The 57,671-nt window shown below is 38.8% G+C and carries 52 protein-coding genes (2 of these 52 cut by a window edge); 39 read left to right on the forward strand and 13 right to left on the reverse strand.

The features are described 5' to 3' along the window. On the reverse strand, window positions 1-59 hold the 5' portion of the coding sequence (locus tag ACE1TG_RS07015) for a CvfB family protein (RefSeq protein WP_375051655.1). Its footprint begins 778 nt before the window's first position; 59 of the gene's 837 nt are visible here — the first part of the coding sequence; it begins with the start codon at window positions 57-59; the stop codon falls past the left edge of the window. Window positions 60-532: 473 nt separating this feature from the next. On the opposite strand from ACE1TG_RS07015, the gene ACE1TG_RS07020 reads away from it, so the two are divergent. Both ACE1TG_RS07020 and ACE1TG_RS07025 read left to right on the forward strand, forming a co-directional pair. Beyond that, window positions 533-1,429 carry an AEC family transporter gene (locus tag ACE1TG_RS07020; RefSeq protein ID WP_375051656.1) on the forward strand — a complete coding sequence of 299 codons (897 nt, stop codon included), beginning with the start codon at window positions 533-535 and terminating at the stop codon, window positions 1,427-1,429. Window positions 1,430-1,649: 220 nt separating this feature from the next. Beyond that, window positions 1,650-2,441: an SDR family oxidoreductase gene (locus ACE1TG_RS07025; RefSeq protein ID WP_375051657.1), complete on the forward strand. Its 792-nt coding sequence runs from the start codon at window positions 1,650-1,652 to the stop codon at window positions 2,439-2,441. Between the two features lies 1 nt (window position 2,442). Here ACE1TG_RS07025 and ytaF read toward each other — a convergent pair whose 3' ends face one another. Next, complete coding sequence (ytaF, locus tag ACE1TG_RS07030) at window positions 2,443-3,063, reverse strand: sporulation membrane protein YtaF (RefSeq protein ID WP_375051658.1); 621 nt, start codon at window positions 3,061-3,063, stop codon at window positions 2,443-2,445. A gap of 134 nt (window positions 3,064-3,197) precedes the next feature. Here ytaF and ACE1TG_RS07035 point away from each other — a divergent pair, with 134 nt between their 5' ends. The 3 genes from ACE1TG_RS07035 to ACE1TG_RS07045 all read left to right on the forward strand — a co-directional run bounded on the left by ACE1TG_RS07035 (window position 3,198) and on the right by ACE1TG_RS07045 (window position 7,967). Beyond that, a complete protein-coding gene (locus ACE1TG_RS07035) occupies window positions 3,198-5,357 on the forward strand; it encodes a DNA topoisomerase III (RefSeq protein ID WP_375051659.1) in 2,160 nt (719 codons plus the stop codon). Window positions 5,358-5,652: 295 nt separating this feature from the next. After that, window positions 5,653-7,125, forward strand: coding sequence for a Na+/H+ antiporter NhaC family protein (locus tag ACE1TG_RS07040; RefSeq protein ID WP_375051660.1), 1,473 nt, complete (start codon window positions 5,653-5,655; stop codon window positions 7,123-7,125). A gap of 497 nt (window positions 7,126-7,622) precedes the next feature. Continuing rightward, the gene (locus tag ACE1TG_RS07045) at window positions 7,623-7,967 is read left to right on the forward strand and encodes an SCP2 sterol-binding domain-containing protein (protein ID WP_375051661.1); all 345 of its coding nucleotides are present in this window, start codon (window positions 7,623-7,625) and stop codon (window positions 7,965-7,967) included. A 74-nt stretch (window positions 7,968-8,041) separates the two neighbouring features. Here the strand turns inward: ACE1TG_RS07045 and ACE1TG_RS07050 are convergent, their stop codons facing one another. Then, on the reverse strand, window positions 8,042-9,532 hold the full coding sequence (locus ACE1TG_RS07050) for a response regulator transcription factor (protein ID WP_375051662.1): 1,491 nt from the start codon (window positions 9,530-9,532) through the stop codon (window positions 8,042-8,044). Between the two features lie 413 nt (window positions 9,533-9,945). Here ACE1TG_RS07050 and ACE1TG_RS07055 point away from each other — a divergent pair, with 413 nt between their 5' ends. From ACE1TG_RS07055 to ACE1TG_RS07075, 5 genes are all read left to right on the forward strand, one after another. Further along, the gene (locus ACE1TG_RS07055) at window positions 9,946-10,539 is read left to right on the forward strand and encodes a DUF6230 family protein (protein ID WP_375051663.1); all 594 of its coding nucleotides are present in this window, start codon (window positions 9,946-9,948) and stop codon (window positions 10,537-10,539) included. A 20-nt stretch (window positions 10,540-10,559) separates the two neighbouring features. Continuing rightward, window positions 10,560-11,066: a DUF6114 domain-containing protein gene (locus ACE1TG_RS07060; protein WP_375051664.1), complete on the forward strand. Its 507-nt coding sequence runs from the start codon at window positions 10,560-10,562 to the stop codon at window positions 11,064-11,066. 42 nt (window positions 11,067-11,108) lie between these two features. Next, on the forward strand, window positions 11,109-12,569 hold the full coding sequence (locus tag ACE1TG_RS07065; protein WP_375051665.1) for a coiled-coil domain-containing protein: 1,461 nt from the start codon (window positions 11,109-11,111) through the stop codon (window positions 12,567-12,569). Between the two features lie 230 nt (window positions 12,570-12,799). Next, entirely contained in the window at window positions 12,800-14,167 is a 1,368-nt protein-coding gene (locus tag ACE1TG_RS07070) for an FAD-binding oxidoreductase (protein ID WP_375051666.1), read from the forward strand. A 66-nt stretch (window positions 14,168-14,233) separates the two neighbouring features. Then, window positions 14,234-14,587, forward strand: a complete 354-nt coding sequence (locus ACE1TG_RS07075) for a DUF4870 domain-containing protein (RefSeq protein WP_375051667.1) — start codon at window positions 14,234-14,236, stop codon at window positions 14,585-14,587. 364 nt (window positions 14,588-14,951) lie between these two features. Here ACE1TG_RS07075 and ACE1TG_RS07080 read toward each other — a convergent pair whose 3' ends face one another. Then, window positions 14,952-16,979: a LuxR C-terminal-related transcriptional regulator gene (locus ACE1TG_RS07080; protein WP_375051668.1), complete on the reverse strand. Its 2,028-nt coding sequence runs from the start codon at window positions 16,977-16,979 to the stop codon at window positions 14,952-14,954. Window positions 16,980-17,120: 141 nt separating this feature from the next. Next, window positions 17,121-17,321: a DUF2188 domain-containing protein gene (locus ACE1TG_RS07085; RefSeq protein WP_375051669.1), complete on the reverse strand. Its 201-nt coding sequence runs from the start codon at window positions 17,319-17,321 to the stop codon at window positions 17,121-17,123. A gap of 102 nt (window positions 17,322-17,423) precedes the next feature. Between ACE1TG_RS07085 and ACE1TG_RS07090 the strand changes: the two genes are divergently transcribed. The 15 genes from ACE1TG_RS07090 (at window position 17,424) to ACE1TG_RS07160 (ending at window position 29,502) form a co-directional block, all read left to right on the forward strand. After that, a complete protein-coding gene (locus ACE1TG_RS07090) occupies window positions 17,424-17,738 on the forward strand; it encodes a CHY zinc finger protein (protein WP_375051670.1) in 315 nt (104 codons plus the stop codon). Between the two features lie 80 nt (window positions 17,739-17,818). Next, window positions 17,819-18,055: a ferredoxin family protein gene (locus ACE1TG_RS07095; protein WP_209479652.1), complete on the forward strand. Its 237-nt coding sequence runs from the start codon at window positions 17,819-17,821 to the stop codon at window positions 18,053-18,055. A 361-nt stretch (window positions 18,056-18,416) separates the two neighbouring features. Next, window positions 18,417-19,109 (forward strand): ATPase domain-containing protein, encoded by a 693-nt coding sequence (locus ACE1TG_RS07100; protein WP_375051671.1) that lies wholly within the window; start codon window positions 18,417-18,419, stop codon window positions 19,107-19,109. A 115-nt stretch (window positions 19,110-19,224) separates the two neighbouring features. Further along, the gene (locus tag ACE1TG_RS07105; protein ID WP_375051672.1) at window positions 19,225-19,482 is read left to right on the forward strand and encodes a hypothetical protein; all 258 of its coding nucleotides are present in this window, start codon (window positions 19,225-19,227) and stop codon (window positions 19,480-19,482) included. Continuing rightward, the gene (locus tag ACE1TG_RS07110) at window positions 19,479-21,620 is read left to right on the forward strand and encodes a response regulator transcription factor (RefSeq protein WP_375051673.1); all 2,142 of its coding nucleotides are present in this window, start codon (window positions 19,479-19,481) and stop codon (window positions 21,618-21,620) included. Before ACE1TG_RS07105 ends, ACE1TG_RS07110 begins: the two co-directional genes overlap by 4 nt. A gap of 304 nt (window positions 21,621-21,924) precedes the next feature. Further along, window positions 21,925-22,284, forward strand: a complete 360-nt coding sequence (locus ACE1TG_RS07115; protein WP_375051674.1) for a DUF192 domain-containing protein — start codon at window positions 21,925-21,927, stop codon at window positions 22,282-22,284. A 39-nt stretch (window positions 22,285-22,323) separates the two neighbouring features. Beyond that, window positions 22,324-22,506: a Flp family type IVb pilin gene (locus ACE1TG_RS07120; protein ID WP_375051675.1), complete on the forward strand. Its 183-nt coding sequence runs from the start codon at window positions 22,324-22,326 to the stop codon at window positions 22,504-22,506. 81 nt (window positions 22,507-22,587) lie between these two features. Next, on the forward strand, window positions 22,588-23,097 hold the full coding sequence (locus ACE1TG_RS07125; RefSeq protein WP_375051676.1) for an A24 family peptidase: 510 nt from the start codon (window positions 22,588-22,590) through the stop codon (window positions 23,095-23,097). Continuing rightward, window positions 23,082-23,471, forward strand: coding sequence for a TadE/TadG family type IV pilus assembly protein (locus ACE1TG_RS07130; RefSeq protein WP_375051677.1), 390 nt, complete (start codon window positions 23,082-23,084; stop codon window positions 23,469-23,471). Before ACE1TG_RS07125 ends, ACE1TG_RS07130 begins: the two co-directional genes overlap by 16 nt. Window positions 23,472-23,487: 16 nt before the next feature. Beyond that, window positions 23,488-24,399, forward strand: a complete 912-nt coding sequence (locus ACE1TG_RS07135; protein WP_375051678.1) for a pilus assembly protein TadG-related protein — start codon at window positions 23,488-23,490, stop codon at window positions 24,397-24,399. A gap of 12 nt (window positions 24,400-24,411) precedes the next feature. Continuing rightward, window positions 24,412-25,389, forward strand: coding sequence for a Flp pilus assembly protein CpaB (gene cpaB / locus ACE1TG_RS07140; protein WP_375051679.1), 978 nt, complete (start codon window positions 24,412-24,414; stop codon window positions 25,387-25,389). 15 nt (window positions 25,390-25,404) lie between these two features. Continuing rightward, on the forward strand, window positions 25,405-26,220 hold the full coding sequence (locus tag ACE1TG_RS07145; protein WP_375051680.1) for a CpaE/TadZ family protein: 816 nt from the start codon (window positions 25,405-25,407) through the stop codon (window positions 26,218-26,220). Continuing rightward, window positions 26,217-27,644: a TadA family conjugal transfer-associated ATPase gene (locus ACE1TG_RS07150; protein ID WP_375051681.1), complete on the forward strand. Its 1,428-nt coding sequence runs from the start codon at window positions 26,217-26,219 to the stop codon at window positions 27,642-27,644. The genes ACE1TG_RS07145 and ACE1TG_RS07150 overlap by 4 nt, the downstream gene beginning before the upstream one ends. 5 nt (window positions 27,645-27,649) lie before the next feature. Then, entirely contained in the window at window positions 27,650-28,579 is a 930-nt protein-coding gene (locus tag ACE1TG_RS07155; protein ID WP_375051682.1) for a type II secretion system F family protein, read from the forward strand. Beyond that, window positions 28,579-29,502: a type II secretion system F family protein gene (locus ACE1TG_RS07160; protein WP_375051683.1), complete on the forward strand. Its 924-nt coding sequence runs from the start codon at window positions 28,579-28,581 to the stop codon at window positions 29,500-29,502. Before ACE1TG_RS07155 ends, ACE1TG_RS07160 begins: the two co-directional genes overlap by 1 nt. A 432-nt stretch (window positions 29,503-29,934) precedes the next feature. Here the strand turns inward: ACE1TG_RS07160 and ACE1TG_RS07165 are convergent, their stop codons facing one another. From ACE1TG_RS07165 to ACE1TG_RS07180, 4 genes are all read right to left on the reverse strand, one after another. Further along, complete coding sequence (locus ACE1TG_RS07165) at window positions 29,935-31,980, reverse strand: thioredoxin domain-containing protein (RefSeq protein WP_375051684.1); 2,046 nt, start codon at window positions 31,978-31,980, stop codon at window positions 29,935-29,937. A 476-nt stretch (window positions 31,981-32,456) separates the two neighbouring features. Beyond that, complete coding sequence (locus ACE1TG_RS07170) at window positions 32,457-32,885, reverse strand: YmaF family protein (RefSeq protein WP_375051685.1); 429 nt, start codon at window positions 32,883-32,885, stop codon at window positions 32,457-32,459. Window positions 32,886-32,973: 88 nt separating this feature from the next. Next, on the reverse strand, window positions 32,974-34,638 hold the full coding sequence (locus ACE1TG_RS07175) for a glycoside hydrolase family 13 protein (protein WP_375051686.1): 1,665 nt from the start codon (window positions 34,636-34,638) through the stop codon (window positions 32,974-32,976). A 13-nt stretch (window positions 34,639-34,651) separates the two neighbouring features. Continuing rightward, complete coding sequence (locus ACE1TG_RS07180; RefSeq protein ID WP_375051687.1) at window positions 34,652-36,400, reverse strand: alpha-glycosidase; 1,749 nt, start codon at window positions 36,398-36,400, stop codon at window positions 34,652-34,654. A 563-nt stretch (window positions 36,401-36,963) separates the two neighbouring features. Here ACE1TG_RS07180 and ACE1TG_RS07185 point away from each other — a divergent pair. The 14 genes from ACE1TG_RS07185 (at window position 36,964) to ACE1TG_RS07250 (ending at window position 53,435) form a co-directional block, all read left to right on the forward strand. Next, the gene (locus tag ACE1TG_RS07185) at window positions 36,964-38,244 is read left to right on the forward strand and encodes a sugar ABC transporter substrate-binding protein (RefSeq protein WP_375051688.1); all 1,281 of its coding nucleotides are present in this window, start codon (window positions 36,964-36,966) and stop codon (window positions 38,242-38,244) included. Window positions 38,245-38,319: 75 nt separating this feature from the next. Next, on the forward strand, window positions 38,320-39,624 hold the full coding sequence (locus ACE1TG_RS07190; protein WP_375051689.1) for a carbohydrate ABC transporter permease: 1,305 nt from the start codon (window positions 38,320-38,322) through the stop codon (window positions 39,622-39,624). Further along, complete coding sequence (locus ACE1TG_RS07195; protein ID WP_375051690.1) at window positions 39,624-40,463, forward strand: sugar ABC transporter permease; 840 nt, start codon at window positions 39,624-39,626, stop codon at window positions 40,461-40,463. The genes ACE1TG_RS07190 and ACE1TG_RS07195 overlap by 1 nt, the downstream gene beginning before the upstream one ends. Before the next feature lie 39 nt (window positions 40,464-40,502). After that, window positions 40,503-42,848: a glycoside hydrolase family 31 protein gene (locus tag ACE1TG_RS07200; protein WP_375051691.1), complete on the forward strand. Its 2,346-nt coding sequence runs from the start codon at window positions 40,503-40,505 to the stop codon at window positions 42,846-42,848. Between the two features lie 20 nt (window positions 42,849-42,868). Then, window positions 42,869-43,894 (forward strand): LacI family DNA-binding transcriptional regulator, encoded by a 1,026-nt coding sequence (locus ACE1TG_RS07205; RefSeq protein ID WP_375051692.1) that lies wholly within the window; start codon window positions 42,869-42,871, stop codon window positions 43,892-43,894. A gap of 838 nt (window positions 43,895-44,732) precedes the next feature. Beyond that, window positions 44,733-46,052 carry a plasmid pRiA4b ORF-3 family protein gene (locus ACE1TG_RS07210; RefSeq protein ID WP_375051693.1) on the forward strand — a complete coding sequence of 440 codons (1,320 nt, stop codon included), beginning with the start codon at window positions 44,733-44,735 and terminating at the stop codon, window positions 46,050-46,052. Further along, window positions 46,025-46,279 carry a DUF6930 domain-containing protein gene (locus ACE1TG_RS07215; protein WP_375051694.1) on the forward strand — a complete coding sequence of 85 codons (255 nt, stop codon included), beginning with the start codon at window positions 46,025-46,027 and terminating at the stop codon, window positions 46,277-46,279. The genes ACE1TG_RS07210 and ACE1TG_RS07215 overlap by 28 nt, the downstream gene beginning before the upstream one ends. 158 nt (window positions 46,280-46,437) lie before the next feature. Next, entirely contained in the window at window positions 46,438-46,890 is a 453-nt protein-coding gene (locus ACE1TG_RS07220) for a flavodoxin (RefSeq protein ID WP_375051695.1), read from the forward strand. A gap of 135 nt (window positions 46,891-47,025) precedes the next feature. Beyond that, window positions 47,026-47,991, forward strand: coding sequence for an N-acetylglucosamine kinase (locus tag ACE1TG_RS07225; RefSeq protein WP_375051696.1), 966 nt, complete (start codon window positions 47,026-47,028; stop codon window positions 47,989-47,991). A gap of 21 nt (window positions 47,992-48,012) precedes the next feature. Further along, a complete protein-coding gene (locus ACE1TG_RS07230) occupies window positions 48,013-48,888 on the forward strand; it encodes a MurR/RpiR family transcriptional regulator (protein ID WP_375051697.1) in 876 nt (291 codons plus the stop codon). A gap of 284 nt (window positions 48,889-49,172) precedes the next feature. Then, window positions 49,173-50,084 (forward strand): N-acetylmuramic acid 6-phosphate etherase, encoded by a 912-nt coding sequence (gene murQ, locus ACE1TG_RS07235; RefSeq protein WP_375051698.1) that lies wholly within the window; start codon window positions 49,173-49,175, stop codon window positions 50,082-50,084. Window positions 50,085-50,198: 114 nt separating this feature from the next. Beyond that, window positions 50,199-51,497 (forward strand): extracellular solute-binding protein, encoded by a 1,299-nt coding sequence (locus ACE1TG_RS07240; protein ID WP_375051850.1) that lies wholly within the window; start codon window positions 50,199-50,201, stop codon window positions 51,495-51,497. A gap of 88 nt (window positions 51,498-51,585) precedes the next feature. Then, window positions 51,586-52,479, forward strand: a complete 894-nt coding sequence (locus ACE1TG_RS07245; RefSeq protein ID WP_375051699.1) for a carbohydrate ABC transporter permease — start codon at window positions 51,586-51,588, stop codon at window positions 52,477-52,479. 113 nt (window positions 52,480-52,592) lie between these two features. Continuing rightward, window positions 52,593-53,435 carry a carbohydrate ABC transporter permease gene (locus ACE1TG_RS07250; RefSeq protein WP_375051700.1) on the forward strand — a complete coding sequence of 281 codons (843 nt, stop codon included), beginning with the start codon at window positions 52,593-52,595 and terminating at the stop codon, window positions 53,433-53,435. Between the two features lie 378 nt (window positions 53,436-53,813). Here the strand turns inward: ACE1TG_RS07250 and ACE1TG_RS07255 are convergent, their stop codons facing one another. The 4 genes from ACE1TG_RS07255 to ACE1TG_RS07270 form a co-directional block, all read right to left on the reverse strand. Continuing rightward, a complete protein-coding gene (locus tag ACE1TG_RS07255; RefSeq protein WP_375051701.1) occupies window positions 53,814-53,996 on the reverse strand; it encodes a hypothetical protein in 183 nt (60 codons plus the stop codon). A gap of 104 nt (window positions 53,997-54,100) precedes the next feature. Continuing rightward, window positions 54,101-55,366 (reverse strand): exo-beta-N-acetylmuramidase NamZ family protein, encoded by a 1,266-nt coding sequence (locus ACE1TG_RS07260; protein ID WP_375051702.1) that lies wholly within the window; start codon window positions 55,364-55,366, stop codon window positions 54,101-54,103. Between the two features lie 24 nt (window positions 55,367-55,390). Then, entirely contained in the window at window positions 55,391-57,499 is a 2,109-nt protein-coding gene (locus ACE1TG_RS07265) for a glycoside hydrolase family 3 protein (protein ID WP_375051703.1), read from the reverse strand. Window positions 57,500-57,509: 10 nt separating this feature from the next. Then, a protein-coding gene (locus ACE1TG_RS07270; protein ID WP_375051704.1) for a serine hydrolase domain-containing protein crosses the window boundary here: on the reverse strand, window positions 57,510-57,671 show its final stretch. The gene runs 1,530 nt beyond the window's last position; only the last 162 of its 1,692 coding nucleotides appear in the window; its start codon lies beyond the right edge, outside the window; the stop codon is at window positions 57,510-57,512.

Below are 57,671 nucleotides of genomic sequence, written 5' to 3' on the forward strand. Positions count from 1 at the left end.
ACGTAACCAGTATCAATTTTTCGAAGTACCTTAAGTGTTTGGATCATTCCTATTCGCATAATTATTTATCCTACTTTCATTATATGTATTGGAAAAGGGGTACTCTTACTATAAGAGTACCCCTTTGATTTATAAAGTAACACATAAGTTTCAATTTTTTATTTATCCCGAATTAATATATCGGGTGGGAAATCACTGTTTATAGGATTTCACTTTTACCGCGGTCATTGTTCCACTGGGGTTTTCTTCCTTAAGCAACGTCAGCCCTACCTGCTCTGATGTCCTTGCGACCCCTTAGTCGCGCCAGTGTGAATAAGATCTTCAAAAACTTACTAGCAGAATGCCAGAATTTCATACTTACTAGTTACTTCATTCGTTAACTTAGATATAATCTCATACAATCTTACATATGTCAAGATATTTTTGGAAAAGTGTTCGACATAAACCGGGAAGTGACAGGCACCAAAATTCAGGCTGCTAACACACATGTGATAAACTTAGTGGATATTAGGTTAATTGGAGAGTTGTGTTTATGGGGTTGTTTTTTCAGGTTGTACTGCCGATTATGGCGGTTTTTGGTTCTGGGTTTATTTTGCAGCGAATTCGTATTCTTGATGTAAAGTCATTGGCAACGACTTCGATATACATTTTCCTGCCTGCATTGGTTTTTACAACATTGTATGATTCGAGTTTTAATCAGGGATATACTTATATTATTGTATTTGCATTTTTTCTATTATTTATGATGATCGTTATCAATAAAGTTCTTGCACGGATTTTTAAATGGAATCAATCCGTTGAAAGTGCTTCGATTTTGACTACGGCATTCATGAATGGTGGTAATTATGGTGTACCAGTCATACTATACAGTATCGGTGAGGCCGCAATGCCGTATGCGATATTTTTTATGGTGCTCCAGTCGCTGGTTATGAATGTTTTTGGAGTATACTATGCATCACGTAGTACAAGTGGCTTTTCACGGGCATTTAACACTATTTTTAAGATGCCTGCTACGTATGCGGCGGTATTGGCGTTTCTTTTCCAGGCAATTCCCTGGGAAATTCCGGACTCAGTTTATTCCACTTTGACAATGGTGGCCGACGCGGCAATTCCATTAATGATGGTGATGCTCGGAATGCAGCTTGCTTCGATCACTTCATTAAAATTTAATTGGCAGGTTATTCTGTCAGCAATGGGTGTTCGTATGGTCGTCTCACCATTGCTTGCATTCTTATTTGTCTGGATTTTGCCAGTGGAACAAGTACTTGCATCGGTTATCATAATTGTTGCGGCAATGCCAAGCGCGGCAACAACAACGATGTATGCGATTGAGTTTGATTCAGAGCCTGATCTTGTTTCCAGTATTACGCTTGTGACAACGCTTATCAGTATAGTTACAGTAACGGTGCTGTTAAATGTAATTGTATGATGTTTTCACTTTTAATTTAATGGGTATTTTAATGATATGCACAAAGTTGAAAGGGTGAAATTTATGATACGGACAATTTTAATGGTAATAGGTGCAATTGTAGTTATTGGCTGGATACTTTCAATGTTATAATAAAAGAACTAAAACTGTAGAACCCGGAGTCCCTTTATGAAGGATTCCGGGTTTTTATGAACAATCTGTTGAAAGGGATGTGATTAGGATGGATCTTCAACTGAAAGGAAAATCAGTTCTTGTAACAGCTGCCAGCAAAGGCCTTGGAAAAGCAATTGCTACTGAATTCGCACAGGAGGGCGCATACGTTTTTATAAGCAGTCGAAGTGAATCTGCTCTTGCAAGTACTGTTAAGGAGATTAAGCAGGAGACGGGTAATGAGAGTGTCAGTTATATTGTTTGTGATATGAAAAATGCTGAGGAAATCAGGCAGATGGCAGAGCATGCGGTAGCTGTAAATGGGACTGTCGATGTTTTAGTCAATAATGCAGGAGGGCCACCAGCTGGAAAGTTTGCTGACATGTCAGATGAGGATTGGTACCATGCGTTTGAACTGAATCTATTAAGTTTTATTCGAACAACGCGCGAGGTCATTCCTTATATGAAAAAACAGGAGATTGGCCATATCGTAAATATTGCTTCTTCATCAATTAAACAAAGTCTGGATAATCTTATTTTGTCCAATACGATGCGACCTGCAATTGTTGGCCTTGCTAAGAGTCTTGCGCGAGAATTCGCTGAAGATAATATTTTAATAAATACAGTGGGCCCAGGAACAATTGAAACAGATCGTGTACTGGAATTAAATCAGAAAAAGTCAGTTGAACAAGGTGTTTCAGTTGAAGAGGTCAAACAGGAAGCGGTAGAGCAAATACCAATGAAGCGATACGGAGACCCAGATGAATTTGCAAAGGCAATCGTATTTCTCGCATCTCGTGCTAATACATATATTACCGGGCAGTCGCTTATTATTGACGGTGGGCAGGTAAAGGCACTGTAGTTCATATCAAATTAGATATCCCTAGCATAATCAGTAAAAATGGAGGTAATAGTGCACACCGTTGCATCCATTTTTTTGTTGCTAAAAAAATACCTAAATGGAGTCCACATAATACGAATACTCCGCTCATGAATGCTATTGAAACAGCAGTTATGACTGGTGAATAGCCTAACATGGCGGCTCCAAGACCAGCACCAAAGGCATCAATAGCTAGTGCAAATCCCAAAAGCAGCGCTTCGTTAGCTGAAATACTCCCGGACTGGTCCAGATCTGCCTGAACGGGCTGTTTCATAACAGTTTTAAAATTGTCCCATGCTTCATCATTCAAATCCATCTCAGAAGCTGCTTCACTTTTTGAACGTGTAACATTGTATAAACAAAATAAACCAATTAAAAGCAGAATAACACCGCCAATTATTTCAGCTATGTCGGGTGTAATAAATGACCTAAGCATGTTACCGATGGTCATTGAAATAAAAACTATTAATCCAGAACAGAGCATAATAATACTTAAAGCAAGAAACGGAACACGAATTTGCCGCATCCCATAGGTGATTCCAACTCCAAATCCATCAATACTTACTCCAATAATTAAAAGTATTAACCCAGCATGAAAGAGCATTCATATCAATTTCCTTTCTGCAATTATCTAAATTATTGTATGGATATAATAATGAGTTGTGACCGTCCACAAAGTTAGTTTAATTATGGTAAAGTAACATTAGAGAGTCGTTAAATAAGAAAGGATTTTTTAAAATGGGCAAAACAATTGTATTAGCTGAGAAACCTTCTGTAGGCAGAGACATTGCCAGAGTGCTGAACTGCCATAAAAAAGGTAACGGCTACCTTGAAGGATCAAACTATATAGTGACATGGGCGCTTGGGCATTTAGTTACCCTGGCAGACCCGGAAGTATATGACGAAAAACTAAAGACATGGCGTTTAGATGATCTACCGATGCTTCCCTCAGAACTGAAACTGGTTGTAATAAAAAAGTCCGGTAAGCAATTCAGCACGGTGAAAACACAAATGAACAGAAATGATGTGCAGGATATTGTCATTGCAACAGATGCCGGCCGAGAAGGTGAATTAGTTGCAAGGTGGATCATCGAAAAAGCCCGTGTTAAAAAGCCTGTGAAGAGGCTGTGGATTTCATCTGTTACAGATAAAGCAATTCGTGACGGTTTCAAGCAGCTAAAGCCAGGCGGGAAATATGAAAACTTATATGCTTCAGCAGTGGCACGTTCTGAAGCGGACTGGTATGTCGGTTTGAATGCAACTAGAGCGTTGACAACCAAGTTCAATGCGCAGCTATCCACCGGACGTGTGCAGACACCGACGCTTGCAATGATCGCAGCGAGAGAAAAAGAAATTCGAGAATTCCAGCCACAAAAGTTTTATGGAATTGAAGCAAAAACTTCAAACGGCGTTACACTGACATGGCAGGATGCAAAAAATAACAGTCGTATTTTTTCCAAAGAAAAGGCTGATACATTATACAATCAGTTGAAAACCAAAGCTGCAAAAGTGGTCAACGTTGATAAGTCCTATAAGAAAAAATATGCACCACAGTTGTATGATTTGACGGAACTGCAGCGTGATGCAAACCGCATTTTTGGATATTCCGGAAAGCAAACATTATCCCTGATGCAGAAACTATATGAGCAGCATAAGGTGCTCACGTATCCACGGACAGATTCAAGAGTTATCTCGACTGATATTGTTCCAACATTGAAGGAGCGCGTTAAGGCATGTGGTGTTGATGAGTATGCACGATTTGCTAATAAAGTGATGAAGCGCGAATGGAAGCTGCCAAAAACCGTTGTTGATAATACAAAAGTTTCCGATCACCATGCAATTATCCCAACGGAGCAACCGGTTAATTTAGCAGAATTGAATGATAAAGAACGTAAAATTTATGACCTTGTTGTTAAGCGGTTTTTAGCTGTACTGGCTGATCCATATGAATACGAGCAGACAACAATCGAAGCAAAAATTGACAGTGAACGCTTCACGACTAAAGGAAACATCGTTAAAAAATTAGGATGGAAAGAAATTTATCAGGATAATAATACTTCAGAAATGCAGTTACCAGCTATCCAACAAGGAGAATCCTTTTTCAATGTAAAAATGACCCAGACGAGTGGTGAAACAAAACCGCCCGAGCGTTTCACAGAAGGTGGGTTACTTCAGGCAATGGAAAATCCTGTCCGTTATATGAGTTCTGATGAAAAGCACTTAGCAAAGACAATTAACCAAGTTGGCGGTCTTGGAACAGTTGCGACACGTGCCGATATTATCGAAAAGCTATTTAATAATCAGCTGATGGAAATGCGTGGAAAACACATTTTTATAACCTCAAAAGGTAGACAGCTACTTGATCTTGTCCCTGAAGATCTGCAATCACCGGCACTTACAGCAGAATGGGAAAATAAACTTGGCCAAATTGCTGAAGGAAAGCTTGATAAAAATCGTTTTATTAAAGAAATGAAGAGCTATGCGAAAGATGTTGTACAGCAAATTAAAAACAGTGATGAAACGTTCAAGCACGATAATATGACAGGGACGAAATGTCCTGACTGTGGAAAATTAATGCTGGAAATTAAGAATAAGAATGGACGCATGCTTGTTTGTCAGGATCGCTCATGCGGACACAAAAAGAATATTGCTAAGCATACCAATGCCAGATGTCCAAATTGTCATAAGCGTTTAGAACTTCGTGGTGAAGGTGAAGGGAAAATGTTCACATGTAAATGCGGCCATCGTGAAAAATTATCAGCTTTCAATAAGCGAAAAGAAAAAGAGAAGAAGCATAAAGTCTCCAAAAAAGATGTAAATAAATACTTGAAAAAGCAGGACGACGATGGTTTTAAAAATAATGCACTAGCTGATGCGCTGTCCAAGCTAAAAGAATAAGTTTACTGTGAGAACCACTGTTGCAACAGTGGTTCTTTACATTACTAATCGTTTCTCGACTCAATTTGGAAGCATTATATTTGAAATTAATTTCTATAAATAATGACACTTTTTCCGAATAACGTACGATTATAGGAGTGAGCCCCCTTGTATGAATGATTTGATTGGAGAATATACCTTTTTATCTATTCATACATTTCAAAACTTATGGTAGACTTGTATCCAAGCTTAGAAGTTCCATTTCTGTAGCTAGTTAGAAGAGCATTTATTAACTAATTTTTTGGGGGGAAGGAACATGTCAGATAACGAAGAATTAGAAAAAGCAACGGGAGACAAGACGATACAAAAACTGGACTTTAGACTCGGGGCAGTCGGGGCAGCTATACCTTTATTGTTTTTCGTAGTTTGGGCTATTTCGATTAGTGTACTAAAGCTATCGTCTGAAGTTGGGCTGGTTATGGGTGCGGTTATCGGCCTGACGCTTGGTTTACTTTTTTGTAGAAGTAAATGGGAAGATTATGCACAGGGTTTATTTGATGGGCTAGCACAGCCAGTTGGTGTTATTGCGATGGTAGCATGGTTTTATGCAGGTATGTTCGCGCAAGTATTACAGGCTGGCGGACTAGTAGAGGGACTTGTATGGATTGGAGCTGTAACTGGACTTACTGGTGGTTTATTCGTTGCATTAACCTTTTTATTGGCAGCAACATTTTCAACTGCTGTTGGTACCGGTTATGGAACTACAGTTGCATTTTGTACATTGATGTATCCAGCCGGTGTTGCAGTAGGAGCAGATCCTGTATTCATGTTTGCAGCAATTTTGGCTGGAGCGGTATTTGGTGATAACCTTGCACCAGTATCTGACACGACAATCGTATCGGCAACAACACAGGACGCTGATGTACCTGGGGTTGTGCGCAGTCGTTTTAAATATGCGGTTGTAGCGGCAGTGCCGGCAGTTATTCTGTTTGCAATCTTTGGTGGTGGCGGTCAAACACAGGCAGATCAAGGGGCACTTGATGCTATGATTGAATCGACTACCCCTGGTGGGCTTATCATGCTCGCTCCGTTTGCTCTTGTACTTATATTAGCTTTATCTGGTCATCATCTACTAACATCGTTAACATGGGGAATTATTTCAGCTATCCCACTTATTGTTCTAGCAGGGTTAGGAACATTTGGTGATATTATAAGTTTTAATCCTGATTCAAGTACTATAGTTGAGGGTGCGTTGGTAAGCGGGTTGACTGGCTATTTTAATATGGCGATCCTTATTCTATTAATTGTAGCAGCAGCTCATTTATTAAAATTAGGTGGAACAATGGAAGCAATAACGAAAGGCTTAATTAAGTGGATTAAAAATTCTGTCCGCAAAGCCGAGCTTGCTATTTGGGGTATTGTTGCATTATTAAATAGTGCTATAACAATTAACACTGCAGCAGAGATTGCAGCTGCACCATTTGTTAAAGAATTAGGAACAAAATATCAAATTCACCGTTACCGCATGGCTAATATGCTTGATGCTGTAACATCTGCATTAGGCTATATATTTCCTTGGGGTGCCCCAGTGTTATTGGGCTGGTCTACGATTAAAACAATGCAAGGTAAGTATGATTGGCTGCCGATCGTAGAGCCGACTGCTGTGTTCCCGTTTGTTTTCCAAGGCTGGTTCTTGGTAATCGTGATGCTTATTGCAGCATTAACCGGATGGGGGCTTCGCTTCCAAGGGAAAAATGGGGAAGAACTAAAAGAAAGACCTCGTGATTAATCATCACAATAGCTATACAAAGAATGAAGGACTTAACCGTTCTTCATTCTTTTTTGGAAGATTCCGGGTAAATAAAAATAGCTCCTTGATCGTAACAACGTAGGTTAATTTGGTAACACTGTTTCACTAGAGAAAATCCAAGTAATTTGAAGGATATCACATAATACATAAATTTAGACGTATCAAATGAAAAAATGCAGTTAAAGATGAGATTTCTCATGGAAGGTGTATGACCAAAAGCGAGAAAAGTAACTCATTGGAATTATGCGAGCGAGAAGGCTGATTAAATCGAATGAAAAGAGTCTTCAATGAATAGAAAGCGATACACGACATAAGAAGGGATTTATTTTATTTTTGTTTAGCTATACGCTTTTTAGTAGATAAGAAACCACCATGTCTGCTGAATGCTGCATAAGTGCAGTTAAGGCAATTCGCCAAAAATTTAGCGAATGCCAGGTTTTCTAATATACTACTAATTCTTTCAAGGAGGATGCAAAATGGCAGGATTACAAGATATTTTTATGGAGATTGACTCGTCAGTAAAAAATGATCCGAGTCGTGCAGGAGGGTTGGAAGCAGTGTATCAGTTTAATCTAAACGGTGATGAATCTGGTACATACCATATCGTATTTCGTGATGGCATTAGTTACGCGGGAGAAGGTGAGATAGAAAAAGCTGATTGCACAATGAATATGTTTACCAATGATTTTAAGAAAATGGTTGATGGAAAATTGAATGGCACACAAGCGTTTATGACAGGGCGTTTGAAAATAAAGGGGAACATGGGGCTCGCGTTAAAATTACAGGAGATTTTAGCCTCAGCTAATAGGAGTGCAAAGTAAGCCTTGAAAACTGACGCAATGGTAGGGGAATGGTTGAATCAAGTAGTGGATATTACCCACTACTTGTTGTTATTCTAGATCAGACCTTCACGGATAGCTTTTGCGACGGACTCCGTGCGATTTTTAGTATCCATTTTCTGTATAATGGCGGATATATAGTCACGAACGGTGTATTCACTTAAATTTAAAGTACTAGCAGCTTCAATGGTTGAAGCGCCCTGAGCCATAAGCTGCAGAACCTCGATTTCCCGTGGTGACAAGTGTAATTCTCCTGTATGCTGCTTGTCACCATGTTGGTTATTTTGATGTTTGGATAGAATCTCTCCTGCACTTTGGCCAAATTTTGTAAGTGCCGAGAAAGTCTCTTGCGCAACTTTAAAGTATTTGCCGCGACCTTGATCAAGAATAGCTGCACCTAGCAGCTTGCTACTGGAAGATACATAGATTGGTGCAACTACCACAGAACCAAGTTCAAATTGCTGGACATATTGATCAGGGAAACCGCGAGTAGCATCCTCCATGTAAATCGGTTGTAAGTAGCTTACACTTTTCCCGAAGAGTTCCAATAACTGTAGGTTATTTTGGATTAATGGCAGATTACTAATGTTCTCTGTGATATTTTGAATTGCATTATTATCAAGGCGGTGCCCAAATAAACCAAAGCCCATTTGATCATTAACAGAGTAGGAAAAAAGAGCACATCTTTCGAAAGGCAAATAATTGACGAATCCAGCTGTAATATTTTCCACAGCCTCATTATAGGTTCTGGAGCGCATAATGGTTTCATTGAACATGATTACGGAATCTTTCCATTGTTGTTCTTGCTTATTTTCTTTAAAGGAATCCTTTCCATATTGATAGGTCTGCAGTGCATAGGTGATGAATGGCATAATTTGAGAAGTATCATGGTGTTCAACACATATTAATAGTATTAGGTCTTCATGTGGAATCGTCAAAACATTATATTTAGCTTTATTATCCTCAGGCATTTGATTCAGTAATAATTCAGATAAGGAATAAACTGTATCTGCCTTCAATTCATCGCTTCCCAGTAACAAATCCTGACTCAAGTTATTAAACCATTTCTCAACAAAATGAAAATGGTCCTTCTTTATAGTGATAGCCGCCCATTCTATTGGTAATTGGTTAGAAGTGACAAGATTCTTTAAAAAGGATTCAATCGTAAAGTATTGATGATATGGTTGCTTAAGAATGTCATCACTAATCGTCGAAAACAGATATTGAACTGCTTGATGGTGATGATAGGAATGATTCTCCTTTTGCTGGATAACTTTATGTACAGCATTCTCCAGAAAAGTAATGATAAATTGATTTGTTTGAAGTGGCTCATTAATTCGGGGCGTTACAATATTTAAATGGTCTTTATCTGTTTCATCAACCTCATTAGCAAAAAGATATTCAGTAAAAAAGCTGATTGTATCTTCTACATTCTTAGTTGACTTTTCTCCTTCCTGCAAATGAGCAAGAACATGCTCCCATTCAAGCAGGATCTGGTTTTGATGTGACTTAACGATCTTAAGACCGCTATTAAATAATCTGATCATTTGACTATTTAAAGTTAGGGACATCATTCTTTCCCCTTTCAATTAACAATTATCAGTGTGATTTTTGCCCAGTTATTTTATTAAATTCGACACGAATCATATAAACCCTTTTTCTTAATACCCTTTAACGTTAGTAAATAAACCAGTTTTCAATGAACGAAGATTTTGTATCAATGTTTTAGAGCCAACAAAAATAGGGTACTGTTATATCGATATAAAAAATTACCTATAATTGTAGGGTTTTTTGTGCAGTCTTTGTATTTTATACTATTGTTAAAAGAATTTTTGTGTAATTTAGAAAAAGGAAGAAGAGGAGGGAAATGTAAAGGTTATTTTAGTGAAATTATCATTCTTAAATGTAAGCGGTAACAATAAATTAGTTGCGTGATAATAGGTGCAAAGGGGTGTGAAGTTTGGGTGAAGAAAGGAAAGAAACAGTAGGTAAAACGTGGAAAAAGAAGTTTTTTATTGCTTTGTTTGCTGGCTTTTTAGGGCTAGGAGGACTTATGTCGGTGTTCGGGTTCACTGGAACAGCGTTTGCACTACCACTTGGTGGAATTGGTGATTTTTACGTTGAGTTTGATGAATTGAATGGTAAAGGATTCCAGTTATTACCGCACATTGGTGAAACTGGCAACTCTGATGCTGAGCCAATGATCCGAAATAAGATAGAAGAAGTGGAGATTAAAAATTTACACATCTATAAGGATATCCAAATGCCAACTGGCGGCTGGGTAAGAGTTCATATACGTGCGTCTGGTCCTACCAAAATCAGTGGACTGATTCAGGATGCCCGTATGATTGACGCTGATTTAAGCTTTAAAGAATTGGCAATTAAAGAACAAAATACCGATGATTTTTCTACCAATTGGTCGCAGAATGCAAAAACGATTACAATTAAGGATGCTAAATTAGTTACTGACTATTTGTTTCAAAGTGTGGTCAGTCTGGACGGTACCAAAATTTATGTTGAGAAAATCGATGAACCGGATATGACATACCAATAAATCCTCTGGAGGTGATACTCATGAACAGAAAAGAAGCAAAGGCGTTAAAAAGGGAAGAAAAGTTACAGGGAAAGCATCGTAAAGTAGCTAACGGCGGGAAATTCAAGAAGTGGCGAAACAAAAGACCTTTTTGGGGAGCAAGTTTAATTCTATTAGCAGGGCTAATGATTTTGTATATACCATTACACCTTTATGCTATCGCTTTCATACCTGGTAGTTTTGTCTTTGTTGGCTTTTTGTTTGGTGGATTAATTTTGATTATGGGAATTTTAGATTATATATACCCACAATTTTCGACTGTGTTTGGTGTAGTCACTATATTTTTGTCTATTCTTTCAGTAATGGGAGCACTAGGAGGATTTGTAATAGGAACGGTAATAGGCATTATTGGTGGAGCAATGTCTATTGCATGGGAAAAGCAAGAAGTTACCATTACGGAAGCTGTACCAAATAAAGAACAACTAGACCAGGATGATGTAACGAATGAATTCATGGAAGAGAAAGAAGTAAAGACAGTCCAGGCTTAACGTTGCGGCGTACGTTTAATTTGTTAATTAGGGGAATAAAAAATGAAAAATACTGCTTTAATCAGTTTCATTTTCATACTTGTATTTGGCTTTTCCTTAGCGCCTGCAGTTACAAATAATGTTTTGGCTGAAGGTGAAAATAGTTCCGAAGATAATGGCAACAGTGGCGGTTTCATTATCGAAACGAAAAAGGTAGAAGGCCAAATGGATCTGGTAGGTGCGCTGCAGGGTAAAGTCACGATTAAGGAGGGAATTATCCACGGATTAACCATTACGAAGGTACTTGAAACAGGAAAAGGACAGGAACCAATGGTGATTCGAATTAAATCACCAGGTCCAATTCATGTACAGAACCTGTATGCCGAAACAATAGATGGTACTCCTCCAAATATCGGTGGTTTATGTGCACCTAGTAAAGTTGGATGGGTTTGTCTATCAGATGTTGTCATGAAGGTTTCCAAGCAAACAGTTTCGGAAATTTCCCTGCCGAATACTAAAATTAAAGCTTGTTATAAAAGCGAATGTGGAAATTTACCAGACTATAGTCCGACGACTAAAGAGAAAATAAAGGAAATTCTGGAAGAGAAGGATAAAGAGCAAAGTAAACTGGATCAAATAAAGAAAGAACTGGAAAATGATAAACAGAAACTAGGTGCGGTTGGTGACTTAATAGATAAGGCAACGGAGACGTATGAAAAAGTAAAAAACGGTACACCATCGGATGAGTTAGTAAACTTGATTGAAGACACTAAAAATCTACTGAAAAAAGAAATAGAGGATGGAGTTACCGATAAACTGAACAATTTGATCGCCTTGACGGAAAAAATGGAGAGCGAATTAAAATCGTTTCAAAATGTTTCTGGAACGTTTGCAAGCCTGGTCGACGAGTCATCTCGGTTGGTAAAGGATCTTGAAAAAAGTATAAATACTAAACAGGAAAAGCTTGCAAAGCTAACTGAAGAGCAATCATCCGCAAACGAAAGTGCACGGGAACAAGCAGAAGTGTTCTCGAAGTTATTAGAGAAGGCTGAACCTAATAATGAAGAATCTGACTCTAAGTCTGAGGAAACTACCAACTCGAAGCTGGATATTAAAACACTTCAGGAAAACGTTGAAAAGGTAACGAAAGAAACAGAAGAAGTTAAAAAACAAGTAAATAACCTAAAAAAGAAAGAAGAATCTATCCAAAAAAAGACCAACACAATAACCAATAACATATCAAGCTTGAAGGATAGCATTACAGAGACGGCAAAGAAAGCAACGTCTGACGAAAAAGAAAAAGCCGGTAGCAATAAGGCTGATGAAACGACTGATAATAATGAGGAAAAGGAGTCAGAATCAAATACTGAAACAGAAAAGAGCAATAATTCAACTGAGAAATCGGAGGAAGAGAATAAGCAGAAAAATGAGGAAGATACGTCTGAGGATGAAGAAATAACGAATCTTGAGGATGTTGTCGATTCCATATTTGATCTGTTTCAGGTAAGTCCATATCTTAATTGAACTTTAATTAACAGTGACTTGAATTAAAATAATCAAGTCGCTGTTTTACTTGGCAAAACTACTGCATAAGTGCAACTATGGTATTCGCCATTAAAGCTTAGAGTATGCCAAGTTTTCTATTAATTGATAAATAAAAGTATACCCAAGTATACATTACACCGTGTTAATCCTATGATAAGCTTTCTATAATCATATGAAAGTTCCCAATATTATCACGGAGGTAATGAGGAATGAACGAAAAGATACAAACGGATAAAAGCGGCTATATTATTTTGCCCAGCCATGAGCGCTATGATGAGAAAAGAAAGGTATGGAATAATTTAATTGACAGGTATCCTGCTGCAATATTTGAGTGCTTATCAGATGCAGATGTGATATCAGCAGTTTCATTTGCAAAAAAGCAGAATATGGATATATCTGTTCGTGGTGGGGGTCATCATTTGGCTGGAACTGCCGTTTGTGAAGAAGGCGTGATGTTGGATTTATCAAAAATGACCACCGTATCTGTTGACGAGAACCGATATGTAGCTATCGTGGGTGCGGGAGCCACACTTGGTGACATCGATTCTGAAACACAGAAATTCGGGCTTGCTACACCAACAGGAACCGTATCAGAAACAGGAATCGGAGGGTTAGCGCTAGGTGGCGGGTTTGGTTATTTGAGAGGGAAATACGGATTAACATGCGACAATATTATATCAGTGAAAATGGTTACGGCTGATGGAAATCTGGTTAAAGTTAATAGAGATGAGCACCAGGATTTATTTTGGGCTATCCGTGGTGGAGGTGGAAATTTTGGAGTTGTGACAGAATTTGAACTACAGCTCTACCCAGTTGGTCCTAATGTATTAGCAATTGATACAATGTACGATTACAAAGATGCTAAAGAAATTTTTCAGAAGCTGGATAATTATATGAAGGATGCACCAGATGAGATATCTGTAAACACGGCAATAATGCAGTTGCCTCCAGCACCATTTCTCCCTGAAAGTATGCATGGGAAGCGTGTAATAGCAGTATCTGGCATGTATGCGGGTGAGTTAACTCGTGAAGCTGAAAAAACGTTAATTGAGCCATTACAGGAACTGGCAACACCTTTAATGGATAACACAGGAATGATGCTATATACAGACCTGCAGAAGAAGCTCGATCCTATGGTTCCTAAAGGTGCTGAGGTGGTTGGAACATCTCTGTTTTTCAAAGAATTAGATGAAGCCATGCTTGACATCATTTTTGATACTATGGAAAGTTCACCGCTCCCGATGGCAATGGTGCAAATTTGGATGCTTAATGGACAAATGAACCGTGTTTCAGCAGATGAAACCGCTTTTGCTGTAAGGGATGCACGCTACCTCATTCTTTTTGATGGTGAAATAGTCAAGGGTGATCTTATTAGTGGCCAGGAATGGATGGACGCTATCTATGAAAAGTTAATACCTTTTTCCTTTCAGAAGGCTTCTTATTTAAATGGGGTAAAACTAGGTGAAGAAATCACAAAAAATACGTATGGAGGTAATTATTCTAAGCTTGCCAAAATAAAGCGGGACTATGATCCGGAAAATTTATTTTGTTACAACCACAATATCGTACCAGAATAAATTTTTGGGCATAAAGTAATATAAAATATTCTTAGCTTGAATAGTATTTATAAGGAGGTGTTTGCAATGGCTGAAGAAGTCAAATCGGAAAATGTTAATGGTACAGTTGAGGAAGAGTCGTCGGATGTGAAAGACAATAAGGGGATGGCAATTTTAGCGTATATTATCTTTTTCATTCCACTGATAACCTCGAAGGATTCAAAATTTGCAATGTATCATGCAAATCAAGGCCTGGTTCTATTTCTCTTTGGAGTAAGTGTGAGTGTAATCGGTACAATTATACCATTAATAGGCTGGTTACTAATTTTACCTCTAGGCACACTATGCTGGTTTATATTTGTAGTACTGGGAATTATAAATGCGGCTAATGGTAAGCAAAAACAATTACCATTAATCGGCAAGATAAGTTTACTGAAGTAAGAGCAAAAGCGAAAACGCCTGTTCAGCGCCGTATGGACTGCGCCCGCGCATCGCGGGTGGGTCGACGTTGCCGCGCAAAGCGGCGGTGTTAGTCGATCTTCCTTTTCCCGTGTGAGATAAAGGATACACGAAGAGCGTAAGCGATTCGATGTTGACTTATCGTAGACACGGGGAGGGAAGTCCACTAGGCGCTAGGCGCTGGCCGGTGAGAACGCCACGTCCTGTGGCGTAACCGGCACTAGTACGTCCTGTACGTCGGAGCTGGACGTCGCTGATTCGGAAGTCCAGTTTCCACAGTACTTAAAGTTTATAATTTCCTATATAAGAACAAAAGCAGGCAGTTTCATACTGCCTGCAAATACATTTATGAAATAATTTCCATAACACGTTTTACCAATTGTGATCTGTTTTTCACTTCCATTTTTTTGAAAATCCGTGTGATATGTTTCTTAACGGTAATTTCAGCCACAAATAATTCTTTTGCAATGGCAGCATTCCCTTTTTCTTCCAATACAAGTTTTACGATGTCAACTTCTCTTTCTGTTAAAGAAAATGTCGTTTCAATAACGTCCATCTCGTTTTGTACAGAATGTCCGGCTGTTAATCGTTTTAAATAGTTGGCTAATTTTTGGCCGCGAACATCCAAAATATATGTGAGGGACGGGTAGTTTTCCCCATAATCGTAATGTGTAGCTTCCGGGATCTTCAGAAACCCAAACTTCTCTAACAAATCCTGAAAAAATGGCAATGGCGTAGATACAATAATTCTTCCACCGGTTAATAATAACGGAAATAAGTTATATAACATAAAAGAGCGCGCTGCTGTATCAGTTGAATCCGAGTAATCAAGGAACCGGATAAACCAGCCAGCATTTTCGTTTTCAGGGACGCTATATTCTTTCCTGTCCTGTTCATTTAGTCTGCTAAAATATGCGCGAGAGACAGGTTCTTTGGCAAGCACTTTGAGCGTAGCTTCATTGATTGGCACAATGATAGATAGCCCTAGTGTTTTATTTTCCTTATTTTTTAATAAATGGGCATCTTTATAGTTTATTTTTTTAACGTATGTTTCATCTATTAACTCCATTTCTCTGCGGTTATGTTCGAGTGATGCATGAAAATGATAGGATTCGTTTGTTTCCCTGTTGTAAAATTGAGCATCGCTTTCAGAGAAATCACTTTTTCGATGCTCAAAAAAGCGAGACACTTCATGAAAATTATAGTCTGCGATTGGCTCAAGATACATCGAATTATCAATTTTTTCCTGGAAAAAAACACTACGAATGAACTCATCTCCCAAATGGTAAAAAAAGGAGGCCATATCTGCAGGTGATCGATTCGTGATTGTTCTTTTGTAAAAAAAGGATGCACTTCGTTGGTTAAAACGTTCAAAGCGTTCAGGATGACGCAATTTTAGATTCATTTTAATAGCATCCCTAATTAAATCATGCATTCCCCAACCATTTTTAACTGGTTTAACAAATGATAGAGACGTAAGTGCATGAAATGTTTGTATGTCGATTTCCTGCTTCAGTACTGCAGTAAGACTTGATTGGTCAAAGCTATAAAATAAAGCAGCAGCTTCAATCAGGCGGTGTAATGATTCATCGCTCACTTCTCGTAACCAACGTTGTGTAAGTTCAAATAGGATTTGAGATGTTTGTTCGTGTAATGTGCCAATTGTAAATTCTTTGTCTGTTAGCGCAGCTAGTGTAAGTGTTAATGGATGCCCATCGGTGAAGTTCCACATGGCTTTAATCATATGGCTGTTATCGACTCCATAATAATCCAGAAACGCACGTGTTTGAGCTAATGTGAAATCTTTTAGCTCGATTTCTTTCGTTAAACTGCGCCAGGCTGGTGATTCGACCCATTCCCCAGATAATGGATGGCGACCTGCCATTATCACGAAGATAGTGGAGGGCAAGTTTTGTATGAATACTTGCCGAAACCACCGATCAAGGGCATCCATATGTTCATAAGAATCAATTGCTATAATAATGCGTTTTTCTGATGCGAACTCTGATAAGCTGTGTAGGAATTTTCGTAAGGAGTAGGTGTCGGAATATAGCTGTGTGTGGGTATTTGTTTCGATTAAGGTAAGTATATGATCCGCAAATCCTTCAGGTGTCTGAGGGAAATCTCGGCTGTCCATTTTTAAAAAAAGTACACCTTCTTCATTTGAAATACGATTGTACTCATTTAATAAGTATGTCTTACCAACGCCGCCAGTTCCATGGATGTACAGGACTTTTACATCGTTGTCAGTAAAATTTAGGTGGTTATAAAAGAATTCAAGTTCCTCGGTTCTTCCAATAAAAAAATCCCGTTCGATTGATTGAATGAAATTATCCATATTTTTGTTTGTAATGATATTTTCATTTACCTCCAAATCAGGAATCCCCCCTTTAATTTACATTTTATTGAATTGTGCAACTATTATAAATATATAGTGGTTTATGCTGTATGTCAACTTATCTTTAGTAATATATTACTACTATTAAATCCCAAAAGATAGCTTTTGGGATTTATGTTAGAATCTTTCCTCGTGTGTAACATTATGTTCTTTATCCAAGACGGAAAGCTTGCTTGGACTGTTTTCTTTCGCCATTTCCTCAGCTTTTGCAATGGCATCATCTTTTGCATTGAATTCTTCGGCTGGTGCTACGTCCTCCAGTTTTACAATCCATGCTGATGCATCCTGATTAGGTGCCACGCTATATTTTTTCATCATTCATACACTCCTTTTAATTGTTTATATATAACGATTCCCGTGACATCATTGAATAAAACTAATATGATATACTATTTTCAGAGATAATCTGGAGGTAATCTAATGAAAGTAAACGGAGCAATTGATGCTGAAACACGCTGCAGCCACTATCATAGTGATAATGATAGGATTGCTATAAAATTCTATTGTTGTAACGAATATTTTTCATGCTATCAATGTCACCAACAGTATGGATGCGGGGCCACAAGAGTATGGCCGCAAGAGAAATTTAATCAAAAAGCTGTTCTATGCGGCAAATGTAAAACAGAACTTACGATAAAAGAGTACTTGAATAGTGGATACAGCTGTCTTTCCTGTGGTTCGGCGTTTAATCCTGGTTGTTCATTGCATTACCATCTATATTTTGAAAAACTGTGAATCGATCTGTTTACTTGCATGTCTTACTTCGTGTATCATTTAAATGTAGTTACTAACGAATTAAGAGGAGGGTGCGATAGATGGCTTTTGTAATATTGGACCCATGCCGCCAGGAACAATCAGCCGAATGTTTGACTGTTTGCCCGGTTGATTGCATTGAAAAAGGACCGGAGCAGTACTACATAGATCCAGACGTTTGTATTGATTGTGGTGCATGTAAATCAGTATGCCCAGTTGATGCGATTGTGGAAGAATATGATTTAACACCAGATCAAGAAACTTACTTGGAACAAGCAGAGGAGTTCTTTGCGAAGTAGGAGTCTATAGAATTATAAAAACACCTTAACTTTGTTCAGCATGAACATTGTTAAGGTGTTTTTAATTTCCACTGCAGGCGGGCGCTTCACCCTTTTTCATCGTCTAAATAAATAGTCCTTATTTTTTGCTAAATAAAGGAAGCAGAGGACCCAAATAAGTTATTTTATAGATGATTTTGAGTCTTTGTTAGTATTTATCACCTGATACTAGTAGTCGATATTAATAGGAACAGCGAATAATTTAAAATGAGAACAGTAGGGGATATATTTAGCATGATTGCTAATATAAGATAGGATGTATCTTTTCTATACTTATGCTGTTACGGATGAATGTCCCTGACTGAAAAGGATAGGTGAGATAATGCGACAAAAAACTGCTTCAGGAATTCCTGGGTTAGATAACGTTTTATTTGGTGGTCTTCCACAAGGTAATACTACAATTGTTGAAGGCGGACCGGGAACTGGAAAGACAACGTTGGGGATTCAGTTTTTACTTGAGGGTATTAAAAAGCATAATGAGCCTGGAATTTTTATTACTTTTGAAGAATTCCCTGATCAAATTTATGAAGATATGAATTTATTCGACTGGGATTTACGTAAACTCGAAAAGGAAAACAAACTCCGTGTTATTGGCCTATCGCCAGAAGTATTAATGCATCAAATGGTAAAACCGGACGGGTTATTCGAGGAAATGATTAAGGAAATTGGTAGTAAGCGAATTGTAATTGATAGTATAAGCCTTTTAAAGTATTTAAATGGTAATGAACGAAAAAATTTTTGCACATTGCGAAATGTGTTACGTAAGCATGGTCTGACTTCAATCCTTCTTCAGGAGCAATCTGGTTTGACATCAGGAACTGCTTCAGTTGAGCACTTTGTATTCGATGGCTATATTCGGTTGGCAATGAAGGCACGATTTCATACTTTACGTAAGAGAACGATTGAGGTATTAAAAATGCGCGGCACACGGATTACTGAGGGGGAGCATCGTTATCGAATTTTAGATAATGGACTATTCGTACAAAAAAGCAGTTTGCTTTCCCGAATTATGTAATCGTTATGCTAATGAGTTTAATAATTACCAAATTTGGGAATATATGTGCAAACAATATAGGCTTACATAGCAGAATGGCTGAAGGAGTAATTGGAAATTAAGAGGAGGAAATCCCATGGTAAAGGATGATCTATTGCCATTGAGGGCGGAGTGTACTATGCTGTTCCAATCAAATCCTTATATGGTTGAATCGATTGATGGCTTAGAGCAGCGGCTTGGAAGAAAAAAGGAAGTACTTGTTCCAGTATTGGAACTATTGGTGAAGCAAGGAATACTACAGTTATTGGAAGATGAATCCTTACCATTATACCGGTATCAAGAACCTTTTGTCGTAACGGAGCTTGAAAGTAAAAGTAACCTTGAGGGTACATGAATCAAAATATAGAAGTATTGGAAGAAATTCTCGATATATCTGGTGAACGTTTCATGCTTTCCGTTATGATAACAGACTTACATGGGGAACTTGTACTGCCAATAAAAGGGGAAAATCAACTTTGTACCACGTTGCTTCACCAGCAGCATGACAGTTTACTTGCTGTCATGAAAAAGACATTAAGCGAAGCGAATAATATAAAAAAACCATTGGTATATGAAATATGGCCCGGAATTCATACAATCATCGCCCCTGTGACATCAGGAGAATCTACATACTTTTTATGGGCGGGCTTAATGATTGAGGAAGAAACCAAGCATTTAGTTAAGAAACAATTGGAAAAAAACTACCCACATGTAAATGAATGGGATGGAGTTCTTGATGAAACGCCCGTCCTTACGACTGCGAACAAGCGAGAATGGATTAGTTGGGTTTATAAATTGATTAACCTATCTTCTGCTTATTCTGAGAAGGAAAGCGGATATGTATCACATGAAATTTATAAAAACTTGCTCATGATGGCCTTTCAGAACAGTGGAATAAAAATAAATGTATTAATGGAAGAATTTCTTGAAAAAAGCAACGATTTAGATTTTATGGGATTAGCTGAAAAACGTGAAGAAGAAACCTACTCGATTACAAGTATTTCGGGAGAAGCTGCACAAGGATTATTAAATACGGATTTCTCAGTAGGTGAAGGGTTTCTTGGACGAGTCCTTATAACTGGTGATTATGAATACTGGGATAATATAAAGAATGATCCAAGGTCCTATTTTTTTAATAAATATCAATTCCATCCTGCTGCCTTTTTTTGTTTTCCAATCAAAAAACATGATAGCTCATTAGCATTGTTTTTTGGTGGGAGTATAAAGCACAATACCCTTTCTCAAGAACTGGAATATGCCAAAGCATTATCTATAATTCTGGAAAAAAGTCTACTAACGGGTGCTTTAACAGATGAAAATACCCAGCAGCATCAACGCTTATCATCACTTGTTGAAATATGTAAAATGATGGTCACTAGACCTGAACATAAACGGATCATTTATATACTGGTAGACATTAGTCTTAGCTTAGTGGAAGGTCCCTTTTCATGCATGGTTCTAAAGGATTCAGCTAGCGGAAAGATGAAACTGGTCTCCCGTGGGGAATACAATGAAAATATGGGGGTATATGCACAGGATGTTATTAACCGGTATTATAACGATTCACAGAAGATTAGTACAAATGTTGTATTAAAGAATAATTCAGACGAAACCAGCTGGGAACATCCGGTAATCGAGTGTCCATTATTTTACAAGGATGAGCTGCTTGGTGTTTTATGCGTTGGTACTAATTCAATGGTGCAAACCCAGTTAAATGAGGATATGAAGTTTTTACAGACGTTGTCGATAATCGGCGGAGTTACGTTGCAGTTAGCACAAAATCAGAACGATGGTAAAGAAGATAAGATAATTAACTCCCTGTACCAGGCAACCGGACAATTTGACATGGAGGCATTCGTCAATGCTAAAAAAGCGTCACAAATAGCAGGTGAATTTACTGGAAAACTGGGGCTATCATCGTGGAATGTTCAGGATTTAATCAATAGCTGTCTCCTTTATAATTATGATCCAGCTTTTATTAGAGACATCATCCCCGATAGCAGAGTTGGAAGCATTGTAGAAGATGCAAGTGATCTCATGGAGAAAAAATCAGCAATACAATGGGATGAAGTAAGCTTGGAAAGTCAATCTTTAGCAATTATTTTAACTTATGTGAAATATAACAATCTGGAAACAGTAAAATCCCTTACAACTAAGCCCAGTAAAATTATTACTAAATTCATAGCATTTATTCATGATGGACAGCTAATCGAGGAAGAAGTTCCATCAATTGCAGAACTGCAGAGTAAAGGGCAAATTGAATCCATTGAACAAACAATAAAGGAATTGAAGATTTCCCCTAGAGAACAAGAAGTGCTTGATCTTGTTATCCAAGGTTTGAATAACCGGGAAATCGGTGAGAAATTGTATATTAGCGGCCATACTGTAAAGAACCATGTTACAAGGATTTTTCAAAAACTTGATGTATCGGATCGTGCACATGCTATATCAAAGGTTTATCAATTAAAGTATGAACGATCACATTCCGGTTAGACCTCCCATTTAGGGGGGTCTATTTACTTTGGGTAATTGGACTTATGGTATATAATATGTCGGTTTTGTTGGTAATTTGAAGTGGTTTGTGTACCTTTTAGCATGCTATTCCTAAGTCAAAAGTATTGGATATTGTCTGTTTTCCTCGATTTATAGGAAGGCATTCTCAATATCCGAAAAATATACATAACGGGAATACTGAGGGATAACGGGTTTATACAATTTTCGGCATAATAGGACATACAGATTGCAAAAGCAGCTTTACAACAGAACAAGTACAAAAGTGGGGGTGCTAACGATCAAATTGGTCAACAGAGATACTGGCCAACTAATCGCTGGTGATGTACAGTCAGCCTATTCATTTTGGAAACGACTTAAGGGGTTAATGTTTGTAAAAAGTTTACCAGATGATCTTGCAATGCATATCGCTCCATGTTCATCGATTCATACGTTCTTTATGAAATCCCGCATTGATATATTATACCTTAACGATAAGTATGAAATTGTTGGGATGGAGGAAAATCTTGCATCAGGTAAAATTGGAAAGCGATTTTCAAAGGTACGTTCAGTGGTTGAACTGCCGGCTGGAAAGATCAAAACCTCTGCTGTTAATGTTGGACAAGCTGTCGATTTTGTTAGAAGAGAACATGAGGAAGTCATTTAGACAGGAATTAATATATTTTATATAAAAGGAGAGGTTTAGATGTTAGACAAGTTAAAAGGATTGTTTATTGAAGAAGAAGGACAAGGTATGGTTGAGTACGGGTTAATTTTAGGGTTGATTGCAGTAGTAGTAATTGGAGCATTAACGCTTTTAGGTGACCAGATAGGTGCATTGTTTGATCAATTAACAGGTGAGCTAGGTGAAGAAGGTACAACAGAATAATTATGAGTTAAAAATAAAAGGACCCTCCCCCTTGGGTCCTTTTTAAACTAAATCAATCAAACTGCGAATGAAGGGATGGTCATGATGCTCAATATTTTTCTACTACTTATACTATTAATTTGTGTAATTACAGATCTCAAAAGCAGAAAAATCTATAATAATGTTATTTATCCAGCATTGTTGGCAACCTTTACCTATCACTTGATTACAAGTGGATTAGATGGTCTATCCCATTCTTTCATTGGTTTTTTGATTGGACTTGGTTTGCTGCTTATTCCATACCTTATGGGTGGAATGGGAGCTGGAGATGTCAAACTGCTCGCCTTGATTGGCGCAATGAAAGGCGGGGCTTTTGTCTTTCAATCATTTCTTTATATTGCCTTGCTAGGGGCATTGCTAGCGGTAGGAATTATCCTATTCCGTAGTGGTGTATTTAAATCAATCGTCTATTATGTAACAAGTCTAAAGAGTGGCGTCGTTCTCCGGGGTGGCGTATCAAGAGGTTCCTTAACGGCAACATACCCATATGGTGTAGCAATTGCAGGCGGGGCGGTTCTCTGCATGGTGATGCAAGGATGGCGTTTTCTATGATCAAAAATGAAGATGGTCAATCATTAGTGGAGTTTGCGCTAATCTTACCTATACTGCTTATGCTGGTGGTAGGTATTTTTGACTTTGGAAGAGTTTTGTATACCCATCTGCAATTGGAATTAATTACCCAGGAGTCTGTACGGATAGCTGGTTTAGGGAAAGGTGATGAGGCTGTCCGGACCTATGCGCAGAACAATTTTGATATCGGTAAAATAACCGATCTGGATGTCAACATCTCTCCTGAAGAACCTGAACGTTCATCTGGTGAATATGTAACCGTGACATTGACATATCCAGAAGAATTTCTCAATGTGCTTGGGGATGCTGCTATTCCCTATACAGTCAAGACTAGTTCTACTATACGGGTTGAGTGATGAGGGGTGAGGGAACGTGTTGAAAAGGTTTAAAAAGAATGAACAAGGTAATGCAATTGTCTTAGTTGCTTTAGCACTGGGTGGTTTACTGTTAATAGTTGGTTTAGTTATTGATGGCGGACACTTATTCATGACAAAAAGTCATTTGCAGAAAACCGCTAACGCGGCGGCATTGTCAGGTGCGCAGGAAATTCCTAACTCAGATGCGGATGTAAATGATGTTGTCGATAGAATAATAGAAGAACACGGAGAAACCGGCACTCAAAATCAAGTTAACCTTAAAGTTGAACACCAATTGGAAGTCGAATTATCCAAAGATGTACCCTTATTCTTTTCGAAACTATTTGGAATTGAAAAAGTACCAATTCATGTCAATGCAAAAGCAGCACTTAATCCAATGGCAAAAGCCAAGGGTGCAGTACCACTTGGTATTGACGAATCAATTGAATTAAATTATGGGGAAACCTATTCGCTGAAAGTGGATGCTGGGGATTCGGAAGCTGGAAACTTCGGTGTGCTGGCACTGGATGGTCCTGGTGCAAGATTATACAGCGAAAGTCTGACTTATGGGTATGATGAGAACTTAGAAGTTGGTGACATTATTGACACACAAACAGGTAACATTGCCGGGAAGACTCGTGATGCAATAAACTACCGAATTGATAATTGTCCCTATCCAGATGGAGAGTATGAGCATCGTGATTGTTCACGTGTGATGCTAGTCCTTGTCTACCAACCGTATAATCATACCTCAAATCAAATGAAACAAGTAAAAATTACTGGTTTTGCTTATTTTTATGTTACAGAGCCAATGAGCTCAACGGATGATTCAATAAATGGTATTTTTATAAAACGAACTGGAACAGGATTTACCGGGGATAATGGACCTTTAGATCGTGGCGCATATGCAGTCAAATTGATAGAGTAGGTGAACACATACATGAAGGCTAGACGAATAGTACTACTTGCACTTATTTCAGGCATTATTACAACAGGTATTTTTTATATAGTTATGAATCAGGCTGCACCAGCAAGCTCGAATTCGACCAAACAAACAGAGATGGTGGAAGTAGTTACTGCGAACGTGACAATAGCAGCCGACCAGAAGATAACGGGTGAGAACCTGAAACTAAAAAAAATCCCTAAAGATCAAGTACATACAGAGTCTGTGAAAGAGAAGGAAGAGGTGATTGGAAAATTTGCCTCTGCTGATATTAAAGCTGGTGAAGTAATAATGAATCACCGAGTCCGAACAAAAGATGAGGAAACTGATGTTGTTTCCAGAAAAATCACTGAAAATAAACGCGGGGTTTCCGTTAAAGTAGAATTTGATGAATCGGTCTCTAACCTGACAGCACCAGGAGATTACGTGGATGTGATGTCTAATGTTGTTTTAGATAAGTCTATCCCCCTCATCGAAACGGATTTAATTTTGGAGAAAGTACGCGTGCTGGCAGTCGGTGAACGAATGGTTGAAAAGAAAGACGACGATGTCGAGAAAACATATATGACGGTGACGCTTGAGCTTTCACAAGAAGATACAGTAGAACTTGTTCATGCTAGTGAACTAGGAAGTATTCACCTTGCTTTGTACAGCAAAGTTGATTCTGTGAACGTGGAAGAAGAGCAGAAATCAAAAGATAAAAAGGATGCGGAAGATAAGGATAACGGGGGAAGTGAAGCGAAAATTGGTGATGAAACAGATACGCGTTTTGTTACAACCCCAGAACGATCGATTATCCGTAAAGCACCCCAATTAACGGCACCAGTTCTAGCAGTTGTCGATCAGGGGACTGCTTTACTTTTTTTGAATGAACAGGAAACAGATGATGATAAACGTGTCTGGTTTAAAGTAAAAACAAGTAACAAGAAAAGTGGCTGGGTAAGCAGCCGAATTGTAAAGCATGAGGATGAATAAAAGGGGGGATCAGCAGTGGCAATTGATACAACAAAAAAAAGGCAAGTAGTTGCTGTCTGCAGCGCCACCGGTGGACAGGGTCGTACAATTATAACCGCCAATCTGGCAGCCTTCTTATCTGTAAGAGGGTCAAATGTTAGTGTTATAGACGGAGACCTGCAGTTTGGCGACCTCGCAATGGCCCTTGACCTTGACCCAATTTTAACGATTAAGGAAGTTGCAGAGCGGGATGATATCGAAAATAGTGTGAATTATTATTCCACGCATTCATCTGGTATTGATTTAGTAGCTGCCCCAAAACGTCCGGAGTATGCCGATATGATCGAAAGTGAACAGATATCGGCAGTTATCGAAGCATTACAGGCTACTTCAGAAATCCTGTTTGTCGAAACCCAGGCGGGGCTGACGGACCATACTTTACAGGTTGTAGAGAAGTCAGATCAAATACTGGTAATAGCAACTCCAGGAATGGCTTCCTTAAAAAATGCCAGATTAATGATCGAAACATTAGATGCGCTTGGATTGAAGGATAGAGTCAGGTTAATTGTTAATGAATCAACAGCTCCTTCAGTTATTAAGAGGGGCGACATCCCGGAGCTTGTAAAAATAGATGAAGTATTTTATTTACCATATGATCTAAAGCATGTTTCACATTCTTTGGATATAGGTGTTCCAATTTTTCTAAATCAGCCAAAGCTTGAGTTTTCAAGAGGAATAGAGCGACTCGCTAAAAAACTATTTGCTGTGGAGCGAAGTGCTTCCAAAAAGCTGCCAATACGCGGGCTTTTCCGCATCAGAAAAAGTAAACGATTGCGAGGGAAGATCGAATGAGTTTATTAGAAAAGCTACAGTCCAAAAGTGAGACAAATGCGAATGCTGCAGAACCTATAAATGAGGATAAAGAAAAAGCAAAAATAGAACAGGAACAGCCAGGGGAGAGTACACTGAATGCAGTTGATCCTACCTCACAGCCTAAACAGATAAAAAAAACTGCTGTGTCTCAAGAATATCGCGAAGTAAAAAGTCTTGTTTTTAAGTACATTATCCGGGAACGCAAGGACGAGGATGTCAACGAGATTGTATCAGACCTTGATACGATTATTTCTGAAATTGTAACTGAAAATAATTATAAGCTTCGTCGTGCTGATGATCGGATTAATTTGAAAGAAGAAATCGAAAACGACCTTACAGGATATGGTCCGATCACACCTTTGTTGAATGATGAGAGTGTTTCGGAGGTAATGGTTAATGGACCTAATCAAGTATATGCTGAGCGGAACGGACGTTTAGAGCTTACTGATATCACTTTCCGTGACAATAATCATGTTTCGGCTGTTTTGGAGAAGATTGTTGCCCCACTTGGACGCCGAATTGATGAAAGCAGCCCTATGGTAGATGCCCGGCTTAAAGATGGGTCACGGGTGAACGCAATTATACCACCGCTAGCACTTGGCGGACCGACGATTACAATTCGTAAATTTTCTAAAGATCCGTTTACTATACACGATCTAATACAATTTGGAACACTCAGTCAGGAGATGGCTGAATTTGTGCAGGCATGTGTTGCCTCCAAATTAAATATTTTTGTAAGCGGTGGAACAGGATCTGGTAAAACTACAACTTTGAATGTGTTATCATCTTTTATTTCGAATACGGATCGCATTGTGACGATTGAGGATGCTGCGGAACTGCAGCTCGGACAGGATCACGTCGTTTCACTTGAAACGCGCCCGCCGAATATTGAAGGGAAGGGCGCTATTTTAATCCGTGACCTCGTTCGAAATTCATTACGAATGCGACCCGACCGAATTGTTATTGGTGAAGTCCGAAGTGGTGAGGCATTAGATATGCTTCAGGCGATGAATACCGGACATGATGGTTCATTGGCGACTGGACACTCGAATAGTCCAAGAGATATGGTTTCACGTTTGGAAACGATGGTATTAATGGCTGGGATGGATCTACCTATTAAAGCAATCCGTGAACAAATAGCTGGTGCGCTTGACGTCATTATCCAGCAATCAAGATTGAAGGATGGTACCAGACGGATTACAAATATAACCGAAGTGCAGGGCCTCGAAGGTGATGTAATTGTACTTCAGGATATTTTTACGTTCAGACAATTTGGTGTTGATGATAACGGAAAAATCTCAGGTAAGCTTGTGCCTACTGGAATACGGCCAAAATTCTATGAACGGATGGAGTATCAGGGCATTACGCTCCCGTCATCTATTTTTTCGGAAAAAATGGAGTGATATAAATGGAAGCACTTTTATTAATATCAGTATTTATTTCGGTTTTTCTATTTCTGTTAGCGTTCAGTACTCTACGCGCTTCAAAAAAAGAAGATGAAACGGCGGTACAAAAATCGCTGTCCATTCCCGAGCTTCTTAAAAACGCAAACCAACGACTCAAAATACTGTTAATCCGAAAGAAAAAACCAAGTAAGAAGCGTAATACACTAGAAGATAGACTAAGTGTAGCAGGACTTCCAATAAAGCCAGAGGAATTTGTTGCGTTTCGCTGGCTGTTAGCGATAATTATTGGAGGCATACTCCAATTGAATGGTAGCATTTTATTGGGGATTGTAGGATTTGTATTTGGTTATTTTGTTCCTGAAATTTGGTTAAAAGGGAAGCAAAGAAAGCGTATTAAAGCGTTTAATGAAGGTTTACCAGGGATGATTACATCTGTAATAGGATCACTGCGGGCAGGTTTCAGTTTCGTGCAATCACTGCAAATGGTTTCCCAGGAATCCTATTCACCAATCAAAGAAGAAGTGGAACACATAATAAAATCGATGAAATATGGTACAAGTATGGAAGACGCTCTATTAGAATGGCAAAAAAGGATGCCAAGTGATGATCTTGGATTGCTTGTTGATGCTATTTTAATACAACGGCAGGTAGGCGGGAATTTAGCCTATTTGCTGGACAAAATTGTTGAGACAACTCGTGAAAGAACAAAAATAGAAAATCAGATTAAAACTTTGACAGCGCAGGGAAGGCTTTCCGGAATAGTAATTAGTTTATTGCCTGTAGCACTTGGTTTTATTATTTACCTGATGAATCCAGAGTATATCACAACATTATTTGTGAACCCGATTGGTCAGTTAATGCTTGGTGCAGCATTGATTGGTGGAATAATTGGCTTTTTCCTGATTCGCAAAATAACTACTATTGAGGTGTAATGATGCTATCAATGTATATCAGCTTTTTTCTAAGTGTCAGCTTAATTTCATATGGCGTTGTAGCATATTACACGGGACGAAGGGGAAAAGTTCAAGCTCGTATTCAAGCTTATTTTATAAACAATACACCTGAGGTTGAGAGCAGCGCTGCTAAAGAGGAATTACCTACTTTTTATGAGCGTGTTGTTTTTCCAGTTTGGAAGAAGATCAAGCTTAAATACAGCAATAAGCTAGGTCAGGAAGAGGCTTCTAAGATCGAAGTGAAATTACTGCAAGCGGGACAGCCATTTGGGTTAAGTCCAGTAGAGTTTAAAATGCTGCAGCTAATAATGGTTATCTCATTTTCGGTAATTGGTCTAGGGTATGGACTGTTATTACGTGTCTCCGTTCCACTTCTGTTGCTATTAGCAATTATGGGATTAGCAGCTGCAGTTGTTCTCCCGAAATATTACCTTAAGACGAAAATTGAACGAAGAAGTAAATTGGCTGAAAAAAGTCTGCCAGATGTCCTGGATTTACTAACGATTAGTTTGGAGGCTGGACTGGGGTTTGACGCAGCAGTCAGTCAGGTAGCTGCAAAGAAAAAAGGGGTATTACCTGACGAATTTAAGGTTACATTGGAAGAAATGCGATTAGGGAAAACAAGGAAAGATGCATTAAACGCAATGAATGACAGGATATTGTCAGATGATTTAAGGACTTTAATTTTTAACATTGTGCAAGCTGAGAAGCTAGGTATCGGAATGGTTTCTGTATTGCGTGTTCAAACCCAAGACATACGTGAACGCAGGCGCCAGCGGGCAGAGGAAGCTGCGATGAAAGCGCCAATTAAGATGATGTTTCCGCTAGTTTTATTTATCTTTCCAACACTATTTATCATTCTATTAGGTCCAGCAATCCTTCAGCTTTTAGAAGTATTTTAAAACAGTCTTTCCAGTAATATGGTTGGCTGTTTTTTATTCGTCAACTGGAGTAGCGATTTTACTGGCTATCCAACGTTTGGCAGTTGCTTCGTCGATTTCATATACTTTACCTTTGCGCAGCAAGTCCCCATGATAGGCAGTTTGAACGTTCATTTTTATTTTCAGCAATTGGATTCTCCTTTATAAGGTGTTTAATTACATTTTACCACAGGAATCGAAGTGATTTATGCAATTTAGCTGAAGTTCACATGAAACTCGCTGAAGTTCACAACAAAAGCGCCGAAGTTCACAAATTTTCCGCTGAAGTTCACAAATATTTCGCCGAAGTTCACAATATCAACGATTGGGTTGCTAAAGAAGCATACATTAAGCTGGACAGGGCGCGCCTATTTAGAAAAGTGAAATGCCGCTACTTATGTAGCGGCATACTATTTATCCGGTTATCATTTTTAGGGCTTGCTCAACATCGGTTGTTGGTTGTTGACACGCGAAGTTTTCACATACGTAAATGGTAGGCTCATCACCTATTTTACGATAATCACTGGCAAATGGTGCGACTTTGACTAGTTGTTCAGCATTTTTACTGGCAAGCAAAGTTACATCCGGTAAAAATTCTTTCTGGAGCTTTGCTAGAAAATTCTTGTCATTTCCTAAAACGACGACTTCCTTTGTAGGATTATCTGTCAGCAACAGACTTTGAACAAAATGAGTGCTTGCTGCAACTCCTTGTTTAACCTCCTCGTAAAAGGCATAGTACATTTCTTCGAGCCTATCAAGATAGGCTGTTTCACCAGTTGAATAGCCTAATCGGACTAGCATAACCGCTGCAACACTATTCCCAGATGGCAGGGCACCGTCATATATTTCTTTCTCCCTTGATAATAATTTTTCACTATCTTCTCCGCTAAAGAAAAATCCTCCTTGTTCATTATCCCAAAATAAGTCGATCATATTGTCTGCGAGTCCTTTGGCTTTTTTTAAATAGTTTAATGAAAAGGTTGCCTCATATAATTCCACGTTAGCCCACAGTAAAAAGGCATAGTCATCAAGGTATCCGTTGAATTTCACGTCACCGTCACGATAGCGAGCCATAACCCGACCTTTTTTTACCAGATTTGTTTCGATAAAATCTATGGCAGTTTCGGCGGTTTGAATGTATTGCTCCTCCTCGAAAACTTTCCCACCTTTGGCAAGGGCTGTGATCATCATTGCATTCCAGGATGTTAAAATCTTGTCATCAACATGTGGATATACACGCTTCTCGCGTGCAGTTAATAACTTAGCACGTGCTTCTTCAAGGTGCTGATTCAGTTCATCGATTGTAAAGTTATATTCTTCTGCTATAGTTTCCAGGTTTGCGTCATTCATGTTTGGTACATTTTTACCCTCAAAATTCCCCTCTGGTGTGATGCCATACACTGTCGCATATAGGTCACCAAGGTCTTCGCCGAGAATAGTGAAAATTTCATCATAATCCCACACATAAAACTTGCCTTCTACACCTTCTGAATCAGCGTCAATTGCGGAATAGAAGGCCCCTTCAGAACTTCGCATTTCCCGCATGACAAATTCAATAATCTGTTCACTTATTTTTCGATAAAGCGGATTTTTGGTGATTTGATAGCTTTCTGTGTATGCAATTAATAATAACGCATTGTCGTAGAGCATTTTTTCAAAGTGAGGGACGAGCCATTTTTCATCAGTAGAATACCGTGCGAAACCGAATCCAACATGGTCATATATCCCTCCATTTGCCATCGCCTGCAATGTACTTTCAGCCATTTTGAGAGCAGCAGATTTACCTGTGAAATGATAATAACGCAATAAATATAACAGATTTTGCGGCGCAGGAAATTTAGGTGCTGATCCAAATCCGCCATTTGTAAAATCGAATCGTTTCCCAAGCTGCTTGTATACCTGATCGGTCATTTCCTTTGTTAATCTGTTTTCACTTTTAGTAGCAACTGTTTTATCTAAGGCATCCGTTACACTTTTGGTAACTTCTTTAATATGATCAGGGTCTTCCTTGTATTTTTGATATAATTGCGTGAACACTTCCATGATGCCAGGCATCCCGTATTTACTTTCGCGTGGAAAATAAGTACCAGCATAAAACGGCACTTTTCCCGGTGTCATAAAAATTGAGAGTGGCCAGCCACCTTGTCCAGTCATCATCTGACAAACTGTCATGTAGACAGAATCTATATCAGGACGTTCCTCCCGGTCGACTTTAATAGATACATAATGGTCATTTAAGTATGCAGCAACCTCTTCATCTTCAAATGATTCATGGGCGAGTACATGACACCAATGACAAGTTGAGTAGCCTATGGAAAGAAATATCGGTTTATCTTCCTGTCTTGCTTTTTCGAATGCTTCTTCGCTCCATGGATACCAGTCAACAGGGTTTTCTGCGTGTTGTAGCAGATATGGTGATTTTTCATGAGCCAATCTGTTTGTAAAATTCTCTTGAGACATAGAGGTACCACCTTTTTCCTTTTACGTATTTTGGTATAGTCTAACTCACTTAAGTTGTTGTATACAATAGTTAGCAATTGTTTAAGGGGGAAGTTATTTATACTCAAACTGGCAGGAATATATAAAAGGGTGGAAAATTTTACCATTTGGAGAATAGGATCTGCACCCAATATTTCAAGGAAATAACGGAATGAAGGGCCGCGAAACAATCGAAGTGAATCCTCATTCCGCTAAATAGCAGAAAAAGTGCTCTCAGAAGGGTGAGACGGATCCTCGTTCCGCTAATAGCAGAAAATCAGCCAGATTTGAGGCAAAAATGGCAAATAGCGGAATGAGGATTCATCCCGAAGCTTTAAATGAGGTTTTCCAAGGAAATAACGGAATGAGGATCCGCCCAACAATCGAAGTGAATCCTCATTCCGTTAAATCTGGATTCTTCACCAACAGGGCGAAATGTATACCTAATAACTCCCTCCTTAGCTTTTCGAAGCTCGAGTATATCCTTTTATCGTATGGGTATGACCATCATTTTCAGTTGTCTTTATCTCGGCGTAATGGGTATGATAACCATTATCTAATGGAATTGGAGGGCTTGTTTGCGCCTCATATTGGTGAATGTGTCCGTCGTCAAATGTTGTGTTTCCGTAGATCTTGTGAACGTGACCTTCATTCGTTTCGATTGGTGTGCTGGTGACACCTGGATGTAAATGGGTGTGTTTATCATTACAGGTTGTTGCACCATAATGAGCATGTGTGTGACCGGCTTTTTGATTGGGATTCGTATTATCTTTTTTGGATTTATGTCGTGGAAGTCCTTCTGGATGATTTAGGTTATATGGATGCTGCATACCATTTGGGTTTACTGGTGGGTAAGCATAGGCTACTGGGACCATTGTGTAATACATGTTTGCATTCCCCCTGGAGTTTTATCAGTAGTAGGGTATGCATTGGGCGCTTGTATGGTGCTGATAGTCAACCAAAACGCTGATCCGGTTAGGAATCAGCGTCATTATATACACAAGATTCATATGGTTTTAACGCCAGTTTGTCTCCTAACCTCTCATTATGTTTGTGATAATTTCCGATTAATTTAGTGGCCTTTAGAAAGCCTTCTGGTATATCAAAATGGACGAATTCACTTGTGAAATTACTTACCACCAATAAGTGTGTATCTCGAAGTTTTCTCGTATATGCAAAGATTCTTTCGCTATCCGGAGAAAGCAATTCGTAAGAACCGTAAACAATAATCGGATATTTTTTTCGTAAAGCAATAAGCTGCTTGTAGTAATGATAGATTGAGTCTGGATCAGCAACCGCCTTTGCAGCATTTATATCAACATAATTTGGGTTTACTTGGAGCCATGGTGTTGTTTCTGTAAACCCTGCATTCACACTTGAGTCCCACTGCATCGGGGTACGTGCATTATCCCGTGATTTTACATAGATTTTTTCTAATAATGCATCTTCTTCGACACCTTCATTTATTTTCTCTTTGTACATATTTAACGTTTCTATGTCACGGTAGTTTGCTATTGGATTAAAGCGCACATTAGTCATCCCGAGCTCTTCACCTTGATAAATGTACGGTGTGCCTTTCATCATGTGTAAAGTAGTTGCTAGCATTTTTGCTGATTCGACACGATAGACACCATCATCTCCAAATCTGGATACAATACGTGGCTGGTCGTGGTTATTCCAATATAAACTGTTCCAGCCTTCATTCTCCAATTCGGTTTGCCATTTTGATAGAATTTGCTTCAATTCTACAAGAGACCAAGGTTTGATATCCCACTTCCCACCTGGGCCAGAGTCAATATCCATATGCTCAAAATGAAAGACCATATCTAATTCATTGCGGCTTTCTGCAGTGTATAGTTTAGCTTGTTCTGGCGTGACACCTGGCATTTCACCAACCGTCATAATGTCATAATTTGATAGGGTTTTCTGATTCATTTCCTGCAAAAATTCATGGACACGCGGACCATTCATATAGTAGGGGTGACCTGAAGCGTATAGCTTTCCGTTAGTAGCGTCACCATCCGGCAGGCGCTGGTCTTTCGAAATAAAATTAATTACATCCATTCGAAAGCCGTCAACACCTTTATCAAGCCACCATTTCATCATTGTATACAGGTCATTTCGAACATCTGGGTTTTCCCAGTTTAAGTCAGGCTGTTTCTGTGAAAATAGGTGTAAATAATACTGATTGGTTTCCTTGTTATATTCCCAGGCGGAACCACTAAATGCAGACTCCCAATTATTTGGCTTATCACGCCAGATGTAATAATCACGGTAGGTGCTGTCTGTTGATTTTTGTGATTCGACGAACCAGTGATGTTCATCAGATGTATGGTTAATTACCAGATCCATAATCAGCTTCATGTTACGTTTGTGAATTTCCTGAAGCATCCTGTCCCAGTCTTCCATTGTACCGAAATCGCTCATTATCCTTGTGTAATCGCTGATGTCGTACCCGTTGTCATCGTTTGGTGATTCGTAAACAGGGGAGAGCCAGATGACGTCAATTCCAAGTTCCTGTAAGTAATCAAGTTTTTGGATAATCCCATTGATATCACCAATACCATCATTATTACTATCGTTAAAACTCCTCGGATAAATCTGATAGACAACACTTTCTTTCCACCATTGGCGGGTCATACATTCACCTCCATTATACTTTCATGATTAAAAAGTCATTCGCTTCTACATCTAGCTGCAGTAGAATATCATCTGCTGAAACCTGCTCGCTGGTCCATAGATTAGTAGCCTTTTTCCCATTTATTGTTACTGATATAGGCTTACTGGAAGGGTTTATTACAAAATAGATCACTTCATTGTTGAACGATTTTGTGTATACAAGATGGTTTGTTTCAGAACTTGATTCTACAATGCTAAACTCTCCTTTACTGCCAAACGCTGGCTCGGTTTTCCGCAGCTTAATCAATTTTTTGACAAAGGCTTTTAAATGTAAATCCTGCTGGTCTTCATCCCATTTCATACACTTTCTGCATTCTGGATCTTCTCCGCCAGTCATGGCAATTTCATCTCCATAATAAATACAAGGTGATCCCGGAAAAGACATTTGGAGTAAAAATAACAATCTTACCTTTTGTTTGTCCCCGTTGCATAAGGTAAGTACCCGCTCGGTGTCATGACTGCCCAGCAAGTTAAAGGCTGTTTCATTAACATTTTCCGGGTATGAACATAGGACACTTGAAACCTGATTGGCAAACTCATCCGCATTTTTTGTGTCTTTTGCTAAATAATCAAGAGCTGCGAGTGTGAACGGATAATTCATTACCGCATCAAACTGATCACCTTCAAGCCAAGGCATCGAGTCATGCCATATCTCTCCTAATATATATGCGTCGGGCTTTATTGCCTTCACTTCTTGCCTGAACTCCCGCCAAAACTGATGATCAACTTCATTCGCAACATCAAGGCGCCAGCCATCAATATCAAATTCCTCAATCCAGTAGGCAGCAACCTTTAACAGATATGCTTTGACTTCCGGGTTTTCGGTGTTTAATTTTGGCATATGTGGGGTAAATGCAAATGATTCAAAGTTAGGTTCAGGCTCCGTATTAACAGGAAACTCTCTAATATGAAACCAGTCTTTATATAGTGACATATCTCCATTTTTCAGAACATCCTGAAACGGTGGGAAGTAGTATCCGCTATGGTTAAAAACTGCATCAAGCATAATACGAATCCCTTTTTCATGACATTTCCGGACCAACTCGCGGAATTTTTCTTTGTCTCCAAACTGCGGATCAATTTCCAAGTAGTCAGTTGTATCGTACTTGTGATTAGAGTGCGCTTTAAAGATAGGTGTGAAATAGATTCCATTTATACCTAAGTCAACCAGATAATCCAGATGATCAATTATTCCCTGAAAATCACCACCAAAAAAATTTTCCTGTTGTGGTTGAGCGCTGTCCCATTCAAGTGTTCCTTCTGGGTCAAGTGAACGGTCGCCATTTGCAAATCGTTCTGGGAAGATTTGATACCAAACAGTGTCTTTCACCCATTCTGGTGAGTTAAATACATCAATCTCATTCAAAAATGGAAAACAAAAGTAATACTGAATATCATCTAATGGAGGTTCATCTGAGAAGCCTCTTTCAGCATAAACGAGTTTTTCATCGCCGTTGTAGAGTGCGAATCCGTAACGTAATCGTCGATTAGGAGGATTGATTTTGATAAGCCAATAATCAAATAATTCATCTGATGCCTGCAGGACCATATCTGTATATTGAAACTGCCAGCCTTCCTTAGCCCAATCATATGGATCACCATGAATGAGTTTTACTTTTTCTACATCATGTTTCTTCGTACGTAAACGGATGTGTAATGTTCGCTCGTCATATGCGTATGCAAAACTATTCTTCGGCCTGTGGTAAATCGCTTCTTTCATCATATTATTTTCTCCCTTCATAAATAGAACAACCCCGCTCTCCAAGTGTGGAAAACGGGGTTGTTGTTCTTTAGCTTACAAAGCATTGCCCTCAAATTATAGATTCATTTGAATCAATTTCATAAGTCAAAAATAAAGCAGTAAATCCAGTCTATTTGTAAATGTGCTAAGCCTGTTGATTTCCACTGCAGGCGGACGCTTTCCGCGGGCATGGCTTGAGCCTCCTCGTGCTATCGCACTGCGGGGTCTCAAGGCTCATGCTATTCCCGCAGGAGTCGCCGCCTTCCGTTCCAATCAACGATAGTAGTACGTTGAATTCACGAACGAAAAACATTAGTTCGCAAGCTTAGGGTATATGATGAATATACTTATTTACGAAATTAGATTCATTTAATTATAGAATACTGCGATTTTGAAAATTGTCAATAGAAATAAAAAAATAAAATAAAATCAGTGAAAACGGTTGCATTAATTTTGATCTGGGTTTAGAATAATAGTCAGAGTTTGTGCAACCGATTTCGCAAATTGTGGTCGGTTCATAAAAAATTAGAGGGGGAAGTTTACTAATGAAAAAATCTTCATTTCTATCAATTGCGGTACTTATGTTTGTCTTTCTAGTATTAGCAGCATGTGCACCAGAGCGTTCAGAAGGTACAGAAGAAAGTAATGATGAAAGTGGTTCTACTGAAACCGCTGAAAAACCTGAATCGCTGACAATTTGGGCGAACGATGAGGAAAAACAACTAGAAGCTGTTGAGGAAATTGCAGCAAACTATGAAGAAGAAACAGGAATTACAGTTAACGTTGAAGTAAAATCTATGCTTGATCAGATGGAAGAATTAGCACTGGCTGGACCCGAGGGAAATGGTCCGGATTTATTTTTCCAGCCACATGACAGAATTGGAAATATTGTAGCACAGGGTCTTGCTGAACCTGTTGAAATACCGGAAGATGTTATGAGCTCATACAGTGATGCTGCGGTTGATGCAGTAACTTACAAGTATGATGGTGAAACGAATCAATATGGCTTTCCAGCAGTAATTGAGACATATGGTATTTTTTATAATACAGATATCGTACAAGAAGCGCCAAAAACTGCTGATGATTTAATGGCATTACTAGAAAATAAAACAAATCCTGAAAATGATGAGTACGGATTTTTAATGAAGCCTAACGACTTGTACTTTGCCATACCGTTTTTCAATAACTATGGTGGTTATATTTTCGGTGGGGATGCAGGTGAATATGATACAGAGGATATTGGATTAAATAATGAGGGATCAGTTGAAGGCGGTAAGTTATTCCAATCCTTTTTTGGACAAGGTAAAATTCCACCATCAACTACAACTGATGTAATTGATGGACTATTTAATGACGGTAAAGTGGGAGCAGTTATTAATGGCCCATGGAGTATTGTCGGTTATAAAGAAGCACTTGGTGACAAGCTAGCATTTGCACCGTTTCCTTCCATCAATGGGAAGCCGGCTCAAACATTTGTAGGTGTTAAGTCATGGATGGTTTCTTATTACTCAGAAAACAAAGAATGGGCTGCTGACTTAGCAGCATTTATGACCAATCCAGAAAGCTCACAGCATTATTATGATGTAGCAGGTGAGCTCGTTCCTAGTAAAGAAGCACTTGAATCCATAGAGGATCCAATTTACGCAGCGTTTGCAGAGCAAATCAAACATGGTGTGCCTATGCCAAGTACACCAGCTATGCAGCAGGTATGGGAGCCTTTCAACAATGCATTGCAATTTATTGCGGAAGGTGAAGATGTAAAGCCTGTACTTGATGAAGCAGTCAAGCAAATAAAAACAAACATAGAAGCAAGCGGAGTGGAGTAAATACCAAGTTGATGGGAGGAGTTAACTCTTCCCATCATCTATTTTGTTCATCAGGACCTAAAGGGGGTACCAAAATTGTCTTCTCCTGACAATAAGCAAAAAACCGGCAAGAAGCACAGTCCAAAGGTTGCAACAATTTTATCGATTTTATTTGCTGGCCTAGGACAATTGTACAATCGTCGCTATATCAAAGGGATTTCGTTAATTGTTATTGAAATAGCGTTTCTGCTGACAGCCCTCCAATCGTTAAACTACGGTATCTGGGGGTTACGTACACTGGGAACCATTGCTGGAACAGATCATTCGATACGGTTGCTCGTAATTGGTGTTCTTTCATTAATCACCATTATTATTATTGCGGCGTTATATGTATTTAATGTATATGATGCACGAAAACAGGCGAAGAAAATTAAAAATGGATGGAAGCCACTAAAACTAAAGGATACGATACGAGTTGCGTATGATAATACATTTCCATACTTAATGACATTACCAGGGTTATTGCTTATGGTTTTCGTGGTTATTTTTCCGCTAATCTTTTCGGTATTACTGGCGTTTACGAATTACAATCTATTTAATTCACCGCCACGAAATCTAGTAGATTGGGTCGGATTTGATAACTTTGTAGAGTTGGTTACTGTACCGATATGGCAGGATACGTTTATTAGCGTGTTTGCTTGGACCATTGTGTGGACAGTTGTTGCGACAACATTACAAATTGCCCTTGGACTATTTTTGGCTGTACTTGTCAATGACCCAAGAGTTAAATTTAAAAGAATTATTCGTACCATTTTAATTCTTCCATGGGCAGTACCAGCATTTGTGACCATTCTGATTTTTGCAGCCATGTTTAATGATGAGTTTGGTGCAATTAACAGAGATATTATCATCCCGCTAATTGGTGGTGATGGTCTGCCATGGCTAAGTGACCCGCTTTATTCCCGGGTTGCAATTATCATGATACAGACGTGGCTCGGCTTTCCGTTTGTGTTTGCTTTATTTACCGGAGTACTTCAAAGTATCTCGAAGGATTGGTATGAGGCTGCGGACGTTGATGGTGGATCACGCTGGCAAAAATTCCGTGAGATTACGTTTCCGCACGTGATGTTTGCGACTGCGCCATTACTAATTATGCAATATGCCCAAAACTTTAATAACTTTAATATTATCTATCTATTTAATGAAGGTGGACCTCCTGTTAGAGGGCAAAACGCAGGCGGGACAGATATTTTAATATCCTGGGTATATAAACTGACATTTGATACAAACAATTACGCAATGGCAGCAGTAATATCCATTATTATGGGGTTACTTGTATCCGGATTTGCCTTTTATCAGTTTAGAAAAACGAGATCATTTAAGGAAGAGGGTGAAATATAATGAATCAAAAGCTGAAATCAAAATTGGAAGTATCTGCAATCTACATTATTATCGCGATTGTATCGATTATTATATTTTATCCTCTTATATGGACAGTTGGAATGTCACTTAACCAAGGAAGTAGTTTATATTCATCTTCTATTATTCCGGAAAACTTCTCATTAGAGCATTATAAATGGCTGTTCAGCGATAGCAGTGATTATTTAATCTGGTACAAGAATTCATTAATTGTATCGTCATTCGTTGCAGCAGGAAGTGTAATCTTAACGTCTCTTATAGCCTACGCTTTTTCCCGATATCAATTTGTTGGAAGGAAAAATGGCTTATATGTCTTTTTACTATTACAAATGTTTCCGGTCATGATGGCAATGGTAGCGTTATATATTTTCCTGAATATGATTGGCCTATTGGATACGCTGTCTGGGTTAATCCTGATTTATTTGGGTGGACAGATACCATTTAATGCATGGTTAGTAAAAGGGTACTTTGACACAATTCCACGTGAACTGGACCAGGCTGCACGTATCGATGGTGCTGGCCATTTACGGGTTTTCTGGAGCATTATGCTTCCATTGGCAAAACCAATTCTTGCGGTTGTGGCTTTATTTAATTTCATGATGCCGATGTTTGACTTCCTGCTGCCATCAATTGTACTTACAAGTGAGAGTAATTATACATTAGCGGTCGGGTTGTTTAATTTTATTAATGATCAATTCTCTAATAACTTCACGCGATTTGCAGCAGGGTCCATTTTGGTTGCAATACCGATCGCAGGTATATATTTATTCCTGCAGCGTTATCTGATTTCCGGGTTAACGGCAGGAGGATCAAAAGGATAAGAAAATAGTAATTTTGACAGGTAGGGGGTAATCTTAGGGATGCTTGAAGATACTAGCTTTGCAATACATCCAGGAAATGAGCAGCAATCCAAAGCAGTACTATATCGTGATATCGGCAGTATGAAATCCTATGAACGATTGGATACCGGTTATTTTTTTCAATGTGAAAATGGTCAGGTTGCGATACAATTTTTCACAAATACGATTATTAGAGTTGTGATGAATCAAATAAATGAACCAAAATTGGACGGTTCATACGCAGTTATAGTCAGTCCGGAAAACGTGGACGTTATAGACAATAATTCAGACGAGCAGGTTATATTAAAAACAGATAAACTAAAAATTATTATCCGAAAATTTCCATTTCGAATGTCGATATTGGATCATGAAGGCAACGCTTTTCTTGAAGAAGGTGAGCGGGGCATGGCCTATCGGGAAAATGGTGAGGTTATCGCATTCAAAGAAATGAGTGAAGATGACCATTTTTATGGATTCGGTGAAAAATCCGGACATCTCGATAAACGTGGCGAAACGTATGAAATGTGGAACACAGATGTGTATGCGCCACATAATCCTGAAACCGACCCATTGTATGAATCTATCCCCTATTTCATGGCACTGCGTAATGGTCGTGCACATGGGCTGTTCTTTGATAATACATTCCGAACAACTTTTAATATGAAAGCTGATCATAATGGTTATTCATTCAAAGCAGAAGGCGGGCAGCTTGATTATTTTGTTCTAGCTGGCCCCGAACCAAAGTCGGTATTGCAGCAATATACTCATCTTACGGGTAAAATGCCATTGCCGCCAAGGTGGGCGCTCGGATATCATCAGTCACGCTACAGTTATAAATCAGAAGAGGAAGTTAGAGAGCTTGCCAAGAATTTTGTAGAGAAGGATATTCCAATTGATGTTATTCATCTCGATATTCATTACATGAATGAATACCGTGTGTTTACGTTTGATAAAGAGAAATTTCCTGAACCTGCGAAGCTTATTGCTGACTTGCGCGAAATGGGGATTCGAATTGTACCAATAGTTGACCCTGGTGTAAAAAAAGATGCAGAATACACGATCTATCAGGAAGGAATTAATCAGGATCAATTTTGCAAATACATTGAAGGTGATGTTTATATTGGGGATGTTTGGCCAGGTGAAAGTGCATTTCCAGATTTAACTGATGAAAGAGTTCGTAACTGGTGGGCTGATAAACATGAATTTTATACGTCTATTGGGATTGAAGGTATCTGGAATGACATGAACGAACCAGCTGTTTTTAATGAGACGAAAACAATGGATGTCGATGTAATGCATCGTAATGATGGGACACCTGCAACTCATCGGGAACTGCATAATGTTTATGGTTTATTAATGAGCAAGGCAACGTACGAAGGTATGAAAAAGCAACTAAATGGAAAGCGGCCTTTCTTACTTACTCGTGCAGGGTTTGCAGGCGTGCAGCGATACGCATCTGTCTGGACAGGTGACAACCGAAGTTTCTGGGAACATTTACAAATGTCCTTACCAATGGTGATGAACCTTGGAGTATCTGGCGTGGCATTTGCTGGTCCAGATGTAGGTGGTTTTGCCCATGATACGAGTGCGGAATTATTGGTTCGCTGGACACAAGTAGGTGCTTTCACTCCATATTTCCGCAATCATTCAGCAATGGGCACCGTGTATCAGGAACCATGGCAATTTGGCGAAAAAAATGAAGCGATAATGAAGAAATACATTCAGATGCGCTACAAATGGATGCCGCAGTTATATTCAATATTTTACCAAGCAAGTGAAACTGGCCTTCCCGTTATGCGTCCATTGTTCATGGAGTATCCAGAAGATCAGAAAACGTATAATATAAATGATCAATTTATGATTGGAGATAATGTGGTGGTTGCGCCGATATTGGCACCATCCGTGACAGAGCGTGCAGTGTATTTGCCTGCAGGTCAGTGGATTGATTATGATACTGGTTTTCAATATGAAGGGGAAAGAGCACATTTAATTCATGCAGAATTAGATAGGATGCCTATTTTTATCAAACAAGGTACTGCTATCATGCAAGGTGAGTGGAAAGCAAATCCTGATAAAAGTCCGCATCATGTTAATATGGATGTCTATGCTGGGGCAAACGGTGAAACGTACTATTTTACGTACTATGATGATGATGGAGAGACGTATGACTTTGAAAACGGGTCATTTATGAAACTAACTATTGAAGTGACATCAACAAGCAATGCTGTTAAAGTCACTGTTTCAGACCATAGTGGTCATTTTAAACCAGCTTATGGTAAAATTTATGTAAATGTACATGGGTTATGTGAAAACCAGGATGTTATACTTAACAATAGTGAAACTGCACCAGTATCATTAGTAAATTAGAAAAGTAGAGGGTGAATTTTATGGTAACAATTAAAGATGTAGCAAAAGCAACAGGTGTAGCGCCCTCTACTGTGTCTCGTGTAATTGCAAATAACCCAAGAATAAGTATTATGACAAAGGAAAAAGTACGGAAGGCGATGAAGGAATTAGGGTACCATCCTAATGTGAGTGCCAGAAACTTAGCCGTTAAGTCAACTAAAGCAATAGGTGTGGTATTACCATCATCTGCTGATAAAGCACTGCAAAATCCCTTTTTTCCTGAGATATTACGTGGAATCGGTTCAGTAACACATGGTATGGAATATTCGATGACATTGTCGAGTGGCATTACTGAAGAGGAAATTTTTGACGAAGTGCAGCGTATGGTATATGGAAGCTACGTTGACGGTATTATTCTATTATATTCCCGCCTAAACGACCGAGTGATGAACTTTTTACATGACAAGAACTTTCCCTATGTAATTGTTGGTAAGCCTTATGAGGATATCGATGAAGTTACACATATTGATAACGATAATTTCACAGCTGGTAAGGAAATTACGAATCACTTGATTGAAATGGGCCATGAAAGAATTGCATTCATTGGCGGGTCCAAAGAATTATTCGTGACGATGGATCGTGAAGCAGGCTATCAATCTGCTATAAAAGAAGCGGGACTGAAAGCTAGCGAGCAATATAAAATCCACACCGAATTCTTAAAGTCAGGTGGGCGTGAGGCGGTTGAAAAGCTGCTGTCACTGAAAGTTCGTCCTACCGGATTGGTGATCAGTGATGACTTAATGAGTCTAGGGGTGCTGAGTGGACTGGAGGAAGCGGGAGTTTCTGTACCACACGATATTTCACTAGTCAGTTTTAACAACGTTTATCTATCGGAGATCATTCGACCTTCCCTGACAACCGTTGATATTCATATACACGAGTTAGGAGCAGAATCTGCCAAAGCACTGATTGAAAAGACAATTGATAAAGCAGAACCCGCTAAGCGGATTACCGTTCCTCATGAAATTGTATTTCGAAATTCTGTTAGCAAAAAGGGTGGCTTGTAAGGAAACGATTCCCGTATTGAAAGAGAAAATGCTAATTACAATAGGTGAAATCATTAAATAATTTCACTTATTGTTGAAGAACCTATTCTTTAACGGAATGAGGATCTGCTTCGATTGTTGGGCGGATCCTCATTCCGTTATTCTTTTAAAAACACTCGTTTTAAGCTTGGGTTCGGATCGTCATTCCGCTATTTGTCATTTCTGCCTCAGATTTGGCTGATTTTCTTCAATTAGCGGAATGAGGATCCGTCTCACCCTTCCAAGAGCACCTTTTCTGCTATTTAGCGGAACGAGGATTCACTTCGATTATTTGGCGGCATCATTTAGAGTGGAAATACTTCATTCTTCTATTGCATAATCCTGCCAATCTAATTTACAAGCATACCATAACCCTGTTATTATCCGCTCCGGAAATACACTGCGCGCACGTATCGACTGATGAGCCTCCTTACTCCTACGCCGCTGCGCAACAAGCCTTACCATAGCCGTAGTTTTCTAAGATTAGGCAGCTAGGGCACATGAAACCCAGCCATACCAGTGATTAACCCGGTATTATTAAATTTCCACAGAATTGTCGATTCTATGTTGCCACTTTTTTGTCCTGAAAATCGAATGTTGTTACACAAAGTATTATTTTTGAAAAAAATAATACAAACTACATAAATCTCGTATAACCAAAAGCTAAAAGTGACATGCGGTGAATGACCCCTAAAACAATATATTTCATATAGACAAACCCGTTAAGCATTCGCGAACATTAATTAGAATGAAGGAAAGCTTGTAGTATTAGAGCAACAGCATACAATGTGCTACACTAAACATAAAGTGAGGTGGCATAATGATTTACGAATTTAAAATAACACTAGACGATGTTGGTGTACCTGTTTGGCGAACTATTCAAATGGATAGTAGCTCAACTTTTCGTGACCTTCATAAGGTGATACAACAAGCATTTAATTGGCACAATATGCATCTGCACAGTTTTTTTGTGAGAAAGTCAAATGGAAACCAAATTAGTAAGGTTGAAATTGGACCTCAAAAAGCGGATGATGAATTTCCATCCCCACTTGATACATATAATGAGGCTGATGCGCTGTTGGCAGACTGGTTTAAAGAAGTGAACGATCAAGTAGTTTATCTTTATGATTTTGGCGATAACTGGGATCATGATGTTGTTCTAATGAAAAAAATATCTTCGGAACAGACTGGTGTATATCCACGTTGCATAGGAGCGAAAAATAATGCCCCAGAAGAGGATAGTCGTGCAGAGGTTATCATGGAGGAAGTAAAGTTAATAAATAACAATTCCCAAAAAATGATTGATGCAATTAATCAGGATTTGTTGTATATCGACGGAAACGTAAATGATTTTGATGATTTGGATGACATTTTTAGTCCAGAATTACAAAATGACCCTTGGGAGGACGTGTTGCTCAAAGCTAAGGAGTTCAACAAGCTTAAACCATGGGAATTTATGGATGATAACCAAATTTTTGCAGTGGTTGATTCAAGGTCAGGTGAACGGCTGTTTTGTTCTGTATTAGGTAGTGCAGGAGAAGTGTTTGGCTTGGCAGTATATCCCGGTGAACAGGGATATTCTACTTTGATGAATACCCTTGAGAGCGATATGCCTGATTTCGATTTTATCTTAAATCAGTGCAGTTTACTCGTCAGCTTTGAAGATCGTTTGGATTTGGAAAAAGAAGATTATGACCTTGTTAAAATGTATAACGTGCCTTTTCGGGGAAAAAAATCATGGCCGGAATTCCGGAGTTTTAAGCCTGGATACTACCCATGGTTCATGGACGACGACGAGGGCTGGACTATGCTGGAAGCACTTGGACAAGCAGTTGAACTCTGTGAAGAGGTGAAAGGCGGTCTTGAGCTACCTGATTTTTATTACGAGAGAAAAGTACTGGTAAAAACGCCTGAACCAGATGGAAATGAAATTATATCACTAGAAGCTTACAATAACCCTAAAAAGGTAAAGCTTGAGATATCTGAGCTTGATTTAAAACGTGCCAAAAATCTTACAAATCAAATTCCGGCAACGATAGAGTTTGCCGTAACACATCTTGATATGCCTGTACAGGAGGACGATGGTGGAAGACTGCATTTCCTGCTCTGGTTGTGGCAGCTGATCATGCGCAAGGCATAGCATTTTTTCAAGACCTATTATATGACAGTACGGATATTGGACTTCTGCAGAACCAACTGATTAAGATGCTGCAGCTGACAGAGGGAATTCCAGAGAAGATAATGATGGACAAGAAAACAGCATCGATTATGGAACCACTGGTAAAAGAACTGCATGTAAATGTGGAAGTAACTGAGGTTTTACCAAATATACAGGAAGTTATTAAAGGAATTGAAAACAGCATATAAAATAGAAAGTTGAACTATCTCCTGAAGTTCAACTATTTTGATCACAATTCCGTCACAAATCCTAAAAAATTTCGTTGAACCCTCATAATTTAATTGAAATCCGTACTTGCTAACCATTAAAATAAAGTGGAATACTTCGGGGTATCGGAGGAGATTTTATGGGTAAGGTACTTATGTTATATGCAAGTATGACTGGTAATACGGAATTAATGGCAGAGATTATTACGGAAGTAGTCGAAAATAGAGGGCATGAAGTCGTCACAAAAACTTTCGATCTTGATCCAATAGATGTTGAAGAACTTCTGGAATATGATGGAGTACTGGTTGGAACGTATTCCTGGGACGATGGCGAGCTGCCATATGAAGCTGAGGATTTCTATGAAGAACTCGATGACGTGGACATTACCGGGAAAATAGTCGGTGTCTTTGGATCCGGGGATTCCTTTTACGATTCGTATGGTGGAGCATCTGAAATGATGGGGGAAAGATTTAAAGAGAAGCAAGCAAAATTAGTTGCGGAGCGCTTAATAGTTGACCTTGAACCTGATAAACAGGATGTAGTCAGGTGTCAGCAATTTGCTGAGACGTTTTGTGAGACGATAGAGGGATAAGTCACTGTAATAATAAGAAACCAGGCTGAGAGGCTTGGTTTTTTTACTGAAACTTTATTTTTATAAATGCTTGTCATAATATTTCAAGTTCTATAAGATAAAAATAAATAAAATTTCAGTTAAGGGTGAAATTGGATGGAATATGTAGCAGGAATTGACGGGGGTGGAACGAAAACCAAAGCCGTTATCGCAGACATGGATGGAATAATAGTTGCTGAAACAACAGCGGGTCCTACTAATCCAAATGTTATGTCCCGTGAAAATTTAATACAAACTCTGGAAATGATGTTCAAAGACCTAAAAGCACAGTTTCCTGAAGCATTTGAACATATTTCCGGTTTATTTGCTGGCATATCTGGTGTCGGTAATGCTGCTGCAAAAGCTGATTTAGAAGGTATTCTTGAACAAATGGTTCCCATTGGCGTTCCGGTTTGTGTTGAAGCAGATACAGTTAATGCTTTATACTCTGGGACATATGGTGAACCAGGGATTGTCCAAATTTCAGGTACCGGATCAATAACCTATGGAATGAATCACCAATCGGAACGTGACCGAGTAGGTGGTTGGGGTTATTTGTTTGGTGATGAAGGTAGTGGTTATGACATTGGCCGACAGGGAATTATAGCAGCATTAAAAGCCAGTGATGGGCGTGGTAAAAAAACCAACTTGCTTGAAATGATTTGTACAAGTTTTGCTGTGACACACCCGTATGATCTCATACAGAGAATTTATGCTTCGCCAACACCAAAAAGTGAAATTTCTCCTGTATCCAAACTCGTGTTTGAGGCATATAAACAGAATGATTTAGTAGCCAAGGAGATAATCGCTAATACGATGAGTGATTTGAGCATAAGCATACGAACATTATATGGGAAACTATTCAAACCAGATGAGGAAGTAAAAGTAGTGTTATGTGGCGGTGTTTTTAGTGATGAAGAAGTATTGCCGCGACTGCTTGAAACTGACTTGCAGGACTATAAGAATGTAAAGATTACAATTCCAGTAATGTCTCCTGTTGGCGGATCAATAATCGGGGCTTACTTATTACAAAACATAAAACCCGCTTCAAGCGTATATCAAAATATTATTTCAACACTTTAATTTAAAAAGAAGGTGATGGACGTGTCGCATGTAAAAGGTGGACTTGTCATATTGAAAGAGATGGTCAATAGTTTACCGCCCTCAGAGAAAAAAATAGCAGCTTATATTTTGAACAATCCTGAGGAATCTATTCTCTTAACGGCTTTAATGCTTGGGGAAAAAAGTCACACAAGCAGTGCAGCTGTCATCCGTTTATGTAAATCTTTAGGATTTAATGGGTTTCAAGAGTTGAAAATCCGTGTAGCAGGTGATTTGCAGGCAGGTTCAGTTAAAGGATACAGGGATATCGAACAAAATGAAGACTTTAAAGATATTATTGATAAGATGACATCAAATACAATCCAGACACTGAAAGAAACAGTAGATATTATGAGTGAGGAAAATCTGAAGAAAGCTGTAACAGCTTTATCAAAGGCAAAGTCCATTGTATTTATTGGTTTCGGTGCTTCTTTCATAGCTGCTAAAGACGCGGAACAGAAGTTTATTCGAATTAATAAAAATGCCCAATCCTTCTCCGATGTACATATGGCTGCTACTGCAATTGCTAATAAGGGCCCAGAAGATGTGGTAGTCGGCATTTCATTTTCGGGAAGTACAAAAGAGGTAGGGAAATTACTGGATCTTGCTCAACAAAAGAGTTCGACGACGATTAGTATAACAAAGTATGGCAACTCACTCGTATCAAAATTCTCAGATATTATATTGCATACTTCGGCAGCTAAAGAGGCGACATTCAGAAGTGGCGCTACATCTTCCAGAATTGCCCAATTGCATTTGATTGATATATTGTTAATGTGTTTGGCTTCTGAGGATTATGAGGAAACAATTCAGCATTTAGATGAAACAAGAGAAGCAGTTTCCTTTTTACGGGAAGATGATTCAAAGGAAAAGAAATGAATTTATTTTGAAGTTCAGAAAGTATAAATCCATACGCACTGCATAAGTGGCTTGGAGATAAACCAAGTTTTCTAAAATATAGCTTATTTTCATGTTATGTTCAGCATAATATAGAATATGATTATACGTACTGAAATTTTATTACTTAATTTTGTCGTTTTATTGACAAAATAATTCACTGAGACTATAATTATATCAAACAACTGAAAGCGCTTTTATATAATAGGTTTTTTTAACTACTAATATAGTACTTACAACGTGAATGTTAGGAGAATTGCATGACAATGGAATTATCAAAATTAACAACTGAAATGCGAAATGAAAAAAGTATGCATATGGATCAAATGTCAACCATGGAAATTTTAAAAACGATTAATAATGAAGATCGGAAAGTGGCAATGGCAGTTGAGGCCGTTTTACCTAAAGTTGATATTGCGATTGAACATATTTATAAAGCGCTGGCAGATGGTGGAAGATTGTTATATGTAGGTGCTGGTACGAGTGGACGACTTGGTGTTATTGATGCGTCTGAATGTCCTCCGACTTTCATGACACCACCAGAGATGGTGCAAACAGTTATGGCAGGTGGAAATGGTGCATTTTTCAGTGCAGTAGAAGGATCTGAAGATGATGAAGCGCAAGGCGCAGCTGATGTTAAAGCGAAAAACCTTACTGATAAGGACGTTGTGATAGGGATTACTGCCAGTGGCCGAACACCATACCCTATAGGTGCACTAAAATATGCACGAGAAATTGGTGCTTACACGGTTTCGTTATCATGTAATGAAAGTTCACTGATAAGCCAATTTGCTGAATGTGATATCGAAGTAGTGGTTGGCCCGGAGGTTCTAACCGGATCAACACGAATGAAGGCAGCAACCGCCCATAAAATGGTGCTCAACATGATTAGCACAACCACGATGGTCAAACTTGGTAAGGTACATGAGAATCTGATGGTTGATGTTCATGCAAGCAACTATAAACTAATGGAACGAGCAAAGCGTACGATTATTGAAATTACAGATGTTTCTTATGAGGAAGCTGAAAAAACACTTAAACTAACTAAAAATGAGGTTAAACCTGCAATTGTAATGATTGAAGGAGGTGTTACATACCAGAAAGCGATGGATGCAATCGAGTATAGTAATGGCTATGTTCGGGATGCAATTGATTATGCTGTACAGCACAATGCCTGAAACAACATTAATAGTTATATAGACTATTGATGGTTTCATATATTTAATAATACAAAGGGGGAAATTAGGTTGAAGAAGTTATTTAAAAGTCCTTTCGTATGGATAGCCATTGTTATGCTGCTTTTGGCAGTAGGCTGTTCAGATGATGGTGGAGATTCATCAACTGATGGAAGCACAGATGAAGATGTTAAAAACGACGGAAAAGTCAATGGAACCATGGAAATTCAGTACTTTGTCGGTGGTTATGGTGATTCTTGGTGGAAAGAAGTAATCGGTGATTTCAAAGAGAAATATCCTGACGTTGAAGTTGTTGAACATGCTGGTCCTAATATTAATGAAGAAATGAGATCACGTTGGGTTTCAAACGATCCACCCGATGTTGTATACATTGATGGTGCAGGTTCAAGTGAAACACAAATGGTCGAAGATGGACAGTTAATGAACCTGTCAGATTGGATTCAAGACATTGAACTGGAAGATGGCACACCACTTCTTGATAGCTTTATTGTAGAACCTGCTAAGTATGATGGTGATATTTACAGCTTGCCATTAGTATTTGACACATGGGGCACATGGTACGATAAAGCCTGGTTTGAAGAAAAAGGCTGGGAAGTACCAAAAGACTTTGATAGCTTCATGAGCACCATGGGAAATATCAAGGATTCTGCTGACATTGCTCCATTTGTAACAACAGGACAGTATCCATATTACTTCTTAAGAGGTATGTTATATCCAGCATTTGGTGCAGCTGGGGGAGATGAATTATTAAACGATGTTATCACTGGAGCTGAAGGTGCTTGGACTAGTGAACCAGTATTAAAAGTAATGAAAAAGGTAGAAAAAATGGCAGAAGAAGGATACATTGATCCTGGGTTTGGTGCCTTAAACCATACACAGTCACAAATGAACTTCCTGCTTCATAAAAACGCGTTTATTCCAGTAGGCTTCTGGCTTCCTAATGAAATGTCTAAAGATACACCAGAAGACTTTGAATATGGATTTATTCCATCACCAATGCAGGAATCTGGTGAACCAATGGCAATTGTTCCGGATCTACGTCCATTAGCAATCGCTGAAGAGGCTGAGAACCCTGAAGCTGCTAAAGCTTTTGTCGAGTTTGTCTTTACAAAAAAATATGCAAAATCATTCTCTGAGCATACTGGTGCAATTATGAACCTTAAGGGTGTAGATTTAGCTTCTAACGATAAGGTTCCAGGCTACTTAATTGATGCTAATAAAATGATTAACGACCCTGAACAAGTGCAAATCTATCATAAGCCACATCCAATGAGTTCAGATTTGGAAACACCAATTAGTGATGCTTTAGTTTCCTTAATGCTTGGAAATATTTCAGCTGAAGAATTTACTCAAAAAGCTGAGGAAGCGGCCGCTGAATATCGTAACAATCAATAAGCAACATTTATAGTAACGGTATGGAATGTAAAGCAGGCTGCTTGCGCTTTACATTCCATATATTTATTTTTCCAGAAAGAGTGATTGGATGGTACAGTCTAAAAAACAAAAATACCTATTTCTTGCCTTTTGCCTTATTCCTACTTTTATAATGTTCAGTATTTTCACCCTATATCCTTTGTTTAGCGGACTATACTATTCTTTCTTTGAATGGTCGGGTTCGTCACAGTCAAAAGAGTTTATTGGGTTTGATAACTATGTACAGTTATTTAAAGATGAGATAATCCCCGCTACAATCTGGCATGATTATTTCCTTGTTGTCACAAAGGTTGTCGGTATTATGATTATGGCTCTGTTTATCGCTGTAGCTTTAACGCAATTAAAGATAAAAGAAGCACCATTTTACCGTATCATCTTTTTCTTCCCGAATATAATGTCTGTCGTGGTAATTGGTATTTTATGGACGTTCATTTACAATCCAAGTCTCGGCCTTGTTAACTCAGGACTTGAATTTATTGGATTGGAGAGTTGGGCTAAGCCATGGCTTGGAAGTGAAGATTGGGCATTGCCGAGTCTGGTGCTGCCGTCAATTTGGGCTGGTATAGGATTATTCATGCTCTTACTGATGGGCGGTATTGCTAATATTTCAAAAAGCTTTTATGAAGCGGCCGAAATTGATGGCGCTAATGAATGGCAGCAATTCTGGAAGGTGACCTTACCACTTGTATGGCCACAAATTAAAATTTCCATCTTATATATTGTTATCACAACATTAAATGGCTCCTTTATTATAGTGCAAATCATGACCGGAGGCGGACCAAATAACGCGACACATGTTATGGGGTCATACCTCTATCAGCAAGCCTTTAAACAATATAATTTCGGATATGGAGCAACAATTGGGGTAATGATTTTAGTTCTTTCACTTATAACTGTATTAATCTTGCAGTTCTTTATGCGAAGAGAGAAAGTAGAATACTAGAATACTAGAATACTAGGCTTACGCCAAGCTTTAATATAGATAAGCCTTAGTTGCACTTATGCAGAGAGAAAGGATTTATACTTTCTTAACTGCCTTGAAAGGGGGATAACCTGGTGAAGCGTAGTGTAGGTCAATTTATTTCAAGAACGGGAATTAGAATCCCGCTAATATTATGGTCAATTGCCGTACTTTATCCAATAATTTGGATGTTCATAGGTTCATTTAAATCAAATGCAGAGATTTATGCCAATCCATGGGGGTTTCCAGAGACATGGAATTTTCAGAACTTCGTAACAGCTTGGTCAGAATATAATATAGATACTAGTGTTTTTAACAGTTTAATCGTAACTGTAGTGGGTGCTTCGCTCACGTTATTGCTGGCGATTCCAACTGCATATGCACTTGAGAGGATTAAGTTTAAAGGCAGTAACTTTTTGTTCACACTTTATATATCAGCCATGATGATTCCAATGGTACTCGGCTGGATCCCTCTATTTTTCTTGTTAGATCAGTTTAATTTATTGGATAACATTTTTGGACTTGCTATTGTATATGCGATAAGTCAGCTTCCATTTTCGATTTTCGTACTGACAAGCTTTATCAGTACGATTCCAAAGTCGTTAGAAGAGTCTGCTGCCATGGATGGAATGTCTCCATACGGTGTTTTATGGAAAATAATCACGCCGTTATCCATGTCTGGCATAATTACGGTTACAATTATGAATGCAATCCAATTTTGGAATGAGTACTTCATGGCGCTAATATTTCTTCAATCGGAAGGGAACTATACACTAGCATTAGCGATTGATTTTATTAGTAGTGAAGCGCAGTATACGAATGCATGGGGTACCTTATTTGCAAGTCTGGTGATTGCAATTCTCCCAGTTATTATTCTTTATGCAATCTTCCAGCAGCGGATTGCGAAAGGTATGACAGAAGGTGCTATAAAAGGATGAATTTTAAGCGGTAGCCACTATTTTGCGGTTACCGCTTTTTTTGAGGTTGTTTTTAAAAATTTTCATTACCGCTGCGGAAATACACTACGCTTTCCGCGGGCAACGCTTCAGCTTCCTCAGAAGCAAAAATCGCTTCCTGCGGGATTTTCAGCTGTTGCTTTTCCCGCAGGAGTCTCCGTGTATTTCCTGCGCTAGGTTGGGCTCCTTTTATCCTGAAAATTCACAAGTGTGTATTGTGATGGACAAAAAAGACTTTAAACCATTTTAACCAGAAGTTGGAGTATACGAGACTCCTATGGAAACGTCTGCACTAGCACGTCCTATGCGTCGGAGGTTCGTGGTGAGCCCACGGAATACGAGTATATTCAAACTGCGTGGTCAGAAAGCTGCATTTAATACTACGAGTTTGTTAACCTTAATCTGTGCCGTAGCTTTATAAAATAGAAAATGAAAACTAGGAAATTCTTCACCGGTGTATAGTAAAGATGAAAGCTTTTTCCATTTCATATGTAGATTTTTTATATCGATTAATTCTACTAAACCATCCCTTGGTAATATCATTCTTAAATAAGATTCCATGACATACATCTAAAAGGATAAAAAAAGTGGGTGTCCCGGATTTAATTGGGACACCCTTTATAGTTATTGGGGGTAACTATCAACTCTTAATATAGTAAATACCCTTCTCGGATATTTTTAAACTCATTTAATTCATCTTTCCATTTTTCTTGCATATATTCTACTGATTTTCCTTCTTTAATTGCTTCACGAATCCAGCCATTTCCGACTAGATAATCGAAGAATGAAATACCAGCACTATTCTCAGCACGGAATGCAAAGTCCTCCGGATACATATCGTGTAACGTTTTTACGATATGAAGACCAGTTTTAACTGGGTGAAATGACTGTTTGTGTGTAACGTGAATCTGTACACCGTGACTTAATGTGCCACTGTGCTTGGAAAATGCAGGCGTGAACGATGCAGCCCTGAAATCAACTCCTGGTAAATGCAGTTCATTTAATGCTGCTGCAAATTCAGTACTGTTCACATATGGTGCACCAAGCAATTCGAATGGTTTTGTTGTTCCACGACCTTCTGATGCGTTCGTTCCTTCAATTAATGCTGCACCAGGGTAAACCGTTGCCGTATCAGTTGTTGGCATATTTGGTGATGGCATAACAAATTCTAGTGGTGTTTCGTCATAATTCATATTACGTTTCCAGCCATTCATTTCAACAACAGTCAAGTCAGCACCTATACCGTATTCATTGTTGAATAACTTTGCAAGTTCACCGACAGTCATGCCGTGGCGAAGTGGAATCGGATACTTACCTACAAATGAAGAATATGCTGGATCAAGCACTGGTCCTTGTACTTTTGTGCCACCTTGTGGGTTCGGGCGATCTAGGACAACAAATGGAATATCATTTTCCTGTGCTGCTTCCATTGCATAGGCCATTGTGTAGATATACGTGTAAAATCTTGTTCCTACATCCTGAATATCAAATACGAGTACATCAATATTTTCAAGCATTTCAGGTGTTGGTTTTCTTGTTTCACCATATAAACTGTAAACTGGTAGTCCGGTTGTTTCATCAATATAGTAATCAACGTATTCGCCAGCTTGTGCACTACCGCGTACACCGTGCTCTGGTCCGTAAAGTTTTGTTAGATTAACATCTGGATCGTTGTGTAAGACATCAACGACGCTGTTTAAATCCTTGTCGACTCCAGTAGGGTTGGTAATTAATCCTACTCGCTTGCCTTCGATTAATTCCTTTTGTTCATCGAGTAAAACATCTACGCCTAGTTCGAATTTTTTATCTTTTCCCTTAGCTTTTCCGTTGTTATCTCCATTAGTTGCATAGACTGCGGTTAAGGAACCGAGTACTAAAAGAAGGGCTGCTATGGTTATTAGATACTTTTTCATAATTTATACGCTCCTTTTTCTGATTTAATAGGATAATCCGTGTCCAAATTCATATAATGCTTGGCCATTTTCACCAGGAATCGTTACTGGTAAAAGACCAGTTGGATTATTCTCGCCAAATAGTGATGCGGCTGTTGCTTCAAAGCTTGCATCTCTGAATCCATATTGTGCCAGATAACCATCAATTTCCGGATAGGCCATGATGTCATATGGATTGCGAATTCCTACTCCAATAACAGGGGAAGAAGATTCTTCAATTAGTTGATTAACCATTTGCATTTGTGCGCTGTCTTCAGATCGGCCACTTACGTTGTACGTATACGTTCCAGCAATTACTGCGCTCGCGTTTTGTACCTGGGCCAGCTGTTCATCGCTTAATGGTCCTGACGCCTGGATAACTTCTGTATTTGGATGGTGCTTGCTGACGGCATTATATAAACTGTCAACAAATGAATTACCTACGACAACTACTTTTTCATCATTAGACAGATCCAGTGGAAGTGCGTTGTCATTTTTAAGTAAAGTAATAGATTTATTTGCTACTTCTGTTTCTACTTGCTTATGTTGTTTTGCTCCAACAACGTCTTCAGCATTTTCGACAATTTCATCTACTGGTGTTGGCGATTCTGATTTAATGATTTTCCTTTTTACTTTTAAGGTTAGAATCCGTTCAACTGATGCTTCAATTCGTTCCTCTGAAATCTCACCAGTTTCCACTGCGTTTAGAAGACCATCAGCAACTTTTTCAAGTCCTACAGGCATAAGAACGATGTCTGTTCCTGCTTTAACGGCACGAATCACTGCATCGACTGAACCAAAATGTTCTGTAATGGCATTCATATTTAATGCGTCGGTAATAATCAGGCCATCATAACCCATTTCTTCACGCATTAATCCAGTTAACACTTTATGTGAAAGTGTTGCCGGTAAAGAAATCTCAGTTCCGTCTTTTTTGGAAATAACTTTCGTGTCATCTATTTTTGGAAAAGTAACATGCGCGGTCATAATCGCATCAATGTTTGCTTCCATTGCTTTTTGGAATGGGAAAAGTTCCACTTCCATTAAGCGTTCTTTATCATAAGGAACTTCTGGCAGTCCAAGATGTGAATCTACTGCAGTATCCCCGTGACCAGGGAAGTGTTTTGCAGTTGCTGCTACGCCGGTGCTTTGTAACCCTTTTGTATAAGCGATTCCCATATCGGCAACAAGCTCCGGTGATCCACTAAAGGACCGTACACCGATAACCGGATTGTCCGGGTTATTATTAACATCCATAACTGGTGCCAGGTTCATATTGATGCCAAGTGCGTTAAGTTCTTCACCAATCGCCTTTCCAACATCCCGTGAAAGATCGGTTGAGCGAGTTGCACCAAGCGCCATGTTACCAGGGAAGTCTGTACCTGATTGCAGGCGTGTAACAATACCGCCCTCTTGGTCAATTGTCATTAACAGACCATATTTTTCAGATGCTTCCTGATATGCTGCTACCAATTTAGCTGTTTGTTCAGTTGTTACAACGTTCTCTCTGAATAAAATAACGCCACCAAGGTCATATTCTTTAACTGTTTGCTTTATTTCAGGAAGCATTTTGGTAACATTTTCGCCATCCCAATTCCGAAAGTCCGGCATAAGCATTTGACCGATTTTTTCTTTCAATGACATGCCTTCAATTGCATGCTCTATGACGTTGTAGCGATCACTTTCCTGCTTTACAACTTTTCCTGAAAATGAGGGTTTTCCTTTGTTTGCTGTGTTGTCTGGCCTGTAGTCTACAGCAATTCTATCTTCATAAGTGCCGTCTGTAACTGTAATAAATGATCGTCCTGGCTGTTCAGTAAATGTAATCTTGCCATCTTCATTAACAGTAGCGACATTTTCATTAGTTGATTCCCATGTCAGATTTTCTGTTGTAGACTTAAAGTGACCATCACTGTAAATGTGTAACGCACTTAAGTCTACCTGATTGTTAGCGATTTGCGCTGTTGCTTGTGGTATGTTTTGAAAAAGAATAAGGTCGTTAACCGATTCATCTTCTGCTGCTGTTACCGTGTTATTTGTAATAGTTAAAGGACTAACGGTCAGCATAATTATTGTTAAGATAATAAAGGGTAGTTTGAATTTTGCTTTCATCATTTTCCTCCTATTAGTAATCTCGTTTTACCCATTCTTGACTTGTAAAATCTGCTGATTGACCATTATTCAGCTGAAGATTGGAGATATACCATCCTCTGCCATTGGTGTTGTTATCTGTCTGATAGTTAAAGCGGATGAATTTTGTTCCAGCCGGAATTTCGACCTCTTGAGA

The organism is Virgibacillus sp. JSM 102003, from assembly GCF_041949995.1.
Classification (GTDB): domain Bacteria; phylum Bacillota; class Bacilli; order Bacillales; family Amphibacillaceae; genus Lentibacillus.

Excerpts from the sequence above, each read along its gene's own strand:
- ACE1TG_RS07225 (WP_375051696.1), top strand. The coding sequence starts at position 47,026 with ATGGAATATGTAGCAGGAATTGACGGGGGTGGAACGAAAACCAAAGCC.
- ACE1TG_RS07020 (WP_375051656.1), top strand. The coding sequence starts at position 533 with ATGGGGTTGTTTTTTCAGGTTGTACTGCCGATTATGGCGGTTTTTGGT.
- ACE1TG_RS07245 (WP_375051699.1), top strand. The coding sequence starts at position 51,586 with ATGGTACAGTCTAAAAAACAAAAATACCTATTTCTTGCCTTTTGCCTT.
- ACE1TG_RS07255 (WP_375051701.1), bottom strand. The coding sequence starts at position 53,996 with ATGATATTACCAAGGGATGGTTTAGTAGAATTAATCGATATAAAAAAT.
- ACE1TG_RS07175 (WP_375051686.1), bottom strand. The coding sequence starts at position 34,638 with ATGACCCGCCAATGGTGGAAAGAAAGTGTTGTCTATCAGATTTATCCG.
- ACE1TG_RS07265 (WP_375051703.1), bottom strand. The coding sequence starts at position 57,499 with ATGATGAAAGCAAAATTCAAACTACCCTTTATTATCTTAACAATAATT.
- ytaF (WP_375051658.1), bottom strand. The coding sequence starts at position 3,063 with ATGCTCTTTCATGCTGGGTTAATACTTTTAATTATTGGAGTAAGTATT.
- ACE1TG_RS07170 (WP_375051685.1), bottom strand. The coding sequence starts at position 32,885 with ATGTATTACACAATGGTCCCAGTAGCCTATGCTTACCCACCAGTAAAC.
- ACE1TG_RS07040 (WP_375051660.1), top strand. The coding sequence starts at position 5,653 with ATGTCAGATAACGAAGAATTAGAAAAAGCAACGGGAGACAAGACGATA.
- ACE1TG_RS07220 (WP_375051695.1), top strand. The coding sequence starts at position 46,438 with ATGGGTAAGGTACTTATGTTATATGCAAGTATGACTGGTAATACGGAA.
- ACE1TG_RS07160 (WP_375051683.1), top strand. The coding sequence starts at position 28,579 with ATGATGCTATCAATGTATATCAGCTTTTTTCTAAGTGTCAGCTTAATT.
- ACE1TG_RS07105 (WP_375051672.1), top strand. The coding sequence starts at position 19,225 with ATGGTAAAGGATGATCTATTGCCATTGAGGGCGGAGTGTACTATGCTG.
- ACE1TG_RS07130 (WP_375051677.1), top strand. The coding sequence starts at position 23,082 with ATGGCGTTTTCTATGATCAAAAATGAAGATGGTCAATCATTAGTGGAG.
- ACE1TG_RS07045 (WP_375051661.1), top strand. The coding sequence starts at position 7,623 with ATGGCAGGATTACAAGATATTTTTATGGAGATTGACTCGTCAGTAAAA.
- ACE1TG_RS07035 (WP_375051659.1), top strand. The coding sequence starts at position 3,198 with ATGGGCAAAACAATTGTATTAGCTGAGAAACCTTCTGTAGGCAGAGAC.
- murQ (WP_375051698.1), top strand. The coding sequence starts at position 49,173 with ATGGAATTATCAAAATTAACAACTGAAATGCGAAATGAAAAAAGTATG.
- ACE1TG_RS07125 (WP_375051676.1), top strand. The coding sequence starts at position 22,588 with ATGATGCTCAATATTTTTCTACTACTTATACTATTAATTTGTGTAATT.
- ACE1TG_RS07075 (WP_375051667.1), top strand. The coding sequence starts at position 14,234 with ATGGCTGAAGAAGTCAAATCGGAAAATGTTAATGGTACAGTTGAGGAA.
- ACE1TG_RS07155 (WP_375051682.1), top strand. The coding sequence starts at position 27,650 with ATGGAAGCACTTTTATTAATATCAGTATTTATTTCGGTTTTTCTATTT.
- ACE1TG_RS07060 (WP_375051664.1), top strand. The coding sequence starts at position 10,560 with ATGAACAGAAAAGAAGCAAAGGCGTTAAAAAGGGAAGAAAAGTTACAG.
- ACE1TG_RS07085 (WP_375051669.1), bottom strand. The coding sequence starts at position 17,321 with ATGATGAAAAAATATAGCGTGGCACCTAATCAGGATGCATCAGCATGG.
- ACE1TG_RS07205 (WP_375051692.1), top strand. The coding sequence starts at position 42,869 with ATGGTAACAATTAAAGATGTAGCAAAAGCAACAGGTGTAGCGCCCTCT.
- ACE1TG_RS07210 (WP_375051693.1), top strand. The coding sequence starts at position 44,733 with ATGATTTACGAATTTAAAATAACACTAGACGATGTTGGTGTACCTGTT.
- ACE1TG_RS07200 (WP_375051691.1), top strand. The coding sequence starts at position 40,503 with ATGCTTGAAGATACTAGCTTTGCAATACATCCAGGAAATGAGCAGCAA.
- cpaB (WP_375051679.1), top strand. The coding sequence starts at position 24,412 with ATGAAGGCTAGACGAATAGTACTACTTGCACTTATTTCAGGCATTATT.
- ACE1TG_RS07185 (WP_375051688.1), top strand. The coding sequence starts at position 36,964 with ATGAAAAAATCTTCATTTCTATCAATTGCGGTACTTATGTTTGTCTTT.
- ACE1TG_RS07195 (WP_375051690.1), top strand. The coding sequence starts at position 39,624 with ATGAATCAAAAGCTGAAATCAAAATTGGAAGTATCTGCAATCTACATT.
- ACE1TG_RS07120 (WP_375051675.1), top strand. The coding sequence starts at position 22,324 with ATGTTAGACAAGTTAAAAGGATTGTTTATTGAAGAAGAAGGACAAGGT.
- ACE1TG_RS07070 (WP_375051666.1), top strand. The coding sequence starts at position 12,800 with ATGAACGAAAAGATACAAACGGATAAAAGCGGCTATATTATTTTGCCC.
- ACE1TG_RS07100 (WP_375051671.1), top strand. The coding sequence starts at position 18,417 with ATGCGACAAAAAACTGCTTCAGGAATTCCTGGGTTAGATAACGTTTTA.
- ACE1TG_RS07110 (WP_375051673.1), top strand. The coding sequence starts at position 19,479 with ATGAATCAAAATATAGAAGTATTGGAAGAAATTCTCGATATATCTGGT.
- ACE1TG_RS07065 (WP_375051665.1), top strand. The coding sequence starts at position 11,109 with ATGAAAAATACTGCTTTAATCAGTTTCATTTTCATACTTGTATTTGGC.
- ACE1TG_RS07260 (WP_375051702.1), bottom strand. The coding sequence starts at position 55,366 with ATGAAAAAGTATCTAATAACCATAGCAGCCCTTCTTTTAGTACTCGGT.
- ACE1TG_RS07025 (WP_375051657.1), top strand. The coding sequence starts at position 1,650 with ATGGATCTTCAACTGAAAGGAAAATCAGTTCTTGTAACAGCTGCCAGC.
- ACE1TG_RS07165 (WP_375051684.1), bottom strand. The coding sequence starts at position 31,980 with ATGTCTCAAGAGAATTTTACAAACAGATTGGCTCATGAAAAATCACCA.
- ACE1TG_RS07090 (WP_375051670.1), top strand. The coding sequence starts at position 17,424 with ATGAAAGTAAACGGAGCAATTGATGCTGAAACACGCTGCAGCCACTAT.
- ACE1TG_RS07095 (WP_209479652.1), top strand. The coding sequence starts at position 17,819 with ATGGCTTTTGTAATATTGGACCCATGCCGCCAGGAACAATCAGCCGAA.
- ACE1TG_RS07180 (WP_375051687.1), bottom strand. The coding sequence starts at position 36,400 with ATGATGAAAGAAGCGATTTACCACAGGCCGAAGAATAGTTTTGCATAC.
- ACE1TG_RS07240 (WP_375051850.1), top strand. The coding sequence starts at position 50,199 with ATGCTGCTTTTGGCAGTAGGCTGTTCAGATGATGGTGGAGATTCATCA.
- ACE1TG_RS07150 (WP_375051681.1), top strand. The coding sequence starts at position 26,217 with ATGAGTTTATTAGAAAAGCTACAGTCCAAAAGTGAGACAAATGCGAAT.
- ACE1TG_RS07050 (WP_375051662.1), bottom strand. The coding sequence starts at position 9,532 with ATGATCAGATTATTTAATAGCGGTCTTAAGATCGTTAAGTCACATCAA.